General features: G+C 62.7%; 50 protein-coding genes. 23 read left to right on the forward strand and 27 right to left on the reverse strand.

Annotation, left to right across the window (positions count from 1 at the left end; all coding sequences use genetic code 11):
* Window positions 1-126: 126 nt before the first annotated feature.
* Together ccoM and K675_RS33450 are read right to left on the reverse strand one after the other, a co-directional pair.
* Window positions 127-243 (reverse strand): cytochrome c oxidase subunit CcoM, encoded by a 117-nt coding sequence (gene ccoM, locus K675_RS33990; RefSeq protein WP_010449458.1) that lies wholly within the window; start codon window positions 241-243, stop codon window positions 127-129.
* Between the two features lie 144 nt (window positions 244-387).
* Entirely contained in the window at window positions 388-549 is a 162-nt protein-coding gene (locus K675_RS33450; RefSeq protein ID WP_017906116.1) for a hypothetical protein, read from the reverse strand.
* 176 nt (window positions 550-725) lie between these two features.
* On the opposite strand from K675_RS33450, the gene K675_RS0124560 reads away from it, so the two are divergent.
* From K675_RS0124560 to K675_RS0124570, 3 genes are all read left to right on the forward strand, one after another.
* Window positions 726-1598 (forward strand): LysR substrate-binding domain-containing protein, encoded by an 873-nt coding sequence (locus tag K675_RS0124560; protein ID WP_017906117.1) that lies wholly within the window; start codon window positions 726-728, stop codon window positions 1596-1598.
* A gap of 91 nt (window positions 1599-1689) precedes the next feature.
* Window positions 1690-2160, forward strand: a complete 471-nt coding sequence (locus tag K675_RS0124565; RefSeq protein ID WP_017906118.1) for a RidA family protein — start codon at window positions 1690-1692, stop codon at window positions 2158-2160.
* Window positions 2157-3392, forward strand: coding sequence for an aminotransferase class V-fold PLP-dependent enzyme (locus K675_RS0124570; protein WP_017906119.1), 1236 nt, complete (start codon window positions 2157-2159; stop codon window positions 3390-3392). Before K675_RS0124565 ends, K675_RS0124570 begins: the two co-directional genes overlap by 4 nt.
* On the opposite strand, the gene K675_RS0124575 is transcribed toward K675_RS0124570, so the two are convergent.
* Complete coding sequence (locus K675_RS0124575; RefSeq protein ID WP_017906120.1) at window positions 3362-3706, reverse strand: hypothetical protein; 345 nt, start codon at window positions 3704-3706, stop codon at window positions 3362-3364. The genes K675_RS0124570 and K675_RS0124575 overlap by 31 nt on opposite strands.
* 241 nt (window positions 3707-3947) lie before the next feature.
* On the opposite strand from K675_RS0124575, the gene rapA reads away from it, so the two are divergent.
* A complete protein-coding gene (gene rapA / locus K675_RS0124580; protein WP_017906121.1) occupies window positions 3948-6794 on the forward strand; it encodes an RNA polymerase-associated protein RapA in 2847 nt (948 codons plus the stop codon).
* 167 nt (window positions 6795-6961) lie between these two features.
* Here rapA and K675_RS0124585 read toward each other — a convergent pair whose 3' ends face one another.
* Window positions 6962-8308, reverse strand: a complete 1347-nt coding sequence (locus K675_RS0124585) for a spinster family MFS transporter (RefSeq protein ID WP_017906122.1) — start codon at window positions 8306-8308, stop codon at window positions 6962-6964.
* Between the two features lie 224 nt (window positions 8309-8532).
* On the opposite strand from K675_RS0124585, the gene K675_RS0124590 reads away from it, so the two are divergent.
* Both K675_RS0124590 and K675_RS0124595 read left to right on the forward strand, forming a co-directional pair.
* Window positions 8533-8901 (forward strand): YkgJ family cysteine cluster protein, encoded by a 369-nt coding sequence (locus K675_RS0124590; protein WP_026145511.1) that lies wholly within the window; start codon window positions 8533-8535, stop codon window positions 8899-8901.
* Window positions 8902-9024: 123 nt separating this feature from the next.
* Complete coding sequence (locus K675_RS0124595) at window positions 9025-11313, forward strand: putative bifunctional diguanylate cyclase/phosphodiesterase (protein ID WP_017906124.1); 2289 nt, start codon at window positions 9025-9027, stop codon at window positions 11311-11313.
* On the opposite strand, the gene K675_RS32530 is transcribed toward K675_RS0124595, so the two are convergent.
* Window positions 11204-12100 carry an NAD(P)-dependent oxidoreductase gene (locus K675_RS32530; protein WP_080635396.1) on the reverse strand — a complete coding sequence of 299 codons (897 nt, stop codon included), beginning with the start codon at window positions 12098-12100 and terminating at the stop codon, window positions 11204-11206. The two genes, K675_RS0124595 and K675_RS32530, sit on opposite strands and share 110 nt — an antisense overlap.
* A gap of 197 nt (window positions 12101-12297) precedes the next feature.
* On the opposite strand from K675_RS32530, the gene K675_RS0124605 reads away from it, so the two are divergent.
* Window positions 12298-14472: a hypothetical protein gene (locus K675_RS0124605; protein ID WP_017906126.1), complete on the forward strand. Its 2175-nt coding sequence runs from the start codon at window positions 12298-12300 to the stop codon at window positions 14470-14472.
* 257 nt (window positions 14473-14729) lie between these two features.
* On the opposite strand, the gene K675_RS0124610 is transcribed toward K675_RS0124605, so the two are convergent.
* The gene (locus tag K675_RS0124610) at window positions 14730-15029 is read right to left on the reverse strand and encodes a DUF2288 domain-containing protein (protein WP_017906127.1); all 300 of its coding nucleotides are present in this window, start codon (window positions 15027-15029) and stop codon (window positions 14730-14732) included.
* 345 nt (window positions 15030-15374) lie between these two features.
* Between K675_RS0124610 and K675_RS0124615 the strand changes: the two genes are divergently transcribed.
* From K675_RS0124615 to K675_RS0124650, 8 genes are all read left to right on the forward strand, one after another.
* Entirely contained in the window at window positions 15375-16493 is a 1119-nt protein-coding gene (locus tag K675_RS0124615) for a branched-chain amino acid ABC transporter substrate-binding protein (protein ID WP_017906128.1), read from the forward strand.
* Window positions 16494-16721: 228 nt separating this feature from the next.
* On the forward strand, window positions 16722-17645 hold the full coding sequence (livH, locus tag K675_RS0124620) for a high-affinity branched-chain amino acid ABC transporter permease LivH (RefSeq protein WP_017906129.1): 924 nt from the start codon (window positions 16722-16724) through the stop codon (window positions 17643-17645).
* Window positions 17642-18895, forward strand: coding sequence for a high-affinity branched-chain amino acid ABC transporter permease LivM (locus K675_RS0124625; RefSeq protein WP_017906130.1), 1254 nt, complete (start codon window positions 17642-17644; stop codon window positions 18893-18895). Before livH ends, K675_RS0124625 begins: the two co-directional genes overlap by 4 nt.
* Window positions 18892-19659: a high-affinity branched-chain amino acid ABC transporter ATP-binding protein LivG gene (gene livG / locus K675_RS0124630; protein WP_017906131.1), complete on the forward strand. Its 768-nt coding sequence runs from the start codon at window positions 18892-18894 to the stop codon at window positions 19657-19659. Before K675_RS0124625 ends, livG begins: the two co-directional genes overlap by 4 nt.
* Window positions 19660-20361, forward strand: coding sequence for an ABC transporter ATP-binding protein (locus tag K675_RS0124635; RefSeq protein ID WP_017906132.1), 702 nt, complete (start codon window positions 19660-19662; stop codon window positions 20359-20361).
* A 166-nt stretch (window positions 20362-20527) separates the two neighbouring features.
* A complete protein-coding gene (locus K675_RS0124640; protein WP_017906133.1) occupies window positions 20528-20833 on the forward strand; it encodes a DUF2282 domain-containing protein in 306 nt (101 codons plus the stop codon).
* A gap of 12 nt (window positions 20834-20845) precedes the next feature.
* On the forward strand, window positions 20846-21718 hold the full coding sequence (locus K675_RS0124645; RefSeq protein ID WP_017906134.1) for a DUF692 domain-containing protein: 873 nt from the start codon (window positions 20846-20848) through the stop codon (window positions 21716-21718).
* Entirely contained in the window at window positions 21715-22488 is a 774-nt protein-coding gene (locus tag K675_RS0124650) for a DNA-binding domain-containing protein (RefSeq protein ID WP_017906135.1), read from the forward strand. Before K675_RS0124645 ends, K675_RS0124650 begins: the two co-directional genes overlap by 4 nt.
* Before the next feature lie 169 nt (window positions 22489-22657).
* On the opposite strand, the gene K675_RS0124655 is transcribed toward K675_RS0124650, so the two are convergent.
* Window positions 22658-23572, reverse strand: coding sequence for a LysR family transcriptional regulator (locus K675_RS0124655; RefSeq protein ID WP_026145512.1), 915 nt, complete (start codon window positions 23570-23572; stop codon window positions 22658-22660).
* Window positions 23573-23677: 105 nt separating this feature from the next.
* Between K675_RS0124655 and K675_RS0124660 the strand changes: the two genes are divergently transcribed.
* From K675_RS0124660 to tsaA, 4 genes are all read left to right on the forward strand, one after another.
* The gene (locus K675_RS0124660; protein WP_017906137.1) at window positions 23678-24277 is read left to right on the forward strand and encodes a short chain dehydrogenase; all 600 of its coding nucleotides are present in this window, start codon (window positions 23678-23680) and stop codon (window positions 24275-24277) included.
* Between the two features lie 170 nt (window positions 24278-24447).
* A complete protein-coding gene (locus tag K675_RS0124665) occupies window positions 24448-25122 on the forward strand; it encodes a COG3650 family protein (RefSeq protein WP_017906138.1) in 675 nt (224 codons plus the stop codon).
* Between the two features lie 109 nt (window positions 25123-25231).
* On the forward strand, window positions 25232-26845 hold the full coding sequence (locus tag K675_RS0124670; RefSeq protein ID WP_017906139.1) for an NAD(P)/FAD-dependent oxidoreductase: 1614 nt from the start codon (window positions 25232-25234) through the stop codon (window positions 26843-26845).
* 11 nt (window positions 26846-26856) lie between these two features.
* Complete coding sequence (gene tsaA, locus K675_RS0124675) at window positions 26857-27552, forward strand: tRNA (N6-threonylcarbamoyladenosine(37)-N6)-methyltransferase TrmO (protein ID WP_017906140.1); 696 nt, start codon at window positions 26857-26859, stop codon at window positions 27550-27552.
* Between the two features lie 254 nt (window positions 27553-27806).
* Here the strand turns inward: tsaA and fpr are convergent, their stop codons facing one another.
* A complete protein-coding gene (fpr, locus tag K675_RS0124680) occupies window positions 27807-28586 on the reverse strand; it encodes a ferredoxin-NADP reductase (RefSeq protein WP_016966062.1) in 780 nt (259 codons plus the stop codon).
* Window positions 28587-28708: 122 nt separating this feature from the next.
* Here fpr and K675_RS0124685 point away from each other — a divergent pair, with 122 nt between their 5' ends.
* Window positions 28709-29635 (forward strand): LysR family transcriptional regulator, encoded by a 927-nt coding sequence (locus K675_RS0124685; RefSeq protein WP_017906141.1) that lies wholly within the window; start codon window positions 28709-28711, stop codon window positions 29633-29635.
* A gap of 4 nt (window positions 29636-29639) precedes the next feature.
* On the opposite strand, the gene K675_RS0124690 is transcribed toward K675_RS0124685, so the two are convergent.
* Together K675_RS0124690 and erdR are read right to left on the reverse strand one after the other, a co-directional pair.
* Window positions 29640-30005 carry a diacylglycerol kinase gene (locus K675_RS0124690; protein WP_017906142.1) on the reverse strand — a complete coding sequence of 122 codons (366 nt, stop codon included), beginning with the start codon at window positions 30003-30005 and terminating at the stop codon, window positions 29640-29642.
* A gap of 74 nt (window positions 30006-30079) precedes the next feature.
* Window positions 30080-30730, reverse strand: a complete 651-nt coding sequence (erdR, locus tag K675_RS0124695) for a response regulator transcription factor ErdR (protein WP_017906143.1) — start codon at window positions 30728-30730, stop codon at window positions 30080-30082.
* 241 nt (window positions 30731-30971) lie between these two features.
* On the opposite strand from erdR, the gene K675_RS0124700 reads away from it, so the two are divergent.
* Entirely contained in the window at window positions 30972-31874 is a 903-nt protein-coding gene (locus K675_RS0124700; RefSeq protein WP_017906144.1) for a DMT family transporter, read from the forward strand.
* Here K675_RS0124700 and K675_RS0124705 read toward each other — a convergent pair.
* On the reverse strand, window positions 31849-32568 hold the full coding sequence (locus K675_RS0124705) for a tRNA-uridine aminocarboxypropyltransferase (RefSeq protein ID WP_017906145.1): 720 nt from the start codon (window positions 32566-32568) through the stop codon (window positions 31849-31851). The two genes, K675_RS0124700 and K675_RS0124705, sit on opposite strands and share 26 nt — an antisense overlap.
* A gap of 230 nt (window positions 32569-32798) precedes the next feature.
* On the opposite strand from K675_RS0124705, the gene K675_RS0124710 reads away from it, so the two are divergent.
* Window positions 32799-33224 carry a PA3611 family quorum-sensing-regulated virulence factor gene (locus tag K675_RS0124710; protein WP_017906146.1) on the forward strand — a complete coding sequence of 142 codons (426 nt, stop codon included), beginning with the start codon at window positions 32799-32801 and terminating at the stop codon, window positions 33222-33224.
* Here K675_RS0124710 and K675_RS0124715 read toward each other — a convergent pair whose 3' ends face one another.
* Window positions 33225-33419, reverse strand: a complete 195-nt coding sequence (locus tag K675_RS0124715) for a hypothetical protein (RefSeq protein ID WP_026145514.1) — start codon at window positions 33417-33419, stop codon at window positions 33225-33227. It abuts the gene before it with no gap.
* 291 nt (window positions 33420-33710) lie between these two features.
* Here K675_RS0124715 and K675_RS0124720 point away from each other — a divergent pair, with 291 nt between their 5' ends.
* A complete protein-coding gene (locus tag K675_RS0124720) occupies window positions 33711-34829 on the forward strand; it encodes an LOG family protein (RefSeq protein ID WP_017906148.1) in 1119 nt (372 codons plus the stop codon).
* Here the strand turns inward: K675_RS0124720 and recX are convergent, their stop codons facing one another.
* The 15 genes from recX to K675_RS0124800 form a co-directional block, all read right to left on the reverse strand.
* Window positions 34830-35297, reverse strand: coding sequence for a recombination regulator RecX (gene recX, locus K675_RS0124725; RefSeq protein ID WP_017906149.1), 468 nt, complete (start codon window positions 35295-35297; stop codon window positions 34830-34832). It lies immediately after the preceding gene.
* An 8-nt stretch (window positions 35298-35305) separates the two neighbouring features.
* Window positions 35306-36367 carry a recombinase RecA gene (gene recA, locus K675_RS0124730; protein WP_017906150.1) on the reverse strand — a complete coding sequence of 354 codons (1062 nt, stop codon included), beginning with the start codon at window positions 36365-36367 and terminating at the stop codon, window positions 35306-35308.
* 85 nt (window positions 36368-36452) lie between these two features.
* Window positions 36453-36953: a CinA family protein gene (locus tag K675_RS0124735; protein WP_017906151.1), complete on the reverse strand. Its 501-nt coding sequence runs from the start codon at window positions 36951-36953 to the stop codon at window positions 36453-36455.
* A gap of 212 nt (window positions 36954-37165) precedes the next feature.
* A complete protein-coding gene (locus tag K675_RS34350; protein ID WP_017906152.1) occupies window positions 37166-37702 on the reverse strand; it encodes a lysis system i-spanin subunit Rz in 537 nt (178 codons plus the stop codon).
* Window positions 37684-38247 (reverse strand): glycoside hydrolase family 19 protein, encoded by a 564-nt coding sequence (locus tag K675_RS0124745; protein WP_017906153.1) that lies wholly within the window; start codon window positions 38245-38247, stop codon window positions 37684-37686. Before K675_RS0124745 ends, K675_RS34350 begins: the two co-directional genes overlap by 19 nt.
* Window positions 38248-38294: 47 nt before the next feature.
* Entirely contained in the window at window positions 38295-38705 is a 411-nt protein-coding gene (locus tag K675_RS0124750) for a phage tail assembly chaperone (protein WP_232434475.1), read from the reverse strand.
* A 2-nt stretch (window positions 38706-38707) separates the two neighbouring features.
* Complete coding sequence (locus K675_RS33930) at window positions 38708-40153, reverse strand: phage tail protein (protein ID WP_017906155.1); 1446 nt, start codon at window positions 40151-40153, stop codon at window positions 38708-38710.
* Window positions 40154-40416: 263 nt separating this feature from the next.
* The gene (locus K675_RS32535) at window positions 40417-40764 is read right to left on the reverse strand and encodes a tail fiber assembly protein (RefSeq protein WP_080635397.1); all 348 of its coding nucleotides are present in this window, start codon (window positions 40762-40764) and stop codon (window positions 40417-40419) included.
* A complete protein-coding gene (locus K675_RS32540; RefSeq protein WP_017906157.1) occupies window positions 40761-42806 on the reverse strand; it encodes a phage tail protein in 2046 nt (681 codons plus the stop codon). The genes K675_RS32535 and K675_RS32540 overlap by 4 nt, the downstream gene beginning before the upstream one ends.
* 13 nt (window positions 42807-42819) lie before the next feature.
* The gene (locus tag K675_RS0124775; protein WP_026145516.1) at window positions 42820-43419 is read right to left on the reverse strand and encodes a YmfQ family protein; all 600 of its coding nucleotides are present in this window, start codon (window positions 43417-43419) and stop codon (window positions 42820-42822) included.
* A complete protein-coding gene (locus K675_RS0124780) occupies window positions 43407-44447 on the reverse strand; it encodes a baseplate J/gp47 family protein (RefSeq protein ID WP_017906159.1) in 1041 nt (346 codons plus the stop codon). The genes K675_RS0124775 and K675_RS0124780 overlap by 13 nt, the downstream gene beginning before the upstream one ends.
* Entirely contained in the window at window positions 44437-44835 is a 399-nt protein-coding gene (locus K675_RS0124785) for a phage GP46 family protein (RefSeq protein WP_017906160.1), read from the reverse strand. Before K675_RS0124785 ends, K675_RS0124780 begins: the two co-directional genes overlap by 11 nt.
* Window positions 44835-45344 (reverse strand): phage baseplate assembly protein V, encoded by a 510-nt coding sequence (locus K675_RS0124790; protein ID WP_017906161.1) that lies wholly within the window; start codon window positions 45342-45344, stop codon window positions 44835-44837. Before K675_RS0124790 ends, K675_RS0124785 begins: the two co-directional genes overlap by 1 nt.
* A gap of 152 nt (window positions 45345-45496) precedes the next feature.
* Window positions 45497-46546, reverse strand: coding sequence for a phage baseplate assembly protein (locus tag K675_RS0124795; RefSeq protein ID WP_017906162.1), 1050 nt, complete (start codon window positions 46544-46546; stop codon window positions 45497-45499).
* A gap of 3 nt (window positions 46547-46549) precedes the next feature.
* The coding region (locus K675_RS0124800; protein WP_017906163.1) for a DNA circularization protein at window positions 46550-47740 on the reverse strand (1191 nt) is incomplete at its 5' end.

The following is a 47740-nucleotide window of genomic DNA, read 5'->3' on the forward strand; positions in this document are numbered from 1 at the left end:
TGCCGGTGTTTAAGTTTTTTGGGGGGGATATGTACACCAAACAACAGTTCCCCCAAAAACGCGAGGCAAAAAAAAGGGCGACCGAAGTCGCCCAAAATGCCTTGCGTGCTCGTTCTCTGAAAAGACCTAAGGTTTCTTCCTCTTATGTGAGTCTTTCCAGATAAAAAATCCAAATCCGCCGAGGAACACCACCATGAGGCCGACTGTCAGCACTCCGGCAATTACCACGTTATCGAAAAACATGACTGGCCTCCTGCACTCGCCCTGTTGCGATGTGGCTAAGTTACCCAAACGGGCGTGGAGGAAAATTGACCGGCGTCAATGCCACCCGAAACCGGGCGCGGGGAAAGGAAATTAACTGACTTGCATCAAGTTTCAGCGCAGATATCAGCGCTTTTTCGGCTTGTTCTTCGGCTTTTTCTTGCCCTTGCCCAACGGCATCGCCTGTTCGAAGGCCTGCCGCACCTCATTCAGGCGCTTCTCGTTCAAGTCATGGACACGCTTGGCGCGCTCCGCATTCAGGTCGATCAACTTGTCATCTTGGCTCATGGTCACTGCATCGCTATCAGTCGAAATCAGCCAGGGCCCGTTCCCCGACTCACGCATACCCCAATAATGCGGGCAAGCGTCAGCGCTGACCAGCCGGGAAATGCTCGAGCTATGTCCGCAACGCCAGTTTGCGCGCAAAATCGTCCATTCCGCCTGCCCCGCAAAGGATCGTTGAAGTGACATTGCCCAAGGACCTCCCGCCCCTGCTGGCCCTTCGCGCCTTCGAATCGGTGGCCCGCCACTTGAGCTTCATCAAGGCCGCCGACGAACTGTCGGTCAGCCAAAGCGCAGTGAGCCACCAGATCCAGAAACTCGAACAGCACCTGGACCAGCGCCTGTTCATCCGCCGTACCCGCGCCATCGACCTCAGCGAAGCCGGCAGCCGTTATTACCAGCAAATCCGCCCGGCCCTGGAACAGATCGCCGAAGCCAGCCGGGAACTCCGTGCACCGACAGCCCCACGGGTGCTGCGGATCGGCCTGCTGGCGTCCTTCGCCACGCTCTGGCTGGCACCGCGCCTGACCGACTTCATCACCCGCCACCCACACATCCAGGTTGCCCTGGAACCGTCAATCCAGCTGGCCGATGTCGCCGGCGCCCAGGTTGACCTCGCCATCCGCTATGGCAAGGGTGGCTGGCCGGATGTCGAGGCCCGGCGGCTGATGAGCGAACGCCTGCTTCCCGTCTGCAGCCCGGCCTACAAGGCCGGCGCCAGCGGGCCAGGTCCGCTGCTGATGGCCCAGGCCCGGCAACCCTTCGAGTGGATCGACTGGGCCCGACATCATCACTTCGACCTGCGGCGCTACCCCACAGCCATGCTCCATGATTACAACATCGTGGTCGAAGCGGCCATCGCCGGCCAGGGTATCGCCATGGGCCGCCAGCGCCTGATCGACCGTCGACTCAGGGACGGTTCACTGGTGCCGGCCTTCGACAGCGAGCCCTATGAAAGCGAGATCGGCTATTGGCTGATCAGGCCCAATGCCACGCTCTGCGCGGAAGCCGAATCCTTCTGCGCCTGGTTGACGGCACAATGCGCGGACACATGAGCCAATCAGATACGTCCGATTGAATCTATCCGTTTGTCGGCCAATTCCGTGCCGAGCATGCTGAAACCTTCTTCTTCCAGGAGGTTTCCCCATGAGCCACTCGCTCTCCGATCGCATCAACCAACTGGGTCTGAGCCTGCCGCCCCCCAGCCAGCCGATTGCCAACTATGTGAATCACGCAATCAGCAACAACCAACTGTTCATCTCCGGACAGATTCCCCTGCAGAATGGCCAACCCGCCTGCATCGGCCGCCTGGGCGATACCCTGAACGACGAGGAAGGCGCCAGGGCCGCCGAACTGGCGGCACTCGGCCTGCTGGCGCAATTGCGCCACGCCATCGATGATGACCTGTCGAAACTGGTGCGCATCGTCCGCCTCGGAGTATTCGTTGCGGCCAGTCCGGACTTCAAACGCCAGGGGGTGGTCGCCAACGGCGCATCCAACCTGCTGGTCAATGCCCTGGGCGAGAAGGGTCGCCACGTCCGTACGGCTGTAGGGGTCTCCAGCCTGCCCAGTGGCGTCGCCGTGGAAATCGACGCGATCTTCGAGTTGCAGCCATGATCACCGACGATTGGTCGGAAAGCGAAATCGCCCATCTGCGTGCCATGACCCCCGGCTGCTCGCGAGTGATTCACTTCAATCACGCCGGCGCCTCGCTGCCCAGCCAGGCCACCCTGAAGGCCATGACCGCCCAGTTGCAACTTGAAGCGGAGGCCGGTCCGATGGAAGCCGGCATCCAGGGCGCGCGGCTGGAAGATGAGGCCCGCCAGGCTGCCGCCGAGCTGCTCAACACCACCCCCCGGAGCATCGCTTTCGCCAGCAGCGGCTCGGCCGCCTGGGGCCAGGCCTTCGCCGCACTGGGCCCCTGGCGCGCCGGCGAGCGGATCCTGGTCGGGCGCCATGAGTGGGCCGGCAACCTGGCGAGCATGGCCGCAGCGGTCAAGGCCGGCGCCCGTCTGGAAGTGATTCCCTGCGATGAAACCGGGGCGGTGTCGGTCTCCTCTCTGGAACAGATGATCGACGCCCGCGTGCGCCTGATCGCCCTGACCTGGCTGCCGGCCAATGGCGGCCTGATCAACCCGGCCGAGGCTATCGGCCAGGTGGCACGACGCCACGGCATCGCCTACTTCATCGACGCCGGCCAGGCCCTCGGGCAACTGCCCTGCGATGTGCGGGCCCTGGGATGCGACGTGCTCAAGGGCGCCGCCCGCAAGTTTCTCAGGGGGCCGCGAGGCACCGCCCTGCTGTATGTGCGCGAAGACTTTCTCGAACGACTGACACCGCCTTGTCTCGATGTGCTGTCCGCCCCCTGGGACGATCAGGGATTCAGCCTGCGTGGCGACGCCCGGCGCTTCGAAACCAGTGAACGCTCACTGGTGCTGATGGCGGGCCTGGGCAATGCGCTGAAGGAAGCCAATCAGCTCGGTATCCTGCGTATTCGCGCAAGGATTCAGAAACTGGCGACAAGATTACGCGATGATCTCTGCAAGATTCCCGGCCTTGAACTGCAGGACCTGGGGCTGTCCAGCCAACAATCGGGACTGATCGCATTCACTCTGGAAGGATGGGATGTCTTTGCGCTGAAACAGCGGCTGGCCGACAGCGGTATCAACATCGGTGCCAACGGTACCGCCTACACCCCCTTGGACATGCAGGCACGTGCACTGCCGGCGGTGGCGCGGATTGCACTGAGCTATCTCAATACCGAACAGGAAATCGGGGTAGTGCTACAGGCCCTGGAGGAACTGGCCCGGGAACCTCGTCAGACTTCGACATCGACCAGCAGGCCCTGACGTGGCTGGTCGTCCATCAACGGAACCACTGGAACGGTGTTGTCAGCGTTGAGTTCGTCGCCCGGCACGGCCAGGTGGCGCTCCGGATCGTCCTCGGCTTCGGCCTCACGCCGGCGCTGTTGTTCATGCTGGCGCCGCTGCTCTTCGCGCAACTGCCATGCGGCCTCCTCCGGGTCGCGCTTCTGCAGATCGATGGTGCTTTCGTTGGAGCTTTCCTGCACGGACACCACAGGCGGAATATCCGGTCGCGGGCGGATCGGGTCCTGCTGGGAAGTGACCGGCACGGCACTCAGGGGTAGCATCGGTGGCAACATGATATTTTCTCCTGTCGGACAAGCTGTCGGCCGCGGCCGGGGCGACTTGAGCCGTCAGTCGCGAAACTGTGACCCTGTTATCGCTAAAGGGTGCAATACGTTCCGACGAACGTCATGCTGAACCCAGGTCAATCCGAGCCAGCCTTCTTTGGGCGATCCATCCTTTCGATCAAGAGCCTTTGGCCTGAAAGCATCGATTCCGTTAAGATAGCCGGCTTTTTCAAGGCGGGAGTCAGGCAGCATGGCGCAGCAGTATCAACCGGGGCAACGCTGGATCAGTGACAGCGAAGCCGAGCTGGGTTTGGGCACCGTTCTGGCACAGGATGGCCGCTTGTTGACCGTGCTCTATCCGGCCACTGGCGACACTCGCCAGTACGCGCTAAGGAATGCGCCCTTGACCCGCGTGCGATTCTCGCCCGGGGACAGCATCACCCATTTCGAAGGGTGGAAGATGACCGTGCGCGAAGTCGAGGATGTCGACGGGCTGCTGGTCTACCACGGCCTCAATGCGCAGAACGAGACCGTCACGCTGCCGGAAACCCAGTTGTCGAACTTCATCCAGTTCCGCCTGGCCAGCGATCGCCTGTTCGCCGGGCAGATCGATCCGCTGCCGTGGTTCTCGCTGCGCTACCACACCCTGGAACACACCAGCCGCCAATTGCAATCCCCGCTCTGGGGTCTTGGCGGCGCCCGTGCGCAGCCCATCGCCCACCAGTTGCACATTGCCCGTGAAGTCGCCGACCGTATCGCGCCACGGGTCCTGCTGGCGGACGAAGTGGGCCTGGGCAAGACCATCGAGGCCGGCCTGGTGATCCATCGCCAGTTGCTCTCCGGTCGCGCCAGCCGCGTGCTGATCCTGGTCCCGGAAAACCTCCAGCACCAGTGGCTGGTGGAAATGCGCCGGCGCTTCAACCTGCAGGTCGCGCTGTTCGATGCCGAGCGTTTCATCGAGAGCGATGCCAGCAACCCGTTCGAGGACACCCAACTGGCCCTGGTGGCCCTGGAGTGGCTGGTCGAGGATGAAAAGGCCCAGGATGCGCTGTTTGCCGCCGGCTGGGACCTGATGGTGGTCGACGAGGCGCATCACCTGGTCTGGCATGAAGACAAGGCCAGCCCGGAATACACGCTGGTCGAACAACTGGCCGAGACCATTCCCGGCGTGCTGCTGCTGACCGCCACCCCTGAACAGTTGGGCCAGGAGAGCCACTTCGCCCGCCTGCGCCTGCTCGATCCGAACCGTTTCCACGACCTGGCCGCGTTCCGCGCCGAAAGCGAAAACTATCGCCCGGTGGCCGAAGCGGTGCAGGAACTGCTGGACCAGGGACGCCTGTCCCCGGCCGCACACAAGACCATCCAGGGTTTCCTCGGCAACGAGGGCGAGGCGCTGCTCACCGCGGTCAACGACGGCGACAGCGAAGCCAGCGCCCGCCTGGTGCGCGAACTGCTCGACCGCCACGGCACCGGCCGCGTGCTGTTCCGCAACACCCGCGCCGCCGTGCAGGGCTTCCCGGAGCGCAAGCTGCACGCCTACCCGTTGCCGAGCCCGGACGAATACCTGGAACTGCCGCTGGGCGAACACGCCGAGCTGTACCCGGAAGTCAGCTTCCAGGCCCAGGCCGAAGGCGGCGACGAAGAGCGCTGGTGGCGTTTCGACCCACGTGTCGAATGGCTGATCGACCAGTTGAAAATGCTCAAGCGCACCAAGGTGCTGGTGATCTGCGCCCACGCGGAAACCGCCATGGACCTGGAAGATGCCCTGCGCGTGCGCTCCGGCATCCCGGCCACGGTCTTCCACGAAGGCATGAACATCCTCGAACGCGATCGTGCCGCCGCCTACTTCGCCGACGAGGAATTCGGCGCCCAGGTGCTGATCTGCTCGGAAATCGGCAGTGAAGGCCGCAACTTCCAGTTCGCCCATCATCTGGTGATGTTCGACCTGCCGGCGCACCCGGACCTGCTGGAACAGCGGATCGGCCGTCTCGACCGGATCGGCCAGAAGCACGTGATCGAGCTGCATGTGCCGTACCTGGAGACCAGCCCGCAGGAACGCCTGTTCCAGTGGTACCACGAGGCGCTGAACGCCTTCCTCAATACCTGCCCGACCGGCAACGCCCTGCAGCACCAGTTCGGCCCGCGCCTGCTGCCGCTGCTCGAAGGTGGCGACGACGGCGAATGGCGGAAGCTGGTGGACGAGGCCCGCGCCGAGCGCGAGCGCCTGGAAGCCGAACTGCACACCGGCCGCGACCGCCTGCTGGAACTCAACTCCGGTGGTGCGGGCGAAGGCGAGGCGCTGGTCGAGGCGATTCTCGAACAGGACGACCAGTTCGCCCTGCCGATCTACATGGAAACCCTGTTCGACGCCTTCGGCATCGACAGCGAGGACCATTCGGAAAACGCCCTGATCCTCAAGCCGAGCGAGAAGATGCTCGACGCCAGCTTCCCGCTGGGCGACGACGAAGGCGTGACCATCACCTACGACCGCGGCCAGGCGCTGTCGCGCGAGGACATGCAGTTCATCACCTGGGAACACCCGATGGTGCAGGGCGGCATGGACCTGGTGCTGTCCGGCTCGATGGGCAACACCGCCGTGGCGCTGATCAAGAACAAGGCGCTGAAACCGGGCACCGTGCTGCTGGAGCTGCTGTACGTCAGCGAAGTGGTCGCTCCGCGCTCGCTGCAACTGGGCCGCTACCTGCCGCCGGCCGCCCTGCGCTGCCTGCTGGACGCCAATGGCAACGACCTGTCGCCACGCGTCGCCTTCGAGACCCTGAACGACCAACTGGAAAGCGTGCCCAAGGCCAGCGCCAACAAGTTCATCCAGGCCCAGCGCGACAGCCTGGCGCCGAAGATCAACGCCGGCGAAGCCAAGGTCGCCCCGCGTCACGCCGAACGCGTGGCCGAGGCACAACGTCGCCTGGCCGCCGATACCGATGAAGAGCTGGCGCGCCTGACCGCGTTGCAGGCGGTCAACCCGAGCGTGCGTGACAGCGAGCTGGTGGCGCTGCGCAAGCAGCGTGAGCAGGGCCTGGCGATGCTGGAAAAGGCCGCGTTGCGCCTGGAAGCGATTCGGGTGCTGGTCGCCGGTTGATGTAAACGGGCACTGGGGGAGACGGGATTCGCGCAGGGCTTCAGGGCCCCTGTTCGCGGATAAATCCGGCTCCCACAGGTCCAGTGGCGATCACAAAATCCGTGAACACCGCCCCCCTGTGGGAGCCGGATTCATCCGCGAACCGGTCTCCCCCACCCAACTGATTGTCAGGCCGTAACAGGGGCCCCGCCCGCCTGTTCCTGCTCCATCCCTTCGCGCATCCGCGCCGCATCCCGACTGAAACAACGCGCCGCCTGGAACAGGAACAGCAGCGTCAGCAGCAACGCCGCTGGAATCAGGTACATCGCATCATGCAGTCCCACGGCCTTGAACGACTCGGTCATCTGCTGCGCACCCGCCGCCAGCATCGCCGCCTGGGCGAAATGATCGGACAGCAGGCCGACCACCACCGGCCCCAGCCCGCCCCCCAACAGATACAGACCGGCGAAATACACCGCCATCGCCATCGCCCGCAGCCGTGGCTCGACCACGTCCTGGATCGCGGTATAGACGCAGGTGTAGAAGTTGTAGGCGAACAGCCAGCCGACACTGAACACCGCGACGAACACACCGATCTCGATCCGTCCGGCATGCAGCGCCCAGGCTGTGGTCAGGGTCGAAACCACCAGGCTCACGGCCGCGAACAGCAGGCGCCCGTTGGCGATGCGCTGGTGGATCTTGTCCGCCACCCAGCCACCCAAGGTCAGCCCGACCAGGCCGGTCAGGCCGACGATCACCCCGGTGGCCACGGCGGCTTCCTGCAATGGCATCTGGAAGTAGCGCTGCAGCATCGGCACCAGGAAGGAGTTGCAGGCATAGGTGGCGAAATTGAACGTCAGCCCCGCCAGCACCAGCCAGAGAAAAGTCGGAATCGCCAGCAGGCGCCGCACCGGGCGCTCGATCCGCGTCTGGGCGACCTGTACGGTCTCCGCCGCGCCGCGCTTGGGTTCCTTGATGAAGAACATGAACAATGCCAGCACCAACCCGGGTACCGCCGCGATGAAAAACGGCGCTCGCCAACTGTCGAATGCCTTGACCATCGCACCGATGGTGAAGAACGCCAGCAACAGCCCCAACGGCAGGCCGAGCATGAAAATGCCCATGGCCCGCGCCCGGCGATGGGCCGGAAACAGATCGCCGATCAGCGAGTTGGCCGCCGGCGCATAGCTGGCCTCGCCGACACCGACGCCCATGCGCACCAACAGGAAGCTCCAGAAACTGCCCACCAGGCCATTGACCGCCGTCAGTCCGCTCCACACCGCCAGCCCCCAGCCCATCAGCTTGCTGCGTGAACCGTTATCGGCCATGCGCCCCAGGGGCAGGCCGGCGATGGCATAGACGAGGGTGAAAGCCGTGCCGATGATACCGATCTGAAAATCACTCAGGTGCCATTCCATGCGAATCGGCTCGATGATGATCGCCGGAATGGTCCGATCGAAGAAATTGAACAGGTTGGCAAGGAACAACAGGAACAGAATGCGCCAGGCATTCGCCGCTTGGGTCGAGTTCTGCATGGGGTCCGTCTCTTTATTGTTATGGGGCTTGGCTGCTGGGTTGCGCCCCTTCAATCTAGTCAGCCGAATATCGCCTGTCTGCCACCATTCGCGGCGCTGATACCGACCAATGGAGGCTCTATCGGACCCCATAAAAATACTTGTAACACCCCCTTACAAAGCCGTGGCCGAAGCCTAGAATAGTGCCAAACTCCCTCCCTTCCTCTTTCCTCCGTTGACCTTCCATGTCCGATGCTAATCCGTGTCTGAATTGCGGTGCCTGCTGTTCCTATTTCCGTGTCTCGTTCTATTGGGGAGAGTGCGTGTCGGGCGGCGGCCTGGTACCCGACGAACTGGTCAGCCAGATCAGCCCGAGCCGCGTGGCCATGAACGGTACCGAAGGGAAAAAGCCGCGCTGCACCGCCCTCGAGGGTGAAGTCGGCAAGGGCGTCAGTTGCTCGATCTACCACCAGCGCTCCAGCCCCTGCCGCGAATTCGATGCCGCCTGGGTCAACGGTGAGCCCAACGAACGTTGCGATGCGGCCCGTGCCGCCTTCGGCCTGCCACCCCTGGAACCCGGGCAGCAGCCCGACTTAGTAGCAATCGCTATTTAGTTCATCGCCAAATCATTGGGAGCACTCCACCATTAGGGCTCCCGGCTCCAGGCGAGCCTCTATACTCCAAGCCATTGGTCGGCGCGCTGCGTCGGTAGTCCAAGGTGTGGAATAGGACAGGCTATGGAGTGGCTGGGGTTGCATTTTGTCGAAAAACTTCCCGAGCAAGGGCAGTTGCTGCTCGACTGCAGCCACGATCCGCTGCTGGTCATGCTCGCCTATCTGGTGGCCTGTGCGGCGGGCTTCGCCACGCTCGACATGGCCGAGCGTGTCGGTCACGTCGAGAGACCGGCGCAACAGCGGCTCTGGCGCTGGGTCGGCGCCTGCTGCCTGGCGGGTGGCATCTGGGCCATGCACTTCATCGCCATGCTGGCGTTTCGAACACCCATCGCGATGAGCTACGACCTGCCCACCACCATGATCTCGCTGTTGATCGCCCTGTTCGCCTCGTTCCTCGCCATGCACACCCTCGGTCGATCTGAGCTGCGCCCGTCCCAGACCGTTCGCGCAGCCCTGTCGATGGGACTGGGCATCGCCGCCATGCATTACGTGGGCATGTCGGCCCTGCGTTCGACTGCACAGCAGTACTATGAGCCCGGCCTCGTCGGCCTGTCGGTATTGATCGCCATCGGTGCCAGCCTGGCGGCCTTGCTGCTGGCCAGGCACTTTCGCACCGGCAGCGGCATCTTCCATCAACTGCTCAAGTACAGCGCCAGCCTGGTCATGGGCGCCGCCATCGTCAGCATGCACTTCACCGGCATGTGGGCGCTGCGCCTGGTCATCCCGGAGGGCGACATCCCGACCGCTGCCGTGCAGAACAATCACCTGCAACTGGGCATGACCATCGCCCTGATCACCCTGCTGATCATCGGCAGCAGCGTCAGCGCGGCCCTCTCCGACAAGAAGCTGCAGCACAAGGAACAGGACCTGCGCCGGGTCAACGCCCTGCTCAGCCAGTTGGACCAGGCCCGCCTGTCCCTGGCCCAGGTCGCCCACTACGACCCGCTGACCAACCTGATCAACCGCCGCGGCTTCAACCAGATCTTCGCCGAACGGCTGATCGAACGCGGTAGCAACAATGGCATGCTGGCGGTGATGTTCCTTGATATCGACCACTTCAAGCGGATCAACGACAGCCTCGGCCACGACGCCGGCGACGAATTGCTCAAGGTCATCGCCGCGCACATCAAGAGTGCCACCCGCAGCCATGACGACGTGGTCGCCCGCTTTGGTGGCGACGAATTCTGCATCGTCATCAGCGTGCACAAGCGCGACGAGGCCCGGAACATGGCCCAGCGCATCATGCAGAAAATGAAGGAACCGATCGAACTGGCGGGCCGGCGCATGGTGATGACGACCAGTATCGGGATAGCGGTCTTCCCCGAGGACGGCCAGACCTGCGATGAGCTATTGAAGAACGCCGATCTGGCGCTGTACCAGTCCAAGGAAGCCGGACGCAACAGCCTGCATTTCTTCAATGCCAACCTCAAGACGAAGGCGACCCTGGAACTGCAACTGGAGGAGCAATTGCGCCTGGCGCTGCGCGAGGGCCGCGAATTGCAGCTGTTTTACCAGCCGATCTGTTCGGTCAAGACCGGCCAGGTCGCCAAGCTCGAAGCCCTGGTACGCTGGAATCATCCGCAGCACGGGCTGCTGGCCCCGGACCGCTTCCTGCACATCGCCGAAGCCAACGGCCTGATCGCCGACCTCGACAAGTGGGTCCTGCGCACCGCCTGTCAGGACCTGGCGAAACTGGACGAACAGGGCTGCGGCGACCTGATGGTCAGCACCAACTGCTCATCCCTGAACCTGGCCCGCGAGGAACTGGCCGACGATATCGAAAGTATCCTGCGCAGCACCGGCGTTTCAGCCTATCGACTGGAACTGGAGGTCACGGAAAACGCGCTGATGGGCAATATCACCAACACCCTGCAACTGTTGCGGCAGATGCGCACTCTCGGCGTCTCGCTGTCCATCGACGATTTCGGCACCGGCTATTCGTCCCTGGCCTACCTCAAGCGGCTGCCACTCAATACCCTGAAGATAGATCGTTCGTTCATCCTCGACATCCCCAAGTCGGCCCCGGACATGGAGATCATCCAGGCGATCATCGTCATGGCCCATACCCTGCACCTGCAGGTGGTCACCGAAGGCGTCGAGACCCAGCAGCAATACGAGTTCCTTGCCGAATACGGCTGCGACTACATCCAGGGCCACCTGTTCAGCCGGCCGGTGCTGTTCGAAGAGTTGCCCGGCACCATCAGGCAGCTCAACCAGCGCCACGCCTCCAGCGCCACGCCGCTCAATCCACCGGCGACGGCTCGCGATACAGATTCACCAGGGTCGCGGGATCCTTTTGCAGATTCCCCTGGCTACCATGCAGGCGCATCAACTGTGCGGCCAATCCGCTGATCGGCGTTGCCGAGCCCTGCTCGCGGGAGAACTTCACGGCACCGTCCAGATCCTTGAGCAAGGTGCGCACATGCCACTTGATCGGTTCGAAGCGGCTCTCGGCCATCTGCGGGGCGAGGATCTGCAACGGCCTCGAGTCGGCAAAACCGCCGCCGAGCGCTTCGGCCAACAGCCTGGCATCCACCCCGGAACGCTCCGCCAGTGCCACCACCTCGGCGATCACCAGGGCATTGCAGGCAACGATCATCTGGTTGCAGGCCTTGGTCACCTGCCCGGCGCCCACCGCCCCCATGTGCGTGACGCGCTGGCCCAGAGTCAGCAGTACCGGGCGAACCCGCTCCAGATCGACCCCTTCCCCGCCGACCATGATCGCCAGGCTGCCGGCCTCGGCACCGGCAGTGCCACCGGAGACCGGTGCATCCAGCCAACGTACGCCACGCTCGGCCAGCAGGCGCGCGGCCATTTGTCGCGTCGCCGTGGGTTCCAGGCTGGAAAAATCCACCAGCAGTTGCCCTGCCTTCATCGCCTGCGCCACCCCGTCGACACCAAAAACCACCTCCTGCACCACCACGGTATCGGCCAGGCACAGCATCAGCACATCCGCGTGCGCACAGAGTTCGGCTGGCGTCGCGACCTGCCGCGCCCCGGCCGCCACCAGTTCGGCGCATTTGTCCGGCGAACGGTTCCACACCGTCAGGGGATACCCCGCGGCCAGCAATCGGCGGCACATCGGCAGCCCCATCAGGCCGATTCCGGCGAACCCCAGGGCAGGTAGTACAGAATTCATAAAAAGTTCCCCGTCAATTAAAGAACGTCAAATACTGGCCGATTCAACGATATCCAGAACAGGGTTCGCCCCTAGGGAAACCTAGGGCCAACCCCTATCGATCGAGCCAATATCGCGCGTTAAAGTCGCGATCTCTCACCGTGATGGCGCGTTGATATCCCCTCGACCGCCCAACCAGACCAGGCATATGGCGCACAATGACCTCCAAAAATAACCCAGCCAACGCAGTACCCGATCTGATGTCGCCCGCGGTCGTGGAAAAAACCTACAAGGCCTACTCGACGCCACGTCCATTGGCGAGCCAGCAGTACCTTTATTTCACCGAAACCAATACGGATCGTATCCTCGACAATCTCGACGGTCTGCGCGACCTGGTATTTCCGCGCCCGCCGCACCTGGAGGTGGAAAACGAAGCCCGTCGCGAGCAGGAGTTTCCCTCGGTCTGCCTGATCGGCCTGGGCCGTTGCGGTTCGAACATCGCGCTGGATGTCGCCGAACTGGTGTACAACGCCCGCAAGTTCTATCTGAACGAATTCAACAACGACGACAAATCCGCCGACAAGGGCTACCGCCCCGCCCAGTGGATCCGCAACAACCTGCGCCTGGTCCAGAACAAGTCCGCCAAGCCGGTGTTCCTGGTCGAACCGCTGGTGATGCTCGGCGACCTGGACAAGGACATCGCCGGCCGCATCCGCTTTTCGCGCAAGGGCGAGAAAAGCGGGTTCATCCGCGACTACAGCAAGATGAAGATCATGGACCTGTCGGAGGTCCATGCCGGTGGCGCGGGTAACGCACCGATCCTCGGCCAGTACCTGGCCAAGATCATCCTGAACAAGGACACCCAGCGCTTCTCCAGCCCTGACTGGAAGATGATCCACTCGTACCTGATCGACTCCTGCGGCATCAAGGCCAACCAGTCGCGCCTGTATTTCTCGATCTTCAGTGCCGGCGGCGGTACCGGTTCGGGCATGGCCTCGGAGTTCGGCCTGGCCCAGCAGTACTCGTACATGAACAAGACGTTCGACACCAAGCCGATGGACGAACACGACAGCAAAAGCGGTCATTCCTTCGTCTTCGAGCCGATCTTCACCAGCGGCATCTGCGTGCTGCCGAACATTTCCGACCATCGCAGCGAAATGTCCGAGGCCCTGCACATCAACGCCGGTCGCCTGCTCTGCAAGTACCTGTCGGAAGAATGGGACTTCTCGTACAACTTCGACAACGAAGACAGCAGCGAAGCCAGCGTCATGGGCCGCATCCGCCCGTGGAACGCGATGATGCTGATCTCCAACGACATCATGCGTTATGCCGAAGAGAACGATGACGGCAATATCCAGAACATCGATGTCAATGCCATGGAGAAGCACGCCAACCAGTACATTTCCCAGCAGATCTTCAACATCCTTACCGCCCAGGCGGTGACCACCGACTACGACCAGAACTACTTCCGGCGGGCCGGCATCGATATCGGCGAGACCATCCGCCTGGATGCCAACGACCTGTTCATGAGCCTGGCAGGTCCCGTGGCGATCGCCTACGCCGAATCGGTGGTGCCGGAACAGCCGACGCCGACCGGCGACAAGTTCAAGGTGTTCGAGAAGGAACAGCAGCGCCTGAACATCGATGACCTGTTCTTCCGCTCCATCGATCTGCCGCACTTCAACAAGGTCACCCAGGCCATCGAGGGCATCAGCCTGCTGCCGATCGAGTCCAAGCGCTATCGTGCCGCCCTGGAGCAGTACAAGGCCTCGGGCTACGACGCGGCGGCGCTGCATGATCTGCACTTCTTCAAGAACTGCTCGTCGGTGGTCTCGATCGTCTCGTTGCCCAAGGACTACAAGCTGTCCTACATGGACCTGAACCGGCTCAAGACCCATCTCAACAGCCTGTTCCCCAACACCACGCTCAAGCGCTACGCGCTGGTGATCGGCGCCTCGGCCAACCTGTCGCTGACCACGCTGATCGCCAAGAGTCCGTGCCTGTCGGACGATTTCCTGACCCTGATCGTGGCCTTCATCAAGCGCTGCTTCGCGCGCAACCCGTACCGTTTCGACGATACGCTGGACAATTCGATGCTCGAGTTCATCACCCGCGACGAGTTCGACGAAGGGCACATCGACGACCTGCTCAACGAGTTCGAGAACCCGGCGAAGATCCTCGATACCAACTGGTATGCGATCAAGCCGATGTATGAGAAGAAGTACCGCGAGTTGATCAACGACAAGGACAAGTTCGTCTCGATCAACGACATCCGCCTGTCACGCGATTGCGTGAAGAAGGCGATCAAGTACCTGCGCGAGATCTATCGTCACCGCATCGGCAAGACCAAGGTCATTTCGCTCAACAGCCACACTGGCCGCACCGAGTACTGAGGCCTGGGGCCAAGATCATCCTGTAGGAGCCCGGCTTGCCGGCGAACGGGCCCTTGAGGCCGCCAGAAGCTTCGCCGGCAAGCCGGGCTCCTACAGAATCGAGTGTCGTGGCAGGGAAGATGCGATGTTCCCATCAAGGGTTGTGGATTTTCTCCACGGGCAAACTGCCATTACTGCGCCGTGCGGTTACTCGCCTACACACTCATGGGCCATAAATGCATAACGCATATGCACCATTACGGCGCCATACGTCACCGCTATGCCCTCTCCTGGATCATCACCCAGGGCGATACCACCACCGCCCACAGGCTCGGATCACGCTCGAAAAGGTCTTGAGCCCGCGATTCAGACACCTTGGCCAGCGCTCCGCCGGCCAACCAGTCCGCCACTTTTCCGGCCTGGTTCTCGGCCATGGCCTCTGCGGCGGCGACCAGATCCAGCGACGGTTCGACCCACAATAGGGCACCCCGGGCAAAGAATGGTTGCAGCTCCTCCCAGCGGATAGATGCGGTTTCACCAAGCAGCTTGGCATAGAGGGTGCTAGGTTCTTCAATCATGGGGGTCTACCTGAAAAAAATCGGCGCAATCATAACGTCACGATCCAGGTAGAAAAACCCGGATGTAAAGGTTGGGGTGAAAGAGGGATCAGGGTGGCAGGGATTGCCGTGAAAGCTCAGCAACATTCAGATAATAATCTGCATGGCCATCTGCCGCTATTCTGTCTCTTTCTTTCATTTAGGCGACATCCCCCGATTTTGTCCCTGGCTGCCCGCTATCCAAGCGATAAACGAGCGCTCTAAACTGTATCGGTACAGTTGCCAGGTGAAATCGGGGCGTCAAACCCGGTTCTGCTGCCTCGGCGCCAGGACTATAAAAATTACAACAGCAAGAGTGGAGCACTAATGACTAAGCAGATTTCCAAACTGTTCGCCGCTATGGTTCTGGCCGGTATCGCCAGCCATTCTTTCGCTGCAGACACCATCAAGATCGGCATCGCCGGCCCCAAGACCGGCCCAGTGACCCAGTACGGTGACATGCAGTTCACGGGCGCGAAACAGGCCATCAAGGACATCAACGCCAAGGGCGGCGTCGATGGCAAGAAACTCGAAGCCGTTGAATACGACGATGCCTGCGATCCTAAACAGGCCGTGGCCGTCGCCAACAAAGTGGTCAACGACGGCGTCAAGTTCGTCATCGGCCACCTCTGCTCCAGCTCCACCCAGCCTGCTTCGGACATCTACGAAGACGAAGGCGTGATCATGATCACCCCGGCTGCCACCAGCCCTGAAATCACCGCCCGTGGCTACAAGCTGGTGTTCCGCACCATCGGCCTGGACAGCGCCCAGGGCCCTGCCGCCGGCAACTACATCGCCGACCACGTGAAGCCGAAAGTGGTTGCCGTGCTGCACGACAAGCAGCAATACGGTGAAGGCATCGCCACCGCGGTCAAGCAGACCCTCGAGAAGAAAGGCGTGAAAGTCGCTGTCTTCGAAGGCCTGAACGCCGGTGACAAGGATTTCTCCTCGATCATCCAGAAGCTCAAGCAGAACAACGTCGACTTCGTCTACTACGGCGGCTACCACCCTGAGCTGGGTCTGATCCTGCGCCAGTCTAAGGAAAAAGGCCTGAACGCCAAGTTCATGGGTCCGGAAGGCGTCGGCAACGATTCCATCTCGCAGATCGCCCAGGACGCTTCCGAAGGCCTGCTGGTGACCCTGCCGAAGTCCTTCGACGCCGACCCGGAGAACAAGGCCATCGTCGACGCCATCAAGGCTGACGGCAAGGACCCGAGCGGTCCGTTCGTGTTCCCGGCCTACTCCGCTGTCGAGCTGATCGCCAACGGCATCAAGAACGCCAAGAGCGAAGACACCGCCAAGGTGGCTGCGGCCATCCATGCCGGCACCTTCAAGACCCCGACCGGCGAATTGTCCTTCGACGAGAAGGGCGACCTGAAGAACTTCAAGTTCGTGGTCTACGAATGGCACTTCGGCAAGCCGAAGACCGAAGTATCCCCTCAGTAACTCAGGCCTGACAGGTCAACAAGCCCACTGTTTGCACAGTGGGCTTTGTTTTACGAGGGTTATGGGCCTGACACCCGCGATCCGGGAGCTGGCTCACCTGAAAATCTTAAAACCGTCACCAGCGGTTCGCTGGCAAACGCTCGTGCCAACGTGGCGACAGACCACGCCCGACGGGCCGGAACATGACTCCACCAGTGAAATGCGTATCGGGTTTTTAGGAGCGCTGTAATGCCTGAGATCTATCACTTCTTCCAACAGCTGGTTAATGGCCTGACCATTGGCAGCACCTATGCCTTGATAGCCATTGGCTACACAATGGTTTACGGCATCATTGGAATGATCAACTTCGCCCATGGCGAGGTCTACATGATTGGTTCCTACGTGGCCTTCATCGTCCTTGCCGGGCTGGCCATGATGGGTATCCACTCCCTGCCGCTGCTGATGACCGCCGCGTTCATCGCGACGATCGTCGTGACCAGTGCCTATGGCTACAGCATCGAACGCGTCGCCTACCGCCCCTTGCGCGGCAGCAACCGTCTGATCCCGCTGATTTCCGCCATCGGCATGTCGATTTTCCTGCAGAACACCGTACTGCTGTCCCAGGACTCCAAGGACAAGTCCATTCCCAACCTGATCCCGGGGAGCCTTTCCTTCGGCCCAGGGGGCGCAGAAGAAGTACTGATTTCCTACATGCAGATCCTGGTTTTCGTGATCACCCTGATCGCCATGACCGGCCTGACCCTGTTCATCTCCCGTTCTCGCCTGGGCCGTGCCTGTCGCGCCTGCGCCGAAGACATCAAGATGGCCAACCTGCTGGGGATCAACACCAACAACATCATCGCCCTGACCTTCGTCATCGGTGCCGCCCTCGCCGCGGTCGCCGCCGTGCTGCTGAGCATGCAGTACGGGGTCATCAACCCCAACGCCGGCTTCCTGGTGGGCCTGAAGGCCTTCACCGCCGCCGTACTGGGTGGCATCGGCAGCATTCCGGGCGCCATGCTCGGCGGGTTGGTACTGGGTGTGGCCGAAGCCTTTGGCGCCGATGTGTTCGGCGACCAGTACAAGGATGTGGTGGCGTTCGGTCTTCTGGTTCTGGTGCTGTTGTTCCGTCCGACCGGCATCCTGGGCCGTCCGGAGGTTGAGAAAGTATGAACAGATATCTCAAACAGGCGCTGTTCAGCGCCCTGCTGGTCTGGGCCGTGGCCTTTCCGGTACTCGGCCTGAAGCTGAGCATCGTCGGCATCAACCTCGAAGTGCACGGCACCGGACCGCTGACCCTGACCGTCATCGCCCTGTGCTCGGTGCTGATGTTCCTGCGCGTGCTGTTCAGCGAGCAGGTCGGCGCGATGTTCAAGTCGTCCCGTGGCCCGCTGATTTCGCCCAAGGTCGGTCAGTTCCTGACCCTGCCGAAAACCCAGCGCTGGATCATCATCGGCCTGATCGTGGCCGCGCTGATCTGGCCGTTCTTCGGCTCGCGCGGGGCGGTCGACATCGCCACCCTGATCCTGATCTACGTCCTGCTGGGCCTGGGCCTGAATATCGTGGTGGGCCTGGCCGGCCTGCTCGACCTGGGTTATGTCGGCTTCTACGCGGTAGGTGCCTACAGCTACGCGCTGCTGTCGCACTACTTCGGCTGGAGCTTCTGGCTGTGCCTGCCGGTCGCCGGCCTGATGGCCGCGACCTTCGGCTTCCTGCTCGGCTTCCCGGTGCTGCGCCTGCGCGGTGACTACCTGGCCATCGTGACCCTGGGCTTCGGCGAGATCATCCGGCTGTTCCTGCGCAACCTCACCGACCTCACCGGCGGCCCCAACGGTATCAGCAACATCCCCAAGCCGACCTTCTTCGGCCTGAGCTTCGACCGTAACGCCGCTGAGGGCATGCAGACCTTCCACGAGTTCTTCGGGCTGACCTACAACCCGGTGAGCAAGGTGGTGTTCCTCTATCTGGTGGCCCTGCTGCTCGCCCTGCTCGCGCTGTTCGTGATCAACCGCCTGCTGCGCATGCCGATCGGCCGTGCCTGGGAAGCCTTGCGCGAAGACGAGATCGCCTGCCGCGCCCTGGGCCTGAACCCCACCGTGATCAAGCTCTCGGCATTCACCCTGGGTGCCTGCTTCGCCGGTTTCGCCGGCAGCTTCTTCGCCGCCCGCCAGGGGCTGGTGACCCCGGAGTCGTTCACCTTCATCGAGTCGGCGATCATCCTCGCCATCGTCGTGCTCGGCGGCATGGGCTCGCAGTTGGGCGTGATCCTCGCGGCGATCGTGATGATCCTGCTGCCGGAGCTGATGCGTGAATTCAGCGATTACCGCATGTTGATGTTCGGCGCCATGATGGTGCTGATGATGATCTGGCGTCCCCAGGGTCTGCTGCCGATGCAACGTCCACACATGGAGCTGCGCAAATGAGCCGCGAGATCCTGAAAGTCGAAAACTTGAGCATGCGCTTCGGCGGCCTGCTGGCGGTCAACGGCGTGGCCCTGACCGTGAAAGAGAAACAGGTCGTGGCCCTGATCGGTCCCAACGGGGCGGGCAAGACCACGGTGTTCAACTGCCTGACCGGCTTCTACAAGCCGAGCGCCGGCAGCATCGTCCTCGATGGCCAGCCGATCCAGGGCCTGACCGGCCACGAGATCGCCCGCAAGGGCGTGGTGCGGACCTTCCAGAACGTGCGCCTGTTCAAGGACATGACCGCCGTGGAAAACCTGCTGATCGCCCAGCACCGCCACCTGAACACCAACTTCCTGGCCGGGCTGTTCAAGACCCCGGCGTTCCGCAAAAGCGAGCAGGAGGCCATGGAATACGCCGCGTACTGGCTGGACAAGGTCAACCTGACCGAGTTCGCCAACCGCCCGGCCGGCACCCTGGCCTATGGTCAGCAGCGTCGTCTGGAGATCGCCCGCTGCATGATGACCCGCCCACGGATCCTCATGCTCGACGAACCGGCGGCCGGCCTGAACCCCAAGGAAACCGACGACCTCAAGGCGCTGATCAGTGTGCTGCGCGAGGAGCACGGCGTGACCGTGCTGCTGATCGAGCACGACATGAAACTGGTCATGAGCATCTCCGACCATATCGTGGTGATCAACCAGGGCACGCCGCTGGCCGATGGCACGCCACAACAGATCCGCGACAATCCCGATGTGATCAAAGCCTACCTGGGGGAAGCGTAAATGCTGCAGTTCGAAAACGTTTCCACCTTCTACGGCAAGATCCAGGCCCTGCACAGCGTCAACGTGGAGGTTCGCCAGGGCGAGATCGTCACCCTGATCGGCGCCAACGGCGCGGGCAAGTCGACCCTGCTGATGACCCTCTGCGGTTCGCCGCGGGCCCACAGTGGCAGCATCCGCTACCTGGGTGAAGAGCTGGTGGGGCAGGAGTCCTCGCAGATCATGCGCAAGAGCATCGCGGTGGTGCCGGAAGGCCGCCGCGTGTTCTCGCGCCTGACCGTCGAGGAAAACCTCGCCATGGGCGGTTTTTTCACCGACAAGGGCGACTACCAGGAGCAGATGGACAAGGTCCTGGGCCTGTTCCCGCGACTCAAGGAACGCTTCAGCCAACGCGGCGGCACCATGTCCGGCGGCGAGCAGCAGATGCTCGCCATCGGCCGCGCGCTGATGAGCAAGCCCAAGCTGCTGCTGCTCGACGAGCCGTCGCTGGGCCTGGCCCCGATCATCATCCAGCAGATCTTCGATATCATCGAACAACTGCGCAAGGACGGTGTGACGGTGTTCCTGGTGGAGCAGAACGCCAATCAGGCGCTGAAGATCGCCGATCGTGCCTACGTGCTGGAAAACGGCCGGGTGGTGATGGAAGGCAGCGGCAATGACCTGCTGACCGACCCGAAAGTCCGCGAGGCGTACCTGGGCGGTTGATTCCGCTACGGTGCAACGAGAAAGGCCCCGTTCCGTCGGGGCTTTTCTTTGCCCGGAACATCGTGTCCGTACCCTCGCCGCCCATAATCGATTATGTTGGCCGCACCCCGCCTATCCTCGCGGCCCACGCCAGACAGGCAGGCGCCCTCTTCAATTGGAGATCGACATGAGCAACGCCACCAGCCGTACGCTGTCCGCCGCCACTCTCGCCCTGACCCTGAGTTCCGCCCTGAGCATCGCCGCACTGCCAATGACCGCTCACGCCGAAGACACCGAAAAATGCTTCGGCGTCGCCCCCAAGGGCCAGAACGACTGCGCCGCCGGCGCCGGTACCAGTTGCGCCGGGACTTCCACCCAGGACAATCAGGGCAGCGCCTGGAAACTGGTGCCCAAGGGCACCTGCGAGAAGACCGCCAGCAGTACCTCGCCAACCGGCTTCGGCCAGTTGCAGGCCTTTACCGAAAAAGGCTGATCCCGGTCGAAAATGCCGACTTTCCCGCAAGCCGCAACCACGGTTCAGCAGCTCCCGCCCCGTGCCGGGCTGGGGCTCAAGGCCGAGCACTTCCAGGCGGTACTGGACAGTCGTCCCGAGCTCGGGTTCTTCGAGGTGCATGCCGAGAACTACATGGTCGCCGGCGGCCCATTCCATCACTACCTGGGGCTGATCCGCGAGCGCTATCCGCTGTCGCTGCACGGCGTCGGCCTGTCCATCGGCGGCGAAGGCCCCTTGGACCGGCAACACCTCGAGCGCCTGGCCAGGCTGATCGAGCGTTACCAGCCACAATCCTTTTCCGAACACCTGGCCTGGTCGAGCCACGGCCCGGTGTTTCTCAACGACCTGCTGCCACTGGCCTACGAGCCGACCAGCCTGCAGCGGGTCTGCGAACATGTCGACCAGGTACAGAACACCCTGAAACGCCCGATGCTGCTGGAAAATCCGGCGACCTACCTGCAATTCCAGCGCTCGACCCTGGACGAGACGGACTTCATCACCGAGGTCATCCGCCGCACCGGCTGTGGCCTGCTGCTGGACGTGAACAACGTGCATGTCTCCTGCGTCAACCATCAACGCGATGCACTGGCCTACATCGAGGCCCTGCCATTGCATGCCGTGGGCGAGATTCACCTGGCGGGTTTTGCCGAAGACCGTGACAACCTCGGCGACCGCCTGCTGATCGACGATCACGGCGCGCCGATCGATCCGGCGGTCTGGAACCTGTACCAGCAGGTGCTGGCCAGGACTGGCGCGCAGCCGACCCTGATCGAACGCGACAACCATCTCCCCGCCTTCAGCGAACTGCTCGCCGAAGTCGACAGGGCCCAGGCCCTGCTCGATCGTGCCGAGGTACGCCGATGAGTGGCCAGGCCCCGTTCAGCGCGGCGCTGCTCGACTCGCGACTGCCTTGCCCGCCAGGCCTGTACAGCCAAAACGGCGCCGACCCGGCCAGCCGTTTCGCGGTATACCGCAACAACGTCCAGAGCTCGTTGATCAATGCCCTGGCCGACAGCTACCCGGTGGCCAGGGCCCTGGTCGGCGACGAGTTCTTCCGCGCCATGGCCGCGCTGCATGTCCGCCAGAACCCGCCCGGCAGTCCGATCCTCAATGACTACGGCCGGGACTTCGACACCTTCATCCGCGGCTTCGCGCCAGCGGCGAGCGTGCCTTACCTGGCCGATGTCGTCCGCCTGGAGCGCTTGCGGATCAACGCCTACCACGCTGGCGATACAACGCCCCTGAGCCCGGAACAGATCGCCCCGCACCTGGCCGATCCGCAATCCCTGGGCAGCCTGCTGGTCAGCCTGCACCCCAGCGTCGCGGTACTGGAGTCGCCCTATGCGATGCTGTCCATCTGGCTCGCGCACCATGGCGAAGGCCGGTTGGAGCAGGTCGACCCGGACCAGGGTGAGGCGGCACTGGTGCTGCGTTGCCAGTGGCAGGTCGAAGTGTTCAGGATCGAGCACGGCAGCCTGGTATTCATCCGCGAACTGCTCGATGGCCAGCCGCTGGAAACTGCCATGACCCAGGCCCATGCGGCCAGCCCCGCCTTCGATCCGGCCCGGACGCTGGGCCTGCTGATCCGCCATGGCGCCATTACCCGGCTACAGGCAGCGGCCGCATCCGCCTGATTAGTGTGGTGTTTCAGAAATACCACACTAGGCTCTGCCTGAAAAATCTTGATGCTCGGTGATGCTGCGTTGAAAACCGCCTCGGAATGCTCATTTACTCCAGTAAACTCCGCTTCCTCGGCGGTTTTCGCCTTGCCTAACCTTCGCCTCAAGACTTTTCAGACAAAGCCTAGGGCTCGAGCCGCTCCAGCGCCTCGCTGCTGCGCTTGAACCAGCCGACCAGATAGTCGGCCAGCACCTGGGTGCGTCGGGGCAGTCCACCCTGGTAGGGATGCACCAGGTATGCCGGCATGTCGCGGGTGCGATAGTCGCGCAGCAGCCAGCGCAAACGCCCATCGGCCAGTTCCGTGGCCAAGGCGTAGGACGGCAGCCTGGCTATACCGGCACCGGCCAGCGCAGCCTGCTTCAGCAGGCTGTAGTGGTTGCTGGCGAACGGGCCGGCGACCCGCACCCGCAGCAACTCATGCTGACGATGGTACTGCCACTCCTCGCGGCCACTGTAGTGGCTGTTGAGCAGGCAGCGATGATGGGTGAGTTCCTGGGGCGTTTGCGGTTCACCAAAGGCCTCCAGATAAGCGGGGCTGGCGCAGGTCAGCTCGTTCATCACCAGCAGCGGACGAGCGACCAGGCGCTCATCGCTGCCGATCTCGGTGCGAATCGCCAGGTCGAAGCCCTCGCGCACCAGGTCACGGAAACTGTTGCTCAGGTCCAACTCGATCTGCACATCGGGGTAGTCCCGGGAGAACTCCAGCAGCAGCCCATCGAAGAAGGTTTCGCCAAGGGACACCGGCACCGTCATGCGCACGGGGCCGGCGAGATCGTCCTTGAGCCGGGCCAGCGCCTGGCGCGCACGCTCCACCTGCATCACCAGCGCCTGAGCCTGGGGCAGCAGCGCCGCACCGGCTGCGGTGAGGCTCAGGCGCCGGGTGGTACGGTGCAGGAGCTGCACCGAGAACTGCGTTTCCAGATGGCTGATGCGTTTGGACAACTGTCCCTTGCTGCACCCCAACTGCTGGGCGGCAAGGGTGAAACTGCCGGCCTCGACCAGCACGGCGAAAGCCGCCAGGTCATCCATTTCACTCAAGGAATTGTTTCCAAAAGAAAACCAAAGGTTGCCTATTAGCCCGCTTATCCGCGGAAAAATCCAGCCTAGACTGAACGCTCAACCCTTTACTGGAGCAAGCGCAGGATGAAAATTCTCTTGATTGGTGCCCAGGGCACCATCGGTTCGGCCATCGCAAGGGAACTGGCCCCACGACATGAGATCGTCAAGATCGGGCGCACCAGCGGCGACCTGCACGTGGATATCGGCGACAGCGCCTCGATTCGCCAACTGTTCGAGCGGACCGGCAAGTTCGATGCACTGATCTGCGCAGCCGGCAACGTCAAATTCGCCCCACTGGCCGACCTGACCGAAGAGGATTTCGCCGTGGGTCTGCAGGACAAGCTGATGGGCCAGGTCAACCTGGTGCGGATCGGCAGCGAATACGCCAACGATGGCGCATCGTTCACCCTGACCACCGGCATCCTCAGCCATGACCCGATCCTTTTCGGTGCCTCGGCCAGCCTGGTCAACGGCGCCATCGACAGTTTCGTCAGGGCGGCGGCGATCGAGTTGCCACGGGGCCTGCGGATCAACTCGGTGAGCCCGACGGTGCTGGTCGAGGCGATGGACAAGTACGCGCCCTACTTCCGCGGCTTCAAGCCGGTACCGGCGGTGGACGTGGCCCTGGCCTACGCCAAGAGTGTCGAAGGCCTACAGACCGGCCAGACCTATCGCGTCGGCTGAGCCCTGCTGCAGTCCATCTGCCAACCCTGGCCCCGTGGGAGCCGGCTTGCTGGCGATAGCGCCGGGTCAGACACCCGTGGCGACTGCAGGCCCGGTGTCCGCAGGTTCACCGCAAGGCTTGTGATGCGAACCCAGGCTGGGTAACGTGGCGGCACTTGCCAGGAGACCCGATGATGCGTGCCGCCCGTTCCTTGATGATTTTCGCCCTGCCCCTGTTCGCCGCCGGTTGCCAGATGCTCGCCCCCGGCGGCCCGCACCCCACGGCCGGACTGAACCGCATGCAGGGCGAACTGAGCCGCGTCGATGGCAAGCTGCTGTTCCAGCCTTGTCAGGAACAACGCCGCTTCGTCGTCAACGACAGCGGTAACACCAGCATCGCCCAGCAAGCCGCGACCTTCGCCGGCAAGCCCGGCAAACTGTTCGTCGACCTGCGTGGCAGCTTCTCGTCGAGCAAGGCCGACGGCTCCGACGGCCAGTTGAACCTGCAGCAGCTTTACCGCCTGGAACGCGACACCGGCGGCTGCGCCGACCTCGACTTCCGGCGCCAGACGGTGATCGCCAGCGGCCATGGCCCGGACTGGTCGTTCAAGGCCAGCGGCAAGGGCATGATCCTCGAGCGCGACAAGCAGCCCCCGCTGGTCCTGCCCTACCTGGAAGAGCAATTGGGTGACGGGCGCTTCAGCCTGAGCACCGAAGCCAACAACCAGCACATCGAACTGTGGGTGGCGCCGCAGCGCTGCGTCGACAGCACCAACGGCAGCGTCCGCCACCTCAGCGCCGAATTGCGCATCAACGGCCAGGTTCAGCGCGGCTGCGCCACGTTCGGCGGCGCGCGCAACGACTGATTCGGACCGGCAGTCATTCAAGCCTCACGGAAAACCGCCGTTGAGGCTTATAATCTCCGGTTTGTCGTAAAGCCGGCGCGCCCGCGTGGCCCGCATACTGGACCCTGTCATGTTACGAATCACCGAACTCAAGCTGCCGCTCGACCATCCCGATGAAGACCTGCGCTCGGCCATCGTCCAGCGCCTGGGCATCACCAGCGATGACCTGCTGGACTTCACCGTGTTCAAACGCAGCTACGACGCGCGCAAGAAGTCGTCCGAACTGCTGTTCATCTACACCGTCGACCTGGCGGCACGCAACGAGGCAGCCCTGCTGAAGAAGTTCGCCGACGACCATAACGTCGGCCCGGCGCCGGATGTCAGCTACAAGGTGGTCGGCCAGGCGCCGGCCGACCTGCGCGAGCGGCCGATCGTGGTCGGCTTCGGTCCCTGCGGCATCTTCGCCGGCCTGCTGCTGGCGCAGATGGGCTTCAAGCCGATCATCCTCGAGCGCGGCAAGGAAGTGCGCCAGCGCACCAAGGACACCTGGGGCCTGTGGCGCAAGAGCGTGCTCAACCCCGAGTCCAACGTGCAGTTCGGCGAAGGCGGTGCCGGGACCTTTTCCGACGGCAAGCTCTACAGCCAGATCAAGGACCCGCACCACCACGGCCGCAAGGTTCTGCACGAATTCGTCAAGGCCGGTGCACCGGAAGAAATCCTCTACGTCAGCAAGCCGCACATCGGTACCTTCCGCCTGACCGGCATGGTCGAAAACATGCGCAAGGAAATCGAGACCCTGGGCGGCGAAGTGCGCTTCCAGCAGCGGGTCACCGACCTGCTGCTCGACGGCGACCAACTGACCGGCGTGGTGCTCGACAGCGGCGAACAGCTGCATTCGCGCCACGTGGTCCTGGCCCTGGGCCACAGCGCCCGCGACACCTTCCGCATGCTGCACGGCCGCGGCGTGTTCATGGAGGCCAAGCCGTTCTCCATCGGCTTCCGGATCGAGCACCCGCAGTCGCTGATCGACAGTGCGCGCCTGGGCAAATATGCCGGGCATCCGAAACTGGGTGCCGCCGACTACAAGCTGGTGTACCACGCCAAGAACGGTCGCTCGGTCTACAGCTTCTGCATGTGCCCGGGCGGCACCGTGGTCGCGGCCACCTCCGAGCCGAATCGGGTGGTGACCAACGGCATGAGCCAATACTCGCGCAACGAGCGCAACGCCAACTCCGGCATTGTCGTCGGTATCACCCCCGAGGTGGACTACCCGGGCGGACCGCTGGCCGGTATCGAGCTGCAGGAACGCCTGGAGTCCCACGCCTTTGTGCTCGGCGGCAGCAACTACGAGGCGCCGGCGCAACTGGTCGGCGACTTCATCGCCGGCAAGCCGTCGACCGCCCTGGGCAGCGTCGAGCCGTCCTACAAGCCGGGCGTGGCCCTCGGCGACCTGGCCCTGGCTCTGCCGGACTTCGCCATCGAAGCCATCCGCGAGGCCCTGCCGGCCTTCGAGCGGCAGATCAAGGGCTACTCGCTGCACGATGCGGTGCTGACCGGCATCGAGACGCGCACCTCGTCGCCACTGCGCATCACCCGTGATGCGTCGTTGCAGAGCCTGAACGTCAAGGGCCTGTTCCCGGCCGGTGAAGGCGCCGGTTATGCCGGCGGCATTCTCTCGGCCGGTGTCGACGGCATCCGCATCGCCGAGGCGGTGGCGCGCAATATCCTCGGGATCGAGGCCTGAGGCCCGTCGCGATGAGCTATAGCGTCTCGCCCATCGGTTTCGTGCGCTCCTGCTTCAAGGAGAAATTCGCCATCCCGCGCCAGCCCCAACTGGCGCCGGCGGCACGCGGCGTGGTGGAACTGGTGGCACCGTTCGACCAGGGCGATGCGGTCCAGGGCCTGGAGCAGGTCAGCCATGTCTGGCTGCTGTTCCTGTTCCACCAGGCCCTGGAAGACAAGCCACGGCTCAAGGTCCGCCCACCACGCCTGGGCGGCAACAAGTCCATCGGCGTGTTCGCCACCCGGGCGACGCACCGGCCGAACGGTATCGGCCAGTCGGTGGTCCGGCTGGACAAGGTCGAAGGCCATCGGCTGTGGATCTCGGGGATCGACCTGCTGGACGGCACGCCGATTCTCGATATCAAGCCCTATGTGCCCTACGCCGACAGCGTCGCCACGGCCGTCAACGACATCGCCAGCACGGCGCCGCAACTGATTCCCGTGCAGTGGACGGATGACGCCCGGCAACAGGCCCAGGGGCACGCCCAGCGCCTTGGCGAGCCACTGGTCGAGCTGATCGAGCAGTGCCTGGCCCAGGACCCGCGGCCCGCCTACCAGACACCGACACCGGAGCGTGAGTACGGCGCGCAGTTCTGGGACCTGGATGTCCGTTGGCACTACCCGCAGGCGGGCGTGATCCGCGTGCTGGAAGTCATTCCCGCCCGCTAGGCCCTTGCCATTCCCTCCAGGCACCAGCTCTCCCCCGTGGCGAGCAGGCTTGCCTGCGCTGGGGTGCGAAGCGCCCCTAAAACCCGTGCACGCAGCGTATCAGGCATAACGTGCCCACGGGTTTACGGCTGCTACGCAGCCGAACGCGGGCAAGCCCGCTCGCCACAAGGACGCTTGCCAAAGAAAACCGCTCAGCCCAGAAACGAAAAAGCCCGCGCTGCCTTCCGGCAACGCGGGCTTTTTCCATGCAACGCTTACTTCTCGACGAACGCGCGCTCGATCAGGTAGTCACCCGGCTCGCGCATACGCGGCGAAACGGTCAGGCCGAAGCTGTTGAGCACTTCGCTGGTCTCTTCGAGCATGCTCGGGCTACCGCACAGCATCGCGCGGTCGTCCTGCGGGTTGATCGGCGGCAGACCGATGTCGCGGAACAGCTTGCCGCTGCGCATCAGGTCGGTCAGGCGGCCTTCGTTCTCGAACGGCTCGCGGGTCACGGTGGGGTAGTAGATCAGCTTCTCGCGCAGCGCTTCACCGAAGAACTCGTTCTGCGGCAGGTGCTCGGTGATGAATTCACGGTAGGCGACTTCGTTGACGTAACGCACGCCGTGGCACAGGATCACCTTCTCGAAACGCTCGTAGGTTTCCGGATCCTGGATCACGCTCATGAACGGCGCGAGGCCTGTGCCGGTGCTCAGCAGATACAGGTGCTTGCCTGGCTTGAGGTCGTCCAGCACCAGGGTACCGGTAGGCTTCTTGCTGATGATGATCTCATCGCCTTCCTTCAGGTGCTGCAGTTGCGAGGTCAGCGGGCCATCCGGCACCTTGATGCTGAAGAATTCGAGATGCTCTTCCCAGTTCGGGCTGGCGATCGAGTAGGCGCGCATCAGCGGCCGGCCGTTGGGCTGCTGCAGCCCGATCATCACGAACTGACCGTTTTCGAAGCGCAGCCCCGGGTCGCGGGTGCACTTGAAGCTGAACAGGGTGTCGTTCCAGTGGTGAACACTGAGGACACGCTCGTGATTCATGTTGCTCATTGGGATAGGGCTCCTGGAGATGTGGCCTGCGCTATCAATGAGCGCAATTGCATAGCATTCTAATGGCGGCGACAATATCTGTTAAATGAATTATCAAGATAAGGGTTATCGGTTATATAGATATGCGATTTACTCTCCGTCAACTTCAAGTATTCGTCGCCGTCGCCCAGCAGGAAAGCGTATCACGGGCCGCCGGCCTGCTCGCGCTTTCCCAGTCCGCCGCGAGCACCTCGATCACCGAGCTGGAGCGGCAATCGAGCTGCCAACTGTTCGATCGCGCCGGCAAGCGCCTGAGTCTCAATGCTCTGGGCAAGCAACTGCTGCCCCAGGCCGTGGCCCTGCTCGACCAGGCCAAGGAAATCGAGGACCTGCTCAACGGCAAGTCCGGCTTCGGCTCGCTGGCCGTCGGGGCGACCCTGACCATCGGCAATTATCTGGCGACCCTGCTGATCGGCAGCTTCATGCAATTGCACCCGGAGAGCCAGGTGAAGCTGCATGTGCAGAACACGGCGAACATTGTGCAACAGGTCGCACACTACGAAATTGATCTGGGTCTGATCGAAGGCGACTGCAGCCATCCCGATATCGAGGTGCAGAGCTGGGTCGAGGACGAGTTGGTGGTGTTCTGTGCCCCACAACACCCGCTGGCACGGCGCGGCCAGGCGAACCTGGAAGAGCTGACCCACGAAGCCTGGATCCTGCGCGAACAGGGCTCGGGCACCCGGCTGACCTTTGACCAGGCCATGCGTCATCACCGTAGCGCGCTGAACGTGCGCCTGGAACTGGAACACACCGAAGCCATCAAGCGCGCGGTGGAGTCGGGCCTGGGTATCGGCTGTATCTCGCGCCTGGCCCTGCGCGACGCCTTCCGCCGCGGCAGCCTGGTGGCGGTGGAAACCCCGGAGCTGGACCTGGCGCGACAGTTCTACTTCATCTGGCACAAGCAGAAATACCAGACCTCGGCGATGCGCGAATTCCTCGAGCTGTGCCGCAACCTCACCGCCGGCGTGCGCCGCAGCGATGAGATCGTGTTGCCGACACTGTCCTGACGGACTAGAGCAGGATAACTGCCCAGACCAGGGCAATCATGCTCAAGGCCACGAATTGCGCGGCGCTGCCCATGTCCTTGGCGTTTTTCGACAGGGGGTGGCGGTCGAGGGAGATGCGGTCGATGGCCGCCTCCACCGCCGAATTGAGCAACTCGACGATCAGCGCCAGCAGGCACACGGCGGTCAACAGCGCGCGTTCGACCCGGCTGACGTCGAGGAAAAACGCCACGGGAATCAGGATCACGTTCAACAGCACCAACTGGCGGAATGCCGCTTCGCCAGTGAAGGCGGCACGCAGGCCGTCCAGGGAATATCCCGACGCGTTGAGGATACGTTTTAAACCGGTTTGACCTTTGAAAGGCGACGACATAGGTAGGCAACTGAGCAAAATGGTGGAGGGAAGCTAGTTCAACCAAAGTCAAAAAAGCGTGAATACCGAATGCCTTACTGACTCGAAATTGACTCAAGTTGTTGCAGGAGCAAGGCCGCCTGGGTCCGGGTACGCACCCCCAGCTTGCGGAAGATCGCCGTCACATGGGCCTTGATGGTCGCCTCGGACACACCCAGCTCATAGGCGATCTGTTTATTCAGCAAACCTTCGCAAACCATGGTCAACACGCGGAACTGCTGCGGGGTCAGGCTCGACAGGCCGGCGCTGGCGGCCTTGGCCTCGTCGGACACACTGACGTCCTCGAACGCCTGCGGTGGCCACCAGACCTCGCCGTCGAGGACATTGCGCACCGCTTGCTGAATCACCTCCAGGGAGCTGGACTTGGGAATGAAACCGCTGGCACCGAACTCGCGGGAGCGCACCACCACCGACGCTTCCTCCTGTGCCGAAACCATCACCACCGGGATCTGCGGGTATTGACCCCGCAACAGCACCAGGCCGGAGAAGCCATAGGCGCCAGGCATGTTCAGGTCCAGCAGAACAAGGTCCCAATCGGCTTTCTCGGTCAGGCGGGTTTCCAGTTCGGCGATGCTCGCCACCTCCACCAGCCGCACATCTGGCCCGAGCCCGAGGGTCAACGCCTGGCGCAACGCGCTGCGAAAAAGAGGATGGTCATCGGCGATCAGGATTTCGTATGTGGTCATTTTTCAAATGATCCTGTTTTTAGACGGATATCGATCGGGTCGATACCCGCCAAGGCATCTCGAAGCGACGGCCTGAGAAGGCCATGCGTCAAAGGGCGCGCCACACGCCTGGAGCCCGGAGGAACCGGCGTTCGAACATGTTGCCGCACCCGAATCGGCGCCAAGCATGCCCAGCACGGACGGGGTGGTCAAGTTCGATGCCATGCGGCAAAGTCACCGGCTATCTGACAAGAGTGCCATTATGCGAAGCCAAGCCCTGCGTGCCGATATCCTGATGTTGCTGACCGCCATGATCTGGGGCTCCGGCTTCGTCGCACAAACCTCGGGAATGGAGCATATCGGCCCCTTCCTCTATTCCGGCCTGCGCTTCGCCCTCGGCTCGCTGTGCCTGCTGCCGCTGGTATTGCGCCGCAATCCCCGGCAGATCCGACCCGAGCCGTTTCTCACCCGCGGCCTGCTGCCGGGCGGCATGTTCATGGGGCTGGCCCTGGCATTGGGCATCAACCTGCAACAGGTCGGCCTGCTGTTCACCACCGTGACCAACGCCGGTTTTATCACCGGTCTCTATGTGATTGTAGTGCCCCTGCTCGGGCTGTTCGTCGGCCACAAGACCGGTCTCGGCACCTGGCTGGGGGCGCTGCTGGCGGTGGTCGGCATGTTCCTGCTGAGCGTCGGCGAGCAGTTCCAGGTATCGCAGGGGGACTGGCTGCAACTGATCGGCGCCTTCGTCTGGGGCGGGCATGTGATCCTGGTCGGCGTGTTCGCCAGGCGTCACGATGTGATCCGCCTGGCCTTCCTGCAGTTCGCCACCTGCGCCGTCGCCAGCCTGGTGCTGGCCCTGTGCTTCGAACCGATCCGCTGGCCGGCCATCATCGCGGCCGGGCCGGCGATTCTCTACGGCGGGATCGTCGCGGTCGCCATCGGCTACACCCTGCAGGTCATCGCCCAGAAGGACGCGATCGCCTCCCACGCCGCCATCATCTTCTCGCTGGAAGCGGTGTTCGCCGCCATTGCCGGGGCCTGGCTGCTCGATGAGTCGCTGCACCTGCGCGGCTACATCGGCTGTGCGCTGATGCTGGCCGGCATGCTGGTCGCCCAGCTCTGGCCACGGGCGAGGACTACGGTACAGGCAGAAAAGGCCTGAGTTGCCGGTGAGCCTCGTCGTCGAAGTCCAGCGGCAACTGAAACTTGGCAGCCAGGTAATGGGTGGTGAAGACCTCCAGCAAGGCGCTCACCGCCTCGCCGGCCTGGGTGTCTCCGGCCAGCTCCAGGCACAGGGCGCCGACTTCCGCCGTGCAGAAGTGATCGTCACGCTTGGAGCGGCGCAGCTTATAGCGTGACAGTTGCTCCGACTCCAGACTCAACACCGGGAAACGCTCCAGGTACGGGCTCTTGCGAAACATCTTGCGTGCCTCGGTCCAGGTCGCATCCAGCAGGATGAACAGCGGGCGCTTACCCTCCAGCGGCTGCACGTCGGTCACCACCCGCTCCGGAGCGACGAATTCGCCGGGAAACACGATGAACGGCTGCCATTGCGGATCGTCGAGCAGGGCCAGCAATTGCGGATCGACTTCGGTACGCGACCAACTGAAGGCGCTGGTATCGGCCAGCACGTCGGCGATCAGCCAGCCGGTATTGCTCGGTTTCATCGGTTCGACATCGTGCATCAGCAGGCAGATCGCCGAACGGGCCGGCACCCGGGGGAGCCAGTCACACAGACAGTATTGCGGGATCACACGACACCGTTCGCAGCGCTCGGCCCGCGAGCCGCGGGCGGTGAATGGCGCTTTCGCGCGGGCCAGGCGCTCGGCGCGCAGGCGGGAAACAGCATGGCTCATAGGGGGCCACGCCGGCAGCAGGAAGGGTTGGGCACGAGGAGTACGGCTCACGGCGGTGAAAAGTCCGCGCAGTCTAACAGAGGCTGCCAACGGGTTTGAGCGGCTTGATCTCGGCATTTTCCTTCAGCAGCAAGCTAGTAGGTCCGACAACGGCCCTCTATACTTCGCGACCACTGAACGCACAGCCCGGTAACGGGTCGAAGCACCAGTCACCGAACCAGGAGAGTTGCATGCCGCGCCTTACCGTACCGTCCATCGCCCTTTTGCTGGCGTTGCCTTTCAGTGTCCAGGCGGCATCGCTGAAGGATTTTGAACTGAACAAGATGCTCAAGGACGTCGCGCAGAAGAGCAACGAAACCCTGCCTCGCGAGATCAACGAGCACATCCTGGAAGTTGCCTACACGGTCGAGGACAACCAACTGATCGACCACCTCAGCGTGCAGTCCGACTACGCCCAAAGCATGCGTGACAACCCCAAGGTGGTCTACCTGCAGATGGGTGCCAGCGTCTGCCGCAACGTCAACTACCGCAAGCTGATGGCCCAGGGCGCGATCATGCGCTACGAATTCACCGAGAATAAGAGCAATCGCCCCGTCGCCTCGGTCCGCTTCGTGGAAAGCGACTGCCCGAAAGAAGCACCGGCGAAGAAAAAGTAACTACTGCCGGGCCTGGCGCCGCTGTTCATCATCGGCGCGCAGTTCCGCCACCAGCGCTTGCAGGTAGCGCGAACGCCGATCCGCGCCCTCCAACCGCCGCAGGCATTCCTCCTCGAGGCTGAGGTCATTGGCCTGCGCAGCCATTCTTAACAGCTGATACAACTCGGTATCGACTTCCAGTGTCACTCTCTCCATTACCCGCCTCCGTACGCCGCACCTGAACCGGTCCATCCCGATGCGACGTTTCCGCTCGACCCGAGATCAAGTAAATCAGAGCCGCGCTCCCGAGGCAGGGCTTCTGACGAGCGGCACAAATCATCCGCAATGAAACAACAAGCGGTTGCCGGCAAGGCTGGCTGGGGCCATGATCAATTCGCCAGTTGTCATGCAAAGGCATCAGACTGGAGGTACAGCGACACATGCAGTGTCGCGGCGACGGCGACGATTTCGACCGCGCCAGAGGTTCTGTGTAGAAGGAGACATGACATGCCTTACGAACCGAATGACTTGCTGTCCCGTCATTTCCAGAACAACGGTGTCGACCTCACGAAACAGGTCGAAGAACAACTCGAACAGATTGCCCCCAACAGCCCCAACCTCCCGCTTTACCGTGACATGATGCTGACCGTCCTGCGCATGGCCCAGGACGATCGCAATCGCTGGAACGCCAAGATCGTCCTGCAGGCCCTGCGCGAGCTGGAGAACGCCTTCCGCGTGCTCGACCAGTTCAAGGGGCGCCGCAAGGTCACCGTTTTCGGCTCCGCCCGGACGCCGATCGAGCATCCGCTGTATGCCCAGGCCCGCGAACTGGGCGCGGCCCTGGCCAAGTCCGACCTGATGGTCATCACCGGTGCCGGCGGCGGCATCATGGCCGCAGCCCACGCCGGAGCGGGCCTGGAGCACAGCCTCGGTTTCAACATCACCCTGCCCTTCGAGCAGCATGCGAACCCGACCGTCGACGGCACCGTCAACCTGCTGTCGTTCCACTTCTTCTTCACCCGCAAGCTGTTCTTCGTCAAGGAAGCCAACGCCCTGGTGCTATGCCCCGGTGGTTTCGGCACTCTCGATGAAGCCTTGGAAGTCCTGACGCTGATCCAGACCGGCAAGAGCCCACTGGTGCCGGTGGTGTTGCTGGATGCTCCCGGCGGCACCTTCTGGCAGAGCGCCCTCGACTTCATCCGCAACCAGCTGGAGGCCAACCGCTACATCCTCCCCAACGACCTGAAACTGGCTCGCCTGGTCTACAGCGCCGATGAAGCCGTGGCGGAAATCAACCAGTTCTACAGCAACTTCCACTCCAGCCGCTGGCTGAAGAACCAGTTCGTGATTCGCATGAATCATCCGCTTACCGAACAGGCGCTGGCCCAACTCGACGAGCGGTTCGCCGACCTGTGTGTCAGTGGTGGTTTCCATCAGCATGGCTATGCCGGCCAGGAACACGATGAGCCACAATTCAGCCACCTGTGGCGGCTGGCGTTTCACTTCACGGCACGGGATCAGGGACGCTTGCGGGAACTGGTGGACTTCATCAACCTGTCGGAAAACTGGAGCAAGCCGGCGGTCACGGCGCAGCCGCGCGTACGGGAGCCGATCAAGGCGACCTGATCAGTCATCCAGCCCTCGGCCGCTCAACAGGCGGCCGATCATGTCCATGGAATACCCCCGATAACTGAGGAAGCGACCCTGCTGGGCACGCTCGCGGGCATCGGCGGGCAGACGCCCGGCGAACTTGCGCCGCCAGGTTTCTTCCAACTGTGCCTGCCAGTCAAGGCCGCTTTCGCGCAAGGCCAACTCGATATCGACGCGCTGCAAGCCACGCTGGCTCAACTCGTCGCGAATGCGTAGGGGGCCGTAGCCGGAACGGGCACGGTAGGAAACGAAGCTTTCGAGGTAACGGGATTCGGACAGCAGCCCCTCTTCCGTCAGACGGTCGAGTTCGCTGTCGATCATTTCAGGCGGGGCGCCGCGCTGACGCAACTTGCGCGTCAGCTCGACTCGACTATGCTCGCGTCGCGCGAGCAGATCCATTGCAGCACGCCGTACGGCGACCGGGGTATCCAGTACGGCGCTCATCGGCTCACTCAGATATCGGCGTCAGCCAGATCGTCTTCGGTTTCGTCGGCCGTGGCGCTGCCTTTGAAGTCCGCCGGAGCATTGGTGTTCAGCAGCTTGTCACGCAGTTGCTTCTCCAGCGCGGCGGCGATGTCCGGGTTCTCCGCCAGGAACTTGGCCGCGTTGGCCTTGCCCTGACCGATCTTGCTGCCGTTGTAGCTGTACCAGGCACCGGACTTCTCGACGAAGCCGTTCAGTACGCCCAGGTCGATCATCTCGCCGTTGAGGTAGATGCCCTTGCCGTACAGGATCTGGAACTCGGCCTGACGGAACGGCGAAGCCACCTTGTTCTTCACGACCTTGACCCGGGTTTCGCTGCCCACCACTTCGTCGCCTTCCTTCACCGCGCCGGTACGGCGGATGTCCAGGCGGACCGAAGCGTAGAACTTCAGCGCGTTACCACCGGTGGTGGTTTCCGGGCTGCCGAACATCACGCCGATCTTCATGCGGATCTGGTTGATGAAGATGACCAGGCAGTTCGCGTTCTTGATGTTACCGGTGATCTTGCGCAGCGCCTGGGACATCAGGCGAGCCTGCAGGCCCACATGCATGTCGCCCATCTCGCCTTCGATCTCGGCCTTTGGCACCAGGGCTGCCACGGAGTCGACGATGATCACGTCGACCGCGTTGGAGCGCACCAGCATGTCGGTGATTTCCAGGGCCTGTTCGCCGGTGTCCGGCTGGGAAACCAGCAGGTCGTCGACGTTCACACCCAGCTTGCCGGCGTATTCCGGATCCAGGGCGTGTTCGGCGTCGACGAAGGCGCAGGTGGCGCCGGCTTTCTGGGCCTGGGCGATCACGGAAAGCGTCAGGGTGGTCTTGCCCGAGGACTCCGGACCGTAGATCTCGATGATCCGGCCTTTCGGCAGGCCACCGATGCCCAGGGCAATGTCCAGGCCCAGGGAGCCGGTGGAGATCGAAGGAATAGCCTGGCGCTCATGATCGCCCATACGCATCACGGCACCCTTGCCGAATTGACGTTCGATCTGACCCAAGGCCGCAGCCAAGGCTTTCTTCTTGTTGTCGTCCATTAAAGTCCTCACGTAATCAATAAGGCCTGTGACGGCCAACACCTGTATAAGTAGCCAGTATTATTCCACAGCCTTGGCGACTCGCCTACCCCTGATTTGCGATTTCTGCTTCCGCCCGTCGCAACAACCCTTCGAGGGCGGCCTGCACGGTCTGGCGCCGGACCGCGTCACGGTCACCATCGAACTGGCGACGCTCGGCGCTCACCTGGTCGCCCACGCCCCAGGCCATCCAGACGGTGCCTACCGGTTTCTCGACGGAACCGCCATCCGGCCCGGCGACGCCACTGACGGCCACGGCGTAGCGCGCCGCGCTGTGGGCCTGGGCACCACGGACCATGGCCTCGACCACCTCGCGGCTGACAGCGCCGACCTGGCCGAACAATGCCTCGGGCACCTGCAACTGGCGGGTCTTCTGCTGGTTGGAGTAGGTCACGTAGCCGGCCTCGAACCAGGCCGAACTGCCGGGAATCCGCGTGATCGCCTCGGCAATGCCACCGCCGGTGCAGGACTCGGCGGTGGTGACCTGGGCCTTGAGGGTCTGCAGGCGCTTGCCGAGTTCGGCGGCAAGCCGGGTGATGTCGTCCACGTTGCTCTCCTGTCCAAAGATAAACCGCGCCCGGCTTTTCTGTAGGAGCCGGCTTGCTGGCGATCCGCCGAAGGCGGCCATTCGGCCCCCCCAGTGACAGTACTCCCGCAATCGCCAGCAAGCCGGCTCCCACAAGGATCGGCGGCGGCTGTGCAAGATGAACACCCTACACGAGCGCATCGGGCTTTCAAGCCACGCTTTGCATCAGGATGTCAGCGCGAGACCTTTTCGGCATATGCCTGGCAGGCCTGCAAGGCGATCAGGGCGCGGTCGCCGTCGTCGGTGATGGCGACAATTCGTTGAGCATGCGCCGGGTCAAGTCGGGCGCGTGGGGCTGCATGAACCACGCCGCTGGCGGCGGTGGTGGCAGGCAGCGCACAGCCGCTGGCGGGGTCGCTGCGGTCGAGGAGGACTGACAGCCGCAGATCGGCAGTAGCCAGGCGATCACGCAGGCGAGCCTGATCCTGTTGCACATCGTTCAGTTCCTTCGAGTGGGTTTGATCGCTGGCCTGGAGCTGTTGTTCCAGGGCCAGACGCTTGTCCTGCTCGGCACGCTGTTGCGTCGCCGCGGCAAGGGAAATCTGTTGAAGCGCATCGGCCTGCAACCGGGCCTGATGCTCCAGTTGCAGGCCGTAACGCAAGCCTTGAATCCGCCAGGCCAGTGCCGCCGAACCGCCGGCCACCAGGGCCAGCAGCACGACGACAGCGAACAGGCGGTAAGGCGCCGGGATCAGGTCGAGGAGGCGCATAGCACCGCCCTCGCCCGCGCCCAGAGTTGCAGGCGGTCATCGAGGCCATTCAGGCCGCCGTTGATCCTGCGGGTGATACTGTTGAACTGGTCGGCATCGGCCAACCCGTTCAACCCTTGCTGCTCCCAGAACCAGGCCGCCGACTCGGCGGCCCATTGCGGCTGCTCCAGCAGCTCCGGCTGTTGCAGCAGACGCTCGTCGCCGAACAGCGCGAGGCTGCATTGACGGTAGTTGCTGCGACCGGTGACCTGGATCAGCCCGCGACCGCGATAGCGCTGGCCATCGCCGTCGGCGTCCGGGGTGTTGCCCAGGCGCAGGGCCAGGGTGCCCGTATCGTACTTGCTCAGGTACTGGTCACTGCCCAGCTCACGCACGTAGCGCAGTTGCGCGGACTCATGGCCGATCTGGGCCAGGAAGGCGGCGATGCGCTTGGGGGTGGTGATGTCGTGCCGGGACATGGCGGTGTTGAGAGCAGGTATGAAAACGCCGGCTTTGGGGCCGGCGTTGGGCATGATTTTCAGCAGTTGCGACTCGGTGAGAAGCATTCAGGAGTCTCCGGAATGAACGATGAGTAGCGGCTCCCTCGCGAGAATCACTGCTCAGCCTCAACCAGCCAGGACGGAGCGGCCGGGCGCTGTTCAGAAGCGGGAAACGCATTGGACTGAGGCCAGTCACGCAATGCCTGAACATAAGTCAGCAGTTCCCGGAATTGCTCACCACTGAGTGTCGTAGCGAGATCGAGATCGACTTCGTCACGATGGCGCTCGCGCAACCACCGGACTCGGCCAATTTCAATATCGCGCCACTGACGTTCAGCAGTTGCCCGCTCAGCGCTCCCGATCACAGGTGCAACCAACGGTGCCGAGGCATCTGCCTGATGCCAGCCTACCTGGACATTCGCTTCACACTCGACCCAGCGGAGCGACTCGTGAAAGGGAGGCAACTCGTCAATGTCCAGCCGTTCTACAACATAACCGCCTTCAAGGCGTGCGAAGTACTTCATACTCACCTCCATTTCACCAGGATCATTCCATTACCACCGGCAGCACCGACAAAGTTGGGGCCATCCCCACCACCGCCGCCGCCTCCAGGCGTGTTACCAGGGTTACCCACCGCCGAAGATCCACCCGGCCCACCACCACCTCCACGAGGTGCCATGCCGCCAGCGCCGCCGACCGTATATTCACTGGGCTTGCCGGAATCACCGACGAGGTTTAGATCGCCACCGAATCCCCGACCACCGGCCGATCCAGGAGAGGAACCGGTGCCGATCTGGCCGATGTTGCCGCCTTCCGCGCTGCAGTAGGTACCAAACGAACTCGTACCGCCTCCACCACCAGGGGCACCTGCAGCACCTGCCGCTCCGCCAGCACCTACGGTAACCTTGATGACGGTACCTGCCACTAGACCGCTGAGACGCTTATAGGCATAACCACCACCGGCACCGCCGCCGCCGCCCGAGGAACTGGAACCGCCACCTGCACCACCTGCGCCAGCCCCCCAGACCTCGACCTCGAAAATCGAGTCGGCCTTGGCGCCTTCCGGCACAACGAAGTTCGTCACACCGGGAACGGCAAAGATCGCCAGACCGGAAGCCATAGGTTTCTGATTCTGGATTTCCTGCAGCAGCGCCGCGATATCGATGTTTCCCTGGTTGATCGGAGCACTCCAGGCCTTGATGCACCACATCACCGATAGGTTGCGCGGCCGAGTCTCTGAAGACGTACGCGGTACACCGTTTACACCGTCAGTTTTAGGAGAGGTGACTTTTTCACCCTGCATGACGACGCCATCACTACCATGAATCGTATTTACCGCCGAACCTGCCGCAGCATCGCCAGCGGGCGGACTACTGGTGATGTCATGGTGGTGCCCCTGAAATGCGTCAAGCTGGAATGTACCAAGACCCCGACTGGCATCCACTCCGCGCCCGTGGTCCCAACCTCGCAGGAATTCGCCACGCGACTCCGGCAATCGAAAGTACCCTGCCGCTTCCGAACCATCGTTGAACGTCGTACCCAAGTAGGCGTAAAGATCCGGGTAGGCCGCAATGCTCTGCACACTGTGGTCAGCCTCAAGAAAACCTGGCGGCACCGTCCCCTTTGGAAACGGCACCATGGAACCCACCGGGAGCGAGGATGCCTTTCTCACCAGCGCTTCCACTTCATCCTTGGTATAGGCATTGGTAATCCCATACTCGGCCAGCGTTGTGCGAACCTTCTCCGGCGGCAGCGAACTTTGAATAATCGTCCGAATGGCGATCAGCAACTGGTCGTGAGCCGCCTCGGACGGTTCAAGCCCGCCAGCCTGGACAATACTCAGCAACTCGTCCGTCACCAGGTTCCCCCAGCTCGCCGGAATCAGCGAACCGGGAGCACCGGTAAACGGGTTATCATCAACAAACTTACCATTCGACAGCCCGACTCCGGGCACACTTTTTGGATAATCCATTTACATCTCCTCTAACCATCATTTATATGCACCCTCCATTTGACAACGCAGGTGCATCGTCCGAGGCGTTCTTGCCTCAGAATCCTTGAGCCAATAATTTCAAAAACCAAAACAACCTCCTCAACTTATAAAAATCGTAGGATACAGGTATTGGCATTACCACATCACCACTACGAGAAAGATCAACTCCAGATAGCTGCCATTTCGAACAAAGGGCAAATCTTACTCAGCAGACAGCCAGCTAGACGACCTCAGCTTTATAATCACCTTGGAAGTTCCGGCCAAGTTATATCGACTGGAAATTTTTCTTGCTGATCTACACGATTCAGTGCAACACGATACTGCTTCCATGACTTGAGCTGCGAAACCTCAACAGAGGTCGCCTCATCAAGATCCACAGCATCCTGCAAGGGGCCCATACGATTAGCGGCAGTAGCCAGAAGGCTATCTCTCTTTGCATTGATCTGTTCGATCAGCTCCTCTCGAGTGGGAGGTAGCGGAACTGGATCAGGAGGATTTTCCTTCGTATACCACTCATTTGGAGAAATATCTTCCGGGCCATCCACAGAGCGCCAACCTTGACCATCATTTCTTACTGCAAAGCCACTCATAAGTTATCCTCCCAACCCAAACACTGCAAAACACCACTTCCACCACTGGAACCAAAACGAATAGAACTTCCTTCGATCAGAATCAACCCATTCGCCGTAGGAACAGGTGAGGAAGGGTTATAACCACCAACAAACGGAGCAGCATTCAGTGCCCCTGTACTCAAATAACTCTGAACCTGCGCAGTGTATGCACTACTTGGCGCAAAAGAGATGTAGCTACCCGTAGAGCCTGCCGCCAATGCAATCTTGCTAGCGGTAGGCGGTACAAAAGCGGAAATAGAAACATCCGCTGCCGGACTAACAGTGCCAGAGGCCATAACTGGAAGATTTGGGACATTAGAGCCGGCAGCAATTTTGTACTGAACGCTATTACCAGCCTGAACAAATGAGAGTAGGAACTTATTCGCCGTTGAGTCTGTTCTTGTCCACGTGACACGTGCCTTGTGCGTAAAGCCTGCAGGGAGCACAGGATTATTAGCGCTCAAAGACAACAAGCCGGCAACGCCTGAGCCTCCCCAGATAACCCAGACGCTATACCAGGTTGAAGCGGTCACCCCCCCTGTATCAAGCCCGTTCGCTCCCATAGCAGTAGCATTGATGCTGACATTGACTCCATTCAGAACCCTAGACGAGACGTCGTTCCCCAACACCAGTTGATCCGCAGCGACATTGACCACAGAGCCCAACCCATTGGCTGATGCTGTAAGCCCCCTGAATGTCCCAGCAACGGCGATTTTCTGCACCGTGCGAACATCGGCTGCCAACGCCGCAACATCGATGCTCCCCTGATTGACCGGGGAATTCCAGGCCTTTATGCACCACATTACCGACAAGTTGCGTGGACGAGTTTCAGCCCCACCAGTAAAAGCGGTTTCCGTGATGTAAATATTTCCGCTGCTGGCAATACCGCCAACTGGCCCTGCTCCAGTTTCTGTTACGACATCCGCATTCAACGAGTGCTTGTGGCTTTTGAAATCATCCAACTGATAACTACCAATCGTCCGACCTCCATCCACTCCACGCCCGTGATCCCACCCCCGCAGGAACTCCCCGCGCGACTCCGGCAAGCGGAAGTAACCCGCAGGCTCATCGCCCTTGTTGAACGTGGTCCCCAGATACGCTGCCAGGTCCGGATAAGCCGCGCTGCTCTGCAAGCTGCCATCGACCTCCAGATAACCTGGAGGTACCGTGCCTTTCGGAAAGGACAACATGGAACCCACAGGCACCGAAGCTTTCAGCTTCTGCACTTCGTCGACCAGGGCTCCAACATCGATCTGACCTTGGTTAACTGGCGCGTTCCAGGCCTTGATGCACCACATTACAGCCAAGTTACGCGGACGTGTCTCTGCCCCACCCTGAGGTTGGATGTAGGTCGAGCCGTCATCCATTTGATTTCCAGAGTTGTAAAGAGTAGTGAAGCCACCACCTGCCGCCGCTTGATTAGTTTTTAACCCATGCGTGTGCGATTTGAACTGATCGACCTGGAACGTGCCAATACCGCGACCAGCATCCACCCCCCGCCCATGATCCCACCCACGCAGAAACTCCCCGCGCGACTCCGGCAACCGGAAATTCCCCGCTCCTTCATCCCCCTTGTTGAACGTCGTCCCCAGATACGCCGCCAGGTCCGGATACGTCGCAACGCTCTGCACACTGCCATCGACCTCGAGGAATCCATTCGGCACCACGCCCTTGGGAAACGCCATCATCGCCCCGACCGGCAAGGCGGTGGCGTTCTTGAACAGCGCCTCGACCTCCGCCTTGGTGTAAGCATCGGTAATCCCGTACGCCGCCAATGTCGTGCGAATCTGCTCCGGCGGCAGCGAGCTCTGGATGATGGTCCGGATGGCCCTCAGCAACTGGTCGTGCTCCGCCTCGGCAGGCTCCAGCCCACCGGCCTGGACCACGTTGAGCAGTTCCTCGGTCACCGCATTCCCCCACACCGCCGGAATCAGCGAGCCGGGCGAACCATTGACCGGGTTCTCGTCGACAAACCTGCCATTGACCAACCCAACGCTAGGCGTGCTTTTTGGATAATCCACGTATCCGTCCTCTTCAGTCGTAATTGATGTGCACCAGCGTGTGCGCCGGCGCTGTGCGGTGAATCAGGCATTCCAGGGCGCTGCCCGGGTTGGCGCCGAAGCGCTCGCCCCAGTAGCTGGCGCCGAAACGACGGCCCAGGAGCAGGCGGCCGCCGGTGTTGAGCGTCCACATGAACTGCGCGCTCCAGGTGCCGAAACGCGCCCGGCCGAAGCGGGCGCGGCCCATGCGCGGGGTCTGCTGCTCTGTGATGGTGGCGTTGGGGTAGCCCTGGCTGCGGGCGATATCCAGGAAGTAGCCGATGCTCTGGTCGCCCACCGCCAGCAGGCGCCGACGCACCGCCAGGCGGCGGTCGTCGAACAGCGGCTTGGGGCCCAGGCACGGGTCGGGCAGGTTCATCACCCGCTCCCAGTCCGGCACCAGTTCGCTGACGGTCACCGGGTCCACTTCGTTGAGCAGGTCCACCGCCCGGGCATCGACCCGAGCCAGTTCCTGGGCGATGCCCAGCAGCACCTGCTGGATCTCCGGGACCTGCTCCGGGTCCCAGGCGGGACCGGCCGGCAGCAGGCTGCGCAACTGCTCCTGGTATTGCGCGGCAGTTCTTACTCCAGCCATACGCAGCCTCCGAAGGTCAGCAACTGGTTGGTGGCTGCTGGCACATCGGCGGACGGCGACACCAGCAGGTGATCGTTCTCGCCCGTGGCGCTGCTGATGGATTCGGCGATATGGGTCAGCAACAGGGTTTCCCCGAGGCCGCCTTCACGGTTGTGCAGGTCGCGCAACTGCGCCTCCACCGCAGCGCGGGTCGCCGTGGTGTCCGGCACCAGGCGCAGGGTGTAGGTCACCGGCACCTGCACCGGAGCCAGCACGTACAGGTCGGCGGTCACCGGCCGCAGCGGCTCGATGTAGGCCTGGACCAGCGCCAGTTGCGTGGCATCGGGAATCGGTACCGGATCGTCGTCACGCATGACGAACAAGCCGACGGTGCCCGGCCCGAGATAGCTGCCGCGGCACCAGGCCCGGGTAATCCCCGGACACTCCAGCGCCCAGGTTTCGTAGTCGGCCGCCGAGCCGCCATGGGGCGTGACGCGATAGGAACGGATGACCCGCGAGCGCAGCGACTCGAGGCTTTCCGCCGCCACCCCACCGCTCAGCCCCGGGGCGAGCACCGTGAAAGTGTTGCCGATGCCCTGCACCGGCTGGACCGGGAACAGGGTCAGGCCAGCGTCGCCATTACCCAGGCTGCCGGCCTCCAGCGCCTGGATCTGCGCGGTATTGCTACCGGCACTGGTGGTGCCTCCCTGGGTCACCTTGTAGCTGCGGCCATCGTTGCTCTGCAGCAGGGTGTCGACGTCCAGCACCGCACCGGCGGCAGCGGTAAAACTCACGCTGCCAGTGGCCGCCTGGGCGGCCTTGCGCGGTTGGTGCAGACGAAGCGCGGCAATGCGCTCCAGGGTGGATTCATCGGCGGTGTCGGGCAGGATCTGCTCGGCAATCCAGTCGAGGTATCCATACAGGCCGAAGGCCGCGCCGCTGAGGGTGCGGGCCAGGACCTGGGCATCGGACTGGCGCAGCGCATCGCTGGCCAGGTCGCTTTGGGTGCGGTTGATCAGCACCGGCAGCGAAGGGGTTTCAAACGGCATAAGTCACCTGCCAACTGTGGTTCGGGTTGATATCCAGGCGCTCGCCGTTGGCCAGGGTCAGAACCGTACGCAGGTTCAGCCGCTGGGCGTCGAGCCGTTCGGTTTGAATCTCGATGGCGCTGCAATGGCCGTCGTCGATCAGCCATTGCAGGGCTTCACGGGCGTAGAACTCGGCATCGAGCTGGGTCTGCGCGGTCAGCTTGACCCGGCGCAACAGCCACAGCCGCGAGCCGATACGATCGTTGGCGACCATGGGAAAACTGTCGCCCCACCAGCCGTAGCGCTCATCGTCGTCGATCGGGTCATCGCTGTTGGCGCGACGCCAGGTGAACAGGCTGATCAGCACCGAGCGGGTCAGCGCCGCCTTGAGGTTGTTGGAAACGAACATCAGGCACCTCCCGCCGGCGCGCCGGTCTGGCCACCGCCTGGCTGGATGCCGCCATGCACGTGCTGCATCTGGCTGATGCCGCCGGCAACCTGGTCGCCCTGGGAGACGATCCTGCCGGTCTGGGTCAGGGTCGGGCTGTCGAGGTGGATGGCGGTGCTGGCGCGGATGTTCAGGGTGCCGGTCTCGATGTCGATGATCCGGCCACGCTTGAAGTGGATACGGTCACCCTCGTCGGTATAGAGGGCGATTTCGCCGGGGGCGAGGTTCTGCAGGCGGTAGCGGCGGTCGGCGATCACCAGCACGATGCCGTGGGAACGGTCACCACCGAGAAAGGTGGCGACACCTTCGGCGCCGGCCAGCGGGTTGCTGGTGAAACCGTAGGGTTCGAAGTGCTCCATGTCGTCGTTCACTTCGCCGGCGGTCAGGCGCATTTGCAGCGATTGCAGTTTGTTGGCCGAGTTGGCGAGCACGACGGTGCCGCGCGCCAGCAGGCGGGTCAGTAGGCTCATGAGGGGTTCCTTGGGCGAGCGATGTGTCAGAAGGGGCCCTTTCGCGGATAAATCCGGCTCCCACAGGATTTGGCAGTGATCACGGACTTCTGTACGCCGCATGCGTGTGGGAGCAGGATTTATCCGCGAAGAGGCCGCCGCGAAGAGGGTGGTTACCTGGCCTTGCTTTTGGCCTTCGTCGGCGTTGCCTCGAAAACCTCGGGCGGCGCCACTTCCAGGGTAGTGATCGAACCCTGCGCCGACAGCGAGTAGGTGATCTTGGAGATCAGCATGTCCTGGTCGACGTCCAGCACCGGATCCTTCACCCGCACCAGCAGGTTGTGCCGCCACAGGTCGCCGTTGGACTGCCGCCAGCCCTGCACGGTGTAGGTGGTGGCCAGGGCCTTGCCGGCGCGGGTCGACCGTTCCCAGTCGGCCCGTTGCTGGGCCAGCTCGGGCGTGAGCTGGACACTTTCGCTGATCACCGTGACCCGCTTGCGCTGCGGGTTGGCCTCGCTGGACACGCCGCTGACTTCGCTCACCGCGCTGCCGCTCTTCTGGTCGCTGCCCTTGTGCTGGCCGATCACCCGGTATTCGGAGAACACCGCGCTGTAGTCCCTCGCAGTACTGGCCGAGAGAATGTTCTTGCCCAGCTCCAGCACATCGCTGGCGCGCCCGGCACTGCCGGGCCTGGCCAGCACCAGGTTGCCGCTCGCATCATCGGTGGAGAACACCCGGTAGAGCGTCAGCAGACGGTCGATGGATTTGAACACCGTCTCTCCCGGCACAATGCTGTGGGTCTGCAGCTTGGTGGTAGCCGGGATCTCGCTGCGCACGTTGACCTGGTAGGGTTTGGCGAGCGCCTCGACGATCGTCAGCAGGCCCTGCTGGCGCCACTGGCTCGGCTGGTTGATGGCCGCGCAGTCGACCAGGTCGCGGGTCAGCGAACTGCCCTCGATGGTCAGGCTGATCTGCTTGCCGTCATAGCTGATGGGCGCCTTGTAGACATGCCCGGTGAGCACCAGGTCGCAGCCGATCAGCACCTGGCAGCGGGCACCGGCCTTGATCGGCACGGCCAGGGTCTGCCCCGGCCATTGCCAGGTGATGCCCAGCTTGAAGGTGCGGAACTGGCGTTCGAGATCGGCGCTGATTTCGATGGCCTTCCAGCCTTCGTAGCTCAGGCCGTCGACCAGCAGGACGACGGCGTTGTCGATGTCGTTCATGGCCTATTCCCGGGATATCTGCAAGGGCGCTGGCGGGATGAAACCGGGGTGCGAAATCCGGTTGCGCTGCACCACCTCGCCGACCCGCGTGGCATCGCCGAAGTTCTTGTAGGCCACCACCAGCGCCGGCAGATTGCTCTTGGGCAGCAGGTCGACCAGCCGCACGCCGTTGGAGGCCACGGCGTTGAGGTGTTGCACCAGTGCCTGGCGCACGGTATTGAGCGCCTGGTAATGCACCGAATCGGCCTTGAGCGCGGCCTGCCAGATCGCCTCATTGAGGCTGTCACGCAGCGCCAGCACGTCGTCGACCACCGGCACATCGGCACGTTGCACCGGCTGCTGGGCCTGTTGCGCCAGCGACGGAGTGACGGCCAGTTTCACCGCCTGGGTCGCCGCCGGGATCACCGACACCAACTGGGCGATCTGCACCAGCAAGGCATCCTGGATCAGGTTCACCGTGGCCTGCGAGGCCGCGGCGGTGTCCTTGCCGATCGCCAATTGCGAGGCGTCCAGGGACTTGGCGTCCTCGACCTGCTTCGACAGGTCGGCGAGCATCCCGTGATAACCCTGGACAGCGAAGTCCTTCAACCCACGCACTTCGCCGACCAGGCCACGGACCTCGCCGACCAGGCCGTTGAACTCGGCCTTGACCTCGCTGAGCACGCCCTTGACCGCCGCACTCACCTGGTGAGGGAACTCCTTCACCGTGCGCACCAGGGCATAGACATTCGCATAGGTCTCGATCAGCGGCTGCAACTGCTGTTCGATCAGCTGGTACGCCTGGGTGATGCCCTTGCGCAGGTTGTCCAGGCCGATCCGTGCCTGGTTGACCAGCTTCATCGCCTCGTCGAAGCGGCCCACCGATGAGGTGAGCAGCTTGCTCGACGCCACCTGCAGTTGCTCCTGGGTATTGACGACCGGCTTGGGGAACTGCAGCGGCTGGTCCGGATAGAACTTCAGGTTGAAGGTCACCAACCCGCCATCCTGGCGGGTCTGGGTCATGTCGCATTCGCCGACCTTGACCTGCATCCGCCCCAGCCACGGGTGGACCAGCTCGCCACTGCCCTCCTCCAGCGCCTTGAGCAGGTTGTCACGCTGCTCCAGGCAGTCCGCACCGACGATGAAAGCCGTCAGGTCATGGATTTTCGCCTGCTGGCCGAGCCGCTCGAAAAACGGCTGGTCGCGCTGGGGGGA

Source organism: Pseudomonas fuscovaginae SE-1 (assembly GCF_000364705.1).
GTDB lineage: Bacteria > Pseudomonadota > Gammaproteobacteria > Pseudomonadales > Pseudomonadaceae > Aquipseudomonas > Aquipseudomonas fuscovaginae_A.

Coding starts and splice junctions, on each gene's coding strand:
- ccoM (WP_010449458.1), bottom strand. CDS start 243: ATGTTTTTCGATAACGTGGTAATTGCCGGAGTGCTGACAGTCGGCCTC.
- K675_RS33450 (WP_017906116.1), bottom strand. CDS start 549: ATGAGCCAAGATGACAAGTTGATCGACCTGAATGCGGAGCGCGCCAAG.
- K675_RS0124565 (WP_017906118.1), top strand. CDS start 1,690: ATGAGCCACTCGCTCTCCGATCGCATCAACCAACTGGGTCTGAGCCTG.
- K675_RS0124570 (WP_017906119.1), top strand. CDS start 2,157: ATGATCACCGACGATTGGTCGGAAAGCGAAATCGCCCATCTGCGTGCC.
- K675_RS0124575 (WP_017906120.1), bottom strand. CDS start 3,706: ATGTTGCCACCGATGCTACCCCTGAGTGCCGTGCCGGTCACTTCCCAG.
- rapA (WP_017906121.1), top strand. CDS start 3,948: ATGGCGCAGCAGTATCAACCGGGGCAACGCTGGATCAGTGACAGCGAA.
- K675_RS0124585 (WP_017906122.1), bottom strand. CDS start 8,308: ATGCAGAACTCGACCCAAGCGGCGAATGCCTGGCGCATTCTGTTCCTG.
- K675_RS0124590 (WP_026145511.1), top strand. CDS start 8,533: ATGTCCGATGCTAATCCGTGTCTGAATTGCGGTGCCTGCTGTTCCTAT.
- K675_RS0124595 (WP_017906124.1), top strand. CDS start 9,025: ATGGAGTGGCTGGGGTTGCATTTTGTCGAAAAACTTCCCGAGCAAGGG.
- K675_RS32530 (WP_080635396.1), bottom strand. CDS start 12,100: ATGAATTCTGTACTACCTGCCCTGGGGTTCGCCGGAATCGGCCTGATG.
- K675_RS0124605 (WP_017906126.1), top strand. CDS start 12,298: ATGACCTCCAAAAATAACCCAGCCAACGCAGTACCCGATCTGATGTCG.
- K675_RS0124610 (WP_017906127.1), bottom strand. CDS start 15,029: ATGATTGAAGAACCTAGCACCCTCTATGCCAAGCTGCTTGGTGAAACC.
- K675_RS0124615 (WP_017906128.1), top strand. CDS start 15,375: ATGACTAAGCAGATTTCCAAACTGTTCGCCGCTATGGTTCTGGCCGGT.
- livH (WP_017906129.1), top strand. CDS start 16,722: ATGCCTGAGATCTATCACTTCTTCCAACAGCTGGTTAATGGCCTGACC.
- K675_RS0124625 (WP_017906130.1), top strand. CDS start 17,642: ATGAACAGATATCTCAAACAGGCGCTGTTCAGCGCCCTGCTGGTCTGG.
- livG (WP_017906131.1), top strand. CDS start 18,892: ATGAGCCGCGAGATCCTGAAAGTCGAAAACTTGAGCATGCGCTTCGGC.
- K675_RS0124635 (WP_017906132.1), top strand. CDS start 19,660: ATGCTGCAGTTCGAAAACGTTTCCACCTTCTACGGCAAGATCCAGGCC.
- K675_RS0124640 (WP_017906133.1), top strand. CDS start 20,528: ATGAGCAACGCCACCAGCCGTACGCTGTCCGCCGCCACTCTCGCCCTG.
- K675_RS0124645 (WP_017906134.1), top strand. CDS start 20,846: ATGCCGACTTTCCCGCAAGCCGCAACCACGGTTCAGCAGCTCCCGCCC.
- K675_RS0124650 (WP_017906135.1), top strand. CDS start 21,715: ATGAGTGGCCAGGCCCCGTTCAGCGCGGCGCTGCTCGACTCGCGACTG.
- K675_RS0124660 (WP_017906137.1), top strand. CDS start 23,678: ATGAAAATTCTCTTGATTGGTGCCCAGGGCACCATCGGTTCGGCCATC.
- K675_RS0124665 (WP_017906138.1), top strand. CDS start 24,448: ATGATGCGTGCCGCCCGTTCCTTGATGATTTTCGCCCTGCCCCTGTTC.
- K675_RS0124670 (WP_017906139.1), top strand. CDS start 25,232: ATGTTACGAATCACCGAACTCAAGCTGCCGCTCGACCATCCCGATGAA.
- tsaA (WP_017906140.1), top strand. CDS start 26,857: ATGAGCTATAGCGTCTCGCCCATCGGTTTCGTGCGCTCCTGCTTCAAG.
- fpr (WP_016966062.1), bottom strand. CDS start 28,586: ATGAGCAACATGAATCACGAGCGTGTCCTCAGTGTTCACCACTGGAAC.
- K675_RS0124685 (WP_017906141.1), top strand. CDS start 28,709: ATGCGATTTACTCTCCGTCAACTTCAAGTATTCGTCGCCGTCGCCCAG.
- K675_RS0124690 (WP_017906142.1), bottom strand. CDS start 30,005: ATGTCGTCGCCTTTCAAAGGTCAAACCGGTTTAAAACGTATCCTCAAC.
- erdR (WP_017906143.1), bottom strand. CDS start 30,730: ATGACCACATACGAAATCCTGATCGCCGATGACCATCCTCTTTTTCGC.
- K675_RS0124700 (WP_017906144.1), top strand. CDS start 30,972: ATGCGAAGCCAAGCCCTGCGTGCCGATATCCTGATGTTGCTGACCGCC.
- K675_RS0124705 (WP_017906145.1), bottom strand. CDS start 32,568: ATGAGCCATGCTGTTTCCCGCCTGCGCGCCGAGCGCCTGGCCCGCGCG.
- K675_RS0124710 (WP_017906146.1), top strand. CDS start 32,799: ATGCCGCGCCTTACCGTACCGTCCATCGCCCTTTTGCTGGCGTTGCCT.
- K675_RS0124715 (WP_026145514.1), bottom strand. CDS start 33,419: ATGGAGAGAGTGACACTGGAAGTCGATACCGAGTTGTATCAGCTGTTA.
- K675_RS0124720 (WP_017906148.1), top strand. CDS start 33,711: ATGCCTTACGAACCGAATGACTTGCTGTCCCGTCATTTCCAGAACAAC.
- recX (WP_017906149.1), bottom strand. CDS start 35,297: ATGAGCGCCGTACTGGATACCCCGGTCGCCGTACGGCGTGCTGCAATG.
- recA (WP_017906150.1), bottom strand. CDS start 36,367: ATGGACGACAACAAGAAGAAAGCCTTGGCTGCGGCCTTGGGTCAGATC.
- K675_RS34350 (WP_017906152.1), bottom strand. CDS start 37,702: ATGCGCCTCCTCGACCTGATCCCGGCGCCTTACCGCCTGTTCGCTGTC.
- K675_RS0124745 (WP_017906153.1), bottom strand. CDS start 38,247: ATGCTTCTCACCGAGTCGCAACTGCTGAAAATCATGCCCAACGCCGGC.
- K675_RS0124750 (WP_232434475.1), bottom strand. CDS start 38,705: ATGAAGTACTTCGCACGCCTTGAAGGCGGTTATGTTGTAGAACGGCTG.
- K675_RS33930 (WP_017906155.1), bottom strand. CDS start 40,153: ATGGATTATCCAAAAAGTGTGCCCGGAGTCGGGCTGTCGAATGGTAAG.
- K675_RS32535 (WP_080635397.1), bottom strand. CDS start 40,764: ATGAGTGGCTTTGCAGTAAGAAATGATGGTCAAGGTTGGCGCTCTGTG.
- K675_RS0124775 (WP_026145516.1), bottom strand. CDS start 43,419: ATGGCTGGAGTAAGAACTGCCGCGCAATACCAGGAGCAGTTGCGCAGC.
- K675_RS0124780 (WP_017906159.1), bottom strand. CDS start 44,447: ATGCCGTTTGAAACCCCTTCGCTGCCGGTGCTGATCAACCGCACCCAA.
- K675_RS0124785 (WP_017906160.1), bottom strand. CDS start 44,835: ATGTTCGTTTCCAACAACCTCAAGGCGGCGCTGACCCGCTCGGTGCTG.
- K675_RS0124790 (WP_017906161.1), bottom strand. CDS start 45,344: ATGAGCCTACTGACCCGCCTGCTGGCGCGCGGCACCGTCGTGCTCGCC.
- K675_RS0124795 (WP_017906162.1), bottom strand. CDS start 46,546: ATGAACGACATCGACAACGCCGTCGTCCTGCTGGTCGACGGCCTGAGC.